Below are 57,038 nucleotides of genomic sequence, written 5' to 3' on the forward strand. Positions count from 1 at the left end.
GACTTGTCCCATGGCCATTCACGAGAACCTCCTCGGGGGACCGCCCCCGACCCACCTCCCCGACGACCCCGGGCCGCGCGAGCTGCTGGCGGGCGGCACCTCCCCCGCCGACGTCGCCGCGAAGTACCCGACGTCCTCGCTCGCCTGGGCCCGCCTGGCCGACGAGGCCTTCGAGCGGGGCAGCGTCGTGGAGTCGTACGCGTACGCCCGTACGGGTTACCACCGCGGCCTCGACGCCCTGCGCCGCAGCGGCTGGAAGGGCCACGGCCCGGTGCCCTGGGAGCACGAGCCGAACCGCGGCTTCCTGCGCGCCCTGCACGCCCTCGCCCGCGCCGCCCAGGCGATCGGCGAGAAGGAGGAGTACGAGCGCTGCAGCCAGTTCCTGAAGGACTCCTCGCCGAGCGCGGCCGAGGTGCTGGGCTGACCGGCCCCCGACACCCGCGGGCCCGTCCGCCGTGCGCGGGCGGGCCTTGCGGTTTCCTGCGAGGATTGCGGAGGATGCCGTTGGGGACCGGGGCCCCGTGCCGGTAACGGCAGGGCGGACCGCTACCCGTGCACATCAGGAGACAGCGATGTCCCACGACGCCCCGAACCTCGACTTCGAGGGCAGCACGCCGTACGAGGATTACGTCAAGGCGGACGTGCTCACCCACCTCCAGCACACCCTCTCCGACGATCCCGGAGAGATGGTCTTCCTGGTCACGACCCAGGTCATGGAGCTGTGGTTCACCGTCATCGTCCACGAGTGGGAGACCGCCGCCCGCGCCCTGCGCGAGGACCGGATCCCGGTGGCCACCGACGCGCTCAAGCGCTCGGTGCGGGAGCTGGAGGCGCTGAACGCCTCCTGGACCCCCCTGGGGCAGCTCACCCCGGCGCAGTTCAACTCCTACCGGTCCGCCCTCGGCGAGGGCTCCGGCTTCCAGTCGGCGATGTACCGCCGCATGGAGTTCCTGCTCGGCGACAAGTCCGCGTCCATGCTCGTCCCGCACCGCGGCGCCCCGCGCGTCCACGCGGAACTGGAGAAGGCGCTGCACGAGCCGAGCCTGTACGACGAGGTGGTCCGGCTGCTCGCCCGCCGCGGGTACGACATCCCCGACGCCGTGCTCCGGCGCGACCTCACCCGGAAGTACGAGGCCGCGCCCGAGGTGGAGGCCGCCTGGACGGCCGTCTACTCCGGCGACCAGAACGGCGAGCTGGCCCGCCTCGGCGAGGCCCTCACCGACGTCGCGGAGCTGGTCTGGCGCTGGCGCAACGACCACCTGGTCGCCACCCGGCGCGCGATGGGCTCCAAGACCGGCACGGGCGGCTCCGCCGGGGTGGCCTGGCTGGAGAAGCGGGCCCGCAACAACGTGTTCCCCGAGCTGTGGACGGCGCGGTCGTATGTCTGAACTCCAGCGGACCGCCGAGGATCTGGACGCCGCCGACCCGCTGGCCGCGGTGCGGGGCAGGTTCGTCCTGGACGACGTGACGTACCTCGACGGCAACTCCCTCGGCGCCCTCCCGGCGCACGTTCCCGGACGCGTCGAGGACGTCGTACGGCGCCAGTGGGGCGAGCTGCGCATCCGGTCCTGGGAGGAGAGCGGCTGGTGGACCGCGCCCGAGCGGATCGGCGACCGGATCGCCCCGCTGGTCGGGGCGGCCGCCGGACAGGTCGTGGTCGGCGACTCCACCAGCGTCAACGTCTTCAAGGCGCTGGTCGCCGCGGTGCGCATGGCCCAGGAGGACGGGCGCGGCGGTGGGGCCGGTCCGGTCCGGGACGAGATCCTCGTCGACGCCACCACCTTCCCCTCCGACGGCTACATCGCCGAGTCGGCGGCCCGGATGACGGGGTGCGCCCTGCGGCCCGTGGCCCCGGCCGAGGTCCCCGGCGCCCTGGGCGAGCGCACCGCCGCGGTGCTGCTCAACCACGTCGACTACCGCACCGGCCGGCTGCACGACCTGCCCGCGCTGACGGCCGCGGTGCACGCTGCGGGGGCGTACGCGGTCTGGGACCTGTGCCACAGCGCGGGCGCGCTGCCGGTCGGGCTCGACGAGCACGGCGTCGACCTGGCGGTCGGCTGCACCTACAAGTACCTCAACGGCGGCCCCGGCTCGCCCGCCTACCTGTACGTGCGCCGCGACCTCCAGCCCCGGTTCGACTCCCCGCTGCCGGGCTGGAACTCGCACGCCGAGCCGTTCGGCATGCGGTCCGAGTACGCCCCGGCCTCCGGCGCGGTGCGGGGGAGGGTCGGTACGCCGGACATCCTCTCCCTGCTCGCCCTGGAGGCGGCGCTGGACGTGTGGGACGAGGAGGGGGTCTCGGTGGCGGCGGTGCGGGCCAAGTCGCTGGCGCTGACCGACTTCTTCCTGCGCTGCGTCGAGGAGTACGTCCCCGACGGCCGCGTGGAGTCCGTGACCCCGGCGGCGCACGCCGAGCGGGGCAGCCAGGTCGCGCTGCGCTGCTCCCCCACTCTCGGCTCCGCTCGAGTGGGAGGGGCCCCCATCGCCGGCGAGGTCATGAAGCGGCTGATCGAGCGCGGGGTGGTCGGCGACTACCGCGCCCCCGACGTGCTGCGCTTCGGTTTCACCCCGCTGTACGTCGGCTTCGCGGACGTGGAGCGGGCGGCGCGGGTGCTGGGCCGGACCGTGGCCGGCTGAGGCGCGGTCGGGGCCGCGGCGGGCCGCAGCGCCAGGTGGGGGGCGACGGGACGCGGGGTGGGGGGAGGCCGGGGCGTCGGGTGAGGGGTGGCCTGGACGCCGAGTGGGGGGTAGTCGGGACGCCGGGTGGGGGGGTGGTCGGGCCGCCGGGTGGGGGCCGGACGCGTCGTCGCGGTCCTCACCCAGCGTCACATCCCCGTGTCCGCGCACGTCATCGGCCTGATAACGTCCCGCCAACGGCCGATTCTTTCCTTCCTCCGGTCCGCCAACACCGTTCCGTCGCTGAGAGGTTGACCATGCCGGACGCCGCCGCAGAACCGGGCACCGCTGCCGCGAGGAACGCTGCGGAGGAGAAATCGGCCTTCTCCCACCCGGCGGTCGACCCCGACTCCACCGCCGGCTACGGCGACCACCCCGACCAGCTGATCGACTTCTACGCGCCGCAGGGCGTCACGGGACCGGGCGAGGCCGCTCCCGTGGTGGTGGTCCTGCACGGAGGCTCGTGGCGCGCCCCGTACGACCGGCGTCACATCAGCCCGTTCGCCGCCTTCCTGGCCCGTCGGGGCTTCGCCGTGGCCAGTGTGGAGTACCGGCGCGGGGCGGAGGGGGCCGGCGCGCAGGGTGCGGGCGGCGACCCCGTCGCGGGGCGCTGGCCGGACACGTTCGACGACGTGGCCGCCGCGCTGGACGCGCTGCCGGAGCTGGTCCGGCGGCACCTGCCGCGGGCGGACGCGCGGCGCGTGGTGCTCACCGGCCACTCCGCCGGCGGCCACCTCGCCCTGTGGGCTGCCGCCCGGCACCTGCTGCCCGCGGACGCCGCATGGCGGACCGACCGTCCGGCGCCCCTGCGCGGCGTGGTCGCGCTCGCGCCGATCGCGGACTTCGAGGTCGCCGACAAGCTCGACGTGTGCGGGGGCGCGACGCGGCAACTGCTGGGCGACGGCTCGCTGTTCGCCGAGCGCCGCCCGTACGCGGATCCCGCCCTGCTGCTGCCCACCGGGATCGCGACGACCCTCGTGCAGGGTCGCGCCGACGTGGACGTTCCGCAGGCGGTCGCCGAGGCGTACGCGGACGCGGCGGCGAAGGCCGGGGAGGTGGTGGGGGTGACGCTGCTGGAGGACGTGGGCCACTACCCGCTGATCGACCCGGCGGCGGACGCGTGTGCGGTGGTGGCGGAGGAGATCGCGCAGTTGGCCTGGTGAGCGGGGGAGGGGGTGTGGCGTTGCGAGGGGTGTGGCGTCGCGGGGGGGGTGTGGCGTTGCGAGGGGTGTGGCGTTGCGGGGGGTGTGGCGTCGCGGGGGGTGTGGCCATGTGCGCCGAGAGTGCCGTCGGCCCGCTTGCGTGGAGCGGACGGCGGGTGTCGTCGTACCCGTAGTACCTGAGAGCTACCCCGCAGGTGAGTTCCCTGGCGGGACGCGGGTTACCCGGCCCGATTCGTAACTTCCCTTGCAGACGCGCCCGATGGGCGGGCGTGCTGGAGGGGGGCGGCCATGAGGCCGAGGGCGACGGTACGTTGGCGGCGGCGCGTTGGCAGATGGCGCCGCGCGGGGTGCGCCACGCTCATCGCCGGTGCCGTGGCGTTTCCCCTCTCAGGGGCCGCCCGGCCCGAGATCCCCGCCCCGGTGCCCGCCGCACTCGCGGCCCCGACGGCCACCACGCTGGAGGAGGCGTACACCGCCAACCGGGCCAACGCGGCGTGCGCCTCCCGGATGGCCGCCGACCACGGCGATGGGCACCGCGCGGCGGCGGACCGTGCGATGGCCGACCGATCCCGCCACCTCCTCGCCTTCGACGCCCGGGGCGCCGGCCTGGCCACCGAGGTCTTCGGCGACCTGGCGCACGCCGACCGCGTCGCCGTCCTGGTGCCGGGCTCCGACACCGGCCTCGACACCTACGGCCGGTTCCGCGCCGCCGCCCTCGCCCTGCACCGGCAGCTCCTCGCCGAGGCGCCCACGGGGACCCGCACCGCCGTCGTGGCCTGGCTGGGCTACGAGACGCCGGGCACCGTCAGCACCGCCGTCGCCACGACCGGCCGCGCCGACCGGGCCGCCCCCGGGCTGCGCGACCTGGTCGGGGACCTGCGCCGGATCACCGGCCCCGGCACCCGCCTCGCCCTCCTCTGCCACTCCTACGGCTCGGTGGTCTGCGCCCGTGCCGCCGCCGGACTGGACGTGTCCGACATCGCCCTGGTCGGCAGCCCCGGCACCGGCGCCGACACCGCCGCCGATCTGCACTCCGAGGCCCGGATATGGGCGGGGCGGGGAGCCCACGACTGGGTGGAGCACGTTCCGCACATCAGCGCCGGTCTCTTCGGCACCACCGTCGGCTTCGGCACGGACCCGGTCTCCCCTGCCTTCGGCGCCCGGGTCTTCGACGCCGGCGACGGCGGCCACAGCGACTACTTCGACACCGGCTCCCCCTCCCTGACGAACCTGGCCCGGATCGCCCTGGGCGCGACCCCGGAGGTGACCCATGACTGACCTGGCCCCGGCGTTCCCGCGCGGCGCCCTGCGGAAGGCCGCCGCACGCGTCGACGCGGCCACGCCCGCGGACCGGGACCGCGCCGTGGACGCCCTGCGCGCCTGCGCCGTCCTCGGGGTGGTCCTCGGGCACTGGCTGGTGACGGCCCTGGTCGCCGACGGCACCGCCCTGCACACGGCCAGCCCGCTGCGGGACATGCCCTGGCTCGCCCCGGTCTCCTGGGCCTTCCAGACGCTCGCCGTGTTCTTCCTGGTCGGCGGCCATGTCGCCACGCGCGGCTGGGCGTCGGCCCGGGCCCGCGGCGAGTCCTACGGCCGCTGGCTGGCCGCCCGGCTCTCCCGGCTCTTCCGGCCGGTCCTGGCCGTCCTCGGTCTGTGGGCGGTGACGGCGGCGCCGCTGCTCCTGACAGGCGCGGACCTCGCCACCGTCCACACGCTGGTGAAGCTGGCGTTGTCGCCGATGTGGTTCCTGCTGGTCTTCGCCGCGCTGACCGCGGTGACGCCGCTGCTGGCCCGGCTGCATCCGCTGTGGCCGCTGGTCGTCGTCCTCCACGTGGACCTGCTGCGCTTCGGTTTCGGCGCCCCGTCCTGGCTCGGCTGGGTCAACCTCGCGGCCGGCTGGCTGGTCCCCTACACCCTGGGCGCCGCCTGGACCCGCGGCGACCTGGACCGCCGCCGATCGGGCTGGATCCTGTTGGCCGGCGGTGCGGCGTCCACCGCCGCGCTCATCGCCTGGGCGGGCTACCCGGCGTCGATGGTCGGTGTCCCCGGCGCTCCGGTGTCGAACCTCGACCCGCCGACCCTGGCCGCCGTCACCTTCGGGCTGGCCCAGTGCGGGCTCGCCCTGCTGCTGCGCGAGCGGCTGCGCCGTGCGATGCGGCGCCCCGTGGCCTGGGCCGCGGTCGCGCTGGTCAACCTCTCCGCGATGACGATCTTCCTCTGGCACCAGACGGCGCTGATGGCGACCACGGCCACCGGACTCCTCGCGGGCCGTCTGCCCGGCCTGCACACGCCCCCCGACGGGTTGGAGTGGGTCGCGGCCCGGCTCCTGTGGCTCCCGGTGTTCGCGCTGGCCCTGACCGGGTGCTGGGCCACCTTCCGCTCCTTCGAGCAGCGCGGCCGGGGGCGGCGCGGCTCCCGGGTCGTGCGTGCGCACCGACCGCAGCGCCCGGCGACGACCACCGGGGGCGCCCGTCATGTCTAGGGTGGAGCGTGTGAGGGGATGGGGGAAGCGGCTGTGGGCCTGGTTCCGGGCCCGGGGCGAGCGGGGGCTGCGCGTGCTCCACGACGACCTGTGGACCTGGCGGGCCGATCCGCTGCCGCCGTCGGTGTGGCTGCGCTGGTTCCCGCACGGGATGGTGTGCCTGGCCGCGTTCGGTGTGCTGCTCGGAGACGCCGCCCAACTGGGGGACAACGGCGGGGTCGAGCCGGGCTTCGGATTCGTGATCGCCGTCGCCCAGGGCGGTGCGATGGCGTTCGCCCTCTGGCGGCCGGTCGCGGCCTGGTGGCTGTCGCTGGGCGCCATGCTGGTGGGGGCCTTCGCGGTGCGGGCCGAGATGGTCGCGGACGGTTCCCGGTTCACCTGGCCCTGGTCGGCCGCCGGGATCATCGGGCACATGGTCGTGCTGCTGCTGCTCGCCCTGCGGGTGCGTACGCGGGTGTCGTTGGAGGCGCTGGTCCTGACCGCTCTCGCCACCTATGTGGTGCAGGGCGTGGTGGGCGCGCTGAACTACCAGCCGACGGGTCAGCTCGCCGTCATCCTGTTCACGATCGTCGTCGTCCTCGGCATCGCCCTGCGCGGCCGCCGAGAAGCCCGCAGCCAACTGGCCGAGCAGACCTCGCTCACCGCCGAGGAGCGGGCCCGGCGCACCCTGCTGGAGGAGCGTGGCCGCATCGCGCGCGAGCTGCACGACGTGGTCGCCCACCACATGTCGGTGATCTCCATCCAGGCCCAGGTCGCGCCCCTCCTCGTCAAGGATCCGCCGGACGAGCTGAGGGAGAACCTGGCCGGCATCCGGCAGAACGCGCTGGAGGCGCTCACCGAGCTGCGCCGGGTGCTGGGCGTGCTGCGCTCCGAGCACCCGGACGCGCTGGAGGCGCCCGAGGGCGGCGCCGGTGCCGTCCCGCACGCCCCGCAGCCCACCCTCGACCGGCTCGACGCGCTGGTGGAGAACACCCGGGCCGCCGGACTGACCGTCACCACCGACACGAGCGGGACGCGCAGACCGCTGCCGCCCGGGGTGGAGTTGTCGGCGTACCGGATCGTGCAGGAGGCGCTCAGCAACGCGCTGCGGCACGCGCCGGGTGCGCATGCCCAGGTCTACCTCGTCCACCTCCCGATCGGGCTGCGTGTGGTGGTCTCCAACACCCGGCCGAAGCGTGCGCCGGCGCCGTCGCAGGGGGCCGGGCACGGGCTGCTCGGCATGCGGGAGCGGGTGGCGATGCTCGACGGCACGCTGACGGCGCAGCCGCTGCCGGACGGCGGCTACCAGGTGGCGGCGTTCCTGCCGGTCGACCACCCGGACCTGCCCACCGACCCCTGGCCCGACCCCTCGACCGACCTCTCTGCCGATCCCTCGCCTGACCTCTCCACCGATCCCTCGCCTGACCTCTCCACCGACGCCTCGCCCGACCCCTTCACCGACGCCTCGGTCGACCTCTCTGCCGACGCCTCGCCCGACCCCTTCACCGACGCCTCGGCCAACCTCTCCACCGGTCCTTCCACCGACGCCTCGGCCAACCTCTCCACCGGTCCTTCCACCGACGCCTCGGCCAACCTCTCCACCGGTCCCTCCACCGACGCCTCGGCCGGTCCTTCCACCGACCCCTGTCCCGGTCCTTCTCCCGGCCCCGTCTCCGCCCGTTCCCCAGCCCCCTTCTCCGCCCCTTCCACCGAGGACGACACCCCATGACGACCAGCAGCGACGGCCCTGTGATCCGCGTGCTGATCGCCGACGACCAGCAGATGGTCCGGCAGGGCTTCACCGTGCTGCTCAACACCCAGCCCGACATCGAGGTGATCGGGCAGGCGGTGGACGGCCTGGACGCGGTGGCCAAGGTCGCCGAGCTGGCCCCGGACGTCGTCCTGATGGACATCAGGATGCCCGAGCTGGGCGGTATCGAGGCCACCCGGCGCATCACCGGAGCCACTCCGGACATCAGGGTGCTGGTGCTGACCACCTTCGACCTCGACGAGTACGTGTACGAGGCACTGCGGGCGGGGGCCTCCGGGTTCCTGCTGAAGGACGCGTCGGCCGACCAGCTCGCCGAGGCGGTCCGGGTGGTGGCCGCCGGTGACGCCCTGCTCGCGCCGGGGATCACCCGACGGCTGATCAAGGAGTTCTCCCGGCTGGACGACCGCCCGCGCGCCCCGCTCAAGGTTCGCGTCGGCGAGCTGACCGAGCGGGAGACGGAGGTGCTCGCACTGATCGCGCAGGGCCTGTGGAACGCGGAGATCGCCCAGCGTCTGGTGGTCGCCGAGCAGACGGTGAAGACCCATGTGGGCAGGATCCTGGTGAAGCTGGGTCTCAGGGACCGTACGCAGGCGGCGGTGTTCGCGTACGAGTCGGGGCTGGTGCGCCCGGCGGGGTACTGAGCACCGGAGCAGGCGTCCGGCCCGTCGTCCCTGCCTCCGTAGTACCTGAGACGGAGGCCCCAGGACCCCCCTCACAGGTGACGACGTCGTACCTCCGCTGCGCCTACCGTTGCCAACGTGACCGAGACGACCCAGATGCGGACGCCGCCCCGCGAGGGAGGCGATTCGCGCAGCCCCGAGTACCGGCTGGCGATGAACGCCCTGAGCGGCCTGCGCGAGGACCTGTTCCACGACGCCTTCGCCTACCGACCGCTGTCCCGCACCGACGTCGACGGCCCGCTGGCCCGCCGCCTGCCGGCCAGGCTGAAGCCCCACGCGGCACGCATCCCGCACGCCGTGGTGGCAGCCCTGGCGCTCCTGTGCTTCTACGCCGGGACGGTCGACGGCAGGACCGACGGTCCGCTGACCCTGCTGAGCGGGCTGGTGTGCGCGGTTCCGGTGCTGGCCACACTGGTCCGGCCCGTCGGTGCCTTCTGGATGTCCATGGCGGCGACCCCGGTGGTCGCGCTGCTCAGCAGCAGCTGGGGGGACTGGCCGTGGCTGCCCGGCGCGTTCCTGTGCCACACGGTGGTCCTGGTGATCGTGGCGATACGCACCCGGCCCCGGACGGCCGCGTACATGTGGGCCCTGACCGCGGCGTACGGATTCCTCAACGAGTCCTTCTGGGGCGCCGGTCACTACGGCAGCAATTCCACCCCGCTGCTGGTCCTCACCGCCTTCGCCCTGCTCCTGATATCGGTCTGGCACATCCGGCGCGACGCCCGGCAGCAGGTGACCGCCGAGCAGACGGTCACCGCGCACGAGCGGTCCCGGCGGACGCTGCTGGAGGAGCGCACCACCATCGCCCGCGAGCTGCACGACGTGGTGGCGCACCACATGTCGGTGGTGGCCATCCAGGCGGAGGCCGCGCCCTACCGGGTGGAGAATCCGCCGGAGGAGCTGGAACGGGCCTTCGCCACCATCCGGGAGAACGCGGTGGCGGCCCTCACCGAGCTGCGCCGTGTCCTGGGCGTCGTCCGCGCCGAGGACTACGAGGCCCCGGACGCCCCGCAGCCGACCCTCGGCGACCTGGACGCCCTGCTCGCCAACGTCAGCGACGCGGGCCTGGCCGTGGACAAGGCGGTGACCGGCGCGGTGCGGGAGCTCCCGCCCGGGGTGGAGCTGTCGGCGTACCGGATCGTGCAGGAGGCGCTGAGCAACACCCTGCGGCACGCGCCCGGCGCGACGGCCCGCGTCGAGGTCTCCTACGTCCTGGGCGGCCTGGGCCTGCGCGTGGTCAACACCGCCGTCCCGTCGAACACTCTGGTCAAGGCGTCGCCCGGCGCCGGGCACGGCATCACCGGCATGCGCGAACGCGTCTCGATGCTGAACGGCGAGATGACGGCGGGCCCGACGGACGACGGGGGATACGAGGTGGCGGTGTTCCTGCCGGTCGCCGCCGACCGGACCGAAGGTGAAGCATGACCGACCGCACGATCCGCGTACTGATCGCGGACGACCAGATGATGGTGCGCGAGGGCTTCTCGGTCCTGTTGAACGCGATGCCGGACATCGAGGTCGTCGGCGAGGCGGTCAACGGCAGGGAGGCGGTGGCGAAGGTCCGCGAGCTGGCCCCGGACGTCGTCCTGATGGACATCCGCATGCCGGAGCTGAACGGCATCGAGGCGACGCGGGAGATCGTCGCGGCGGACGGCACCTCGAAGGTGCTGGTCCTCACCACCTTCGACCTCGACGAGTACGTGTACCAGGCGCTGCGCGCGGGCGCGTCCGGGTTCCTCCTCAAGGACGCCTCGGCCCGTCAGCTCGCGGACGGCGTCCGGGTGGTCGCGTCCGGCGAGGCGCTCCTCGCCCCCTCGGTCACCAAGCGGCTGATCACCGAGTTCTCCAAGCTCTCCGACACCCCGCGCCTGATGTCCTCGGCACGGGCGGCCTACGGCGACCTGACCGAACGCGAGACGGAGGTGCTGGTCCTGATCGCGCAGGGCCTGTCCAACTCGGAGATCGCCGAGCGCCTGGTGGTCGCCGAGTCGACGATCAAGACCCACGTCAGCCGCATCCTGGTGAAGCTGGGCCTGCGCGACCGTACCCAGGCGGCGGTCTTCGCCTACGAAGCGCGGTTGGTGACCCCGGGCTGAGAGGCACCGACCTCGCACCATACGTACGTGCCCCGGTTGCCGAACCGGGAGAGCGGCTGCCAGCCCCACAGGTGTTCCGCGAGGTCGACGAGGCGGATCAGTCCGTGCATGGTGAGGATCAGGCGCAGGGTGCGCCGACTGACGGTGACCGCGCGCGGTCGTTGGGGATGTACAGGGAGTACTCCCAGGACTCGTCTTCGGGCATGCGTCGACTCCGTTCGGGAGGGGGCGAGGTGAGAGAGGGGGCGGCCTCCGGGCGGTGTCCATGCCGCAACCGTCATGGCAGGACGGTGCGGTGCGCTTCCGGTGCCCCGGGGTTCCGCAGTGTCTGCGTCGCGTCACCGACGGTATTTCGAGGGCGACAACCCCACCCCGTATGAAGCCATCGTCCACGAGGTCTCGGCTGGATCAACTAAGGGCGCTGATCCGTAGGGTGGAGAGTGGGGCGCTGCAACCCGCCGCGTCCCGCGACCTCATCCACCGCGTGGCGAAGGAACTGTAATGAACTGGCGCAAGTCCACGTACTCCGATGGCGGCGAAGGCGACACCTGCGTCGAGATAGCGGAGTCGGTCACCCACATGGCCATCCGCGACTCGAAGGCCCCCACCCGCGCCTCCCTCTTGGTCCCCGTGGTTTCCTTCGCCGCCTTCATCGAGGGCATCAAGCGGCGCTCCCGGTGATGAGGGCTTCCGCCCGGGGCTCCTCGTTTCCTATGGTCCGTCCATGACGGCTGCATCCGATGAATCCGCCCTGGCGTTCGACCCGTGGGACCCCGCCTTCGTCGACGACCCGTACCCCGCCTTCGCCGAGCTGCGGGCCCGGGGACGGGTGCTCTACTACGAGCCGAGCGACCAGTGGCTGGTCCCGCACCACGCGGACGTCTCGGCGCTGCTGCGCGACCGCCGGCTCGGCCGGACCTACCAGCACCGTTTCACGCACGAGGACTTCGGCCGCACCCCGCCCCCGCCGGAGCAGGAGCCCTTCCACACGCTCAACGACCACGGCATGCTCGACCTGGAGCCGCCGGACCACACCCGTATCCGGCGGCTGGTGTCGAAGGCGTTCACCCCGCGCACGGTGGAGCGGCTGAAGCCGTACGTGCACGGGCTGGCGGACGACCTGGTGTCCCGGCTGGTCGCGGCGGGCGGCGGCGATCTGCTGACCGACGTGGCCGAGCCGCTGCCGGTCGCCGTGATCGCCGAGATGCTGGGCATCCCGGAGTCCGACCGGGCCCCGCTGCGCCCCTGGTCGGCGGACATCTGCGGGATGTACGAGCTGAACCCGTCCGAGGAGACGGCGGCGAGGGCGGTCCGCGCCTCGCTCGACTTCTCGGACTATCTGCGCGCACTGATCGCCGCCCGTCGCAAGGAGCCCGGAGACGACCTGATCTCGGGTCTGATCGCGGCGCACGACGAGGACGACGACCGCCTCACCGAACAGGAGATGATCTCGACCTGCGTGCTGCTCCTGAACGCCGGTCACGAGGCCACGGTGAACGCCACGGCCAACGGCTGGCTGGCGCTCTTCCGCCACCCCGACCAGCTGGCGGCTCTGCGCGCCGACCACCGCCTGGTCCCGTCCGCAGTGGAGGAGCTGATGCGCTACGACACCCCGCTCCAGCTCTTCGAACGCTGGGTCCTCGACGAGATCGAGATCGACGGGACGACCCTCCCGCGCGGCGCGGAGGTGGCGATGCTGTTCGGCTCGGCCAACCACGACCCGGCGGTCTTCACCGACCCGGAACGCCTCGACCTCGCCCGCCGGGACAACCCCCACATCTCCTTCAGCGCCGGCATCCACTACTGCATCGGCGCCCCGCTGGCCCGCATCGAACTGGCGGCGTCCATGACGTCCCTGCTGAAGTGGGCCCCGACGCTGCGCCTGGCGGCGGAACCGGAACGCAGGCCGAACTTCGTGATGCGCGGTCTGACGGGGCTACGCGTGGAACTGTGACGAGCCGGGCCGTCCGCGCCGCCCCAGCAGCCAGGCGCCGAGCCCCCAGAGCACGGCGGGCACGACGGCCCCGGCGAGGAAGACGAGCGGCAGCTCGGTGAGCACGGCGCCGAAGTCCTGCCCGTTGTTCTCGAACCCGTTGCCGAGGTGCCGCTGGGTCCGTGCGGTCTGCCCCCACACGACCACCGCGCCCACGGCCCCGGCCAACGAGACCGCACAGCCACCACCCGCCACCGCGTCACGACCCATACCTGCCCCGACGCTCCCACCCGCCCGGCCGGTTTCACCTCGGCCCGTCAGGTCCCGCCGCCGCAGTCCGTCGCCGAGCCGACTTCTCCCGCCACCCGGAACAACGACCTGACCGAGAAGGTGAAGGTCCACGGCCGCGCCGGCGTCCCCGTCCACCTGATCCGCGACATCCTCGACATGCAGGAGGAGCAGGCCACAGTCCTGTGGACGCCGTCCGCCAAGGGATTCTAGTCGCGCACCACCCTGCCGTTCGGTGAGAAGCTCCCGATCCCCGCCCCGTTCGACTGCCTGCTGGACACCGCCGGTTTCAGGGCGCCCCGACCGGACCTACCCCGCCGGCAGCGTCAGCCCCCACGCGCCCTCGCGCGCCACCCACGTCCGCGTGCCCACCGGCCCGCACAGCACCGCGTCGGCCCGGTAGCGGAAGTGCGCCCCCGACACGGTCACCGTCCGCCCGCTCGCCGTCAGCGGCGCGGCCTGCGCGCCCACCGACAGCGGCCGCACCTCCACCACGGCCACCCCTCCGGCGCCCGGCAGCACGGTCACCGCCTCCACGGGCTGGTCCAGGTCCACCAGCGTCGTCCCGTCGACCTCCACCCGCAGCCGCGCCGGACCGGCCGCGCCCGGCGGGACGGCCGTCCGGGCCGGACGCGTGGCCGCCAGCGTCCGGACCAGCGACTGACAGGTCCGCAGCCAGGGACGGACCGGCCCCGGCCCGCCCGAGCCCGTCCCGAATCCGGACCCCGCGCCCGGCTCCGCGTGCTCCCGCGTCGGCACCGGTACGGGCGCGGGCGGAATCCCCACCGCCCCCAGCACCACCCCGTCGCTGTCGTCGACGAGCAGGTCCAGCCGCCGTTCCGCGCCGTCGAGCACGGCCCGCGCCGCCGCCACCGCTCCCGTCGGCAGCCCGAGGGAGCGGGCGAGACCGAGCGCCGACCCCACCGGCACCACCGACAGCGCGCAGCCCGCCAGCTCCCGCCGCCGGTGCAGCAGGGCCACGGTCCGCAGCAGCGCGCTGTCGTCGCCGACCACCACCGGCCGCCGCGAACCGCGCCGACCGAGCACCCGGGCGAACTCCTCCGGGCCGTCCGGCAGGCACACCTTGGTGTGCGCCGCGCCCGCGCTGAGCACGTCTTTCGCGATCCTGACCGACTCCCCGTCCATCCGTCGGGCGACCGGATCGACGACCACCAGAAGCGAAACGGACCTCGCGGAAGAGTTCGCGGAAGAGCTCGCGGAAGTCGCCACCTCGGCCATGCCTCGCTTCCTCGGGTAGCATCTTTGTGCAAGAGCCCCTTGCGCTGTTGCGCCAGGGGCTTCGTCTATTCCGGGGCACCCGGTCCGACGGTTGGCGGCCAACGACGGTCGCGGTGTACGTGGCGGAAACCCGTCGCATACGCCCTCGACCATGGACATGCCCCGCCCGGAAGGGGTGTACGCGCGTGCCCGCACTTGTGCTGCTCGGTGCTCAGTGGGGTGACGAAGGCAAGGGAAAGGCGACGGACCTGCTCGGTGGTTCCGTCGACTATGTGGTGCGCTACCAGGGCGGCAACAACGCCGGCCACACGGTAGTCGTGGGCGACCAGAAGTACGCCCTGCACCTGCTCCCTTCCGGGATTCTCTCCCCCGGCTGCACGCCGGTCATCGGAAACGGCGTCGTCGTCGACCCGTCGGTCCTGTTCTCCGAGCTGAGCGGGCTGAACGAGCGCGGCGTCGACACGTCCAAGCTCCTGATCAGCGGCAACGCTCACATCATCACGCCGTACAACGTCACCGTCGACAAGGTGACGGAACGCTTCCTCGGCAAGCGCAAGATCGGCACTACCGGGCGCGGCATCGGCCCGACCTACGCCGACAAGATCAACCGCGTGGGCATCCGGGTCCAGGACCTCTACGACGAGTCGATCCTCACCCAGAAGGTCGAGGCGGCGCTCGACGTCAAGAACCAGATGCTCACCAAGCTCTACAACCGCCGCGCCATCGCCACCGGCCAGGTCGTCGAGGAGCTCCTGGGCTACGCCGACAAGCTCGCCCCGTACGTCGCCGACACCGTCCTGGTCCTCAACCAGGCCCTCGACGACGACAAGGTGGTCCTCTTCGAGGGCGGCCAGGGCACGCTCCTGGACATCGACCACGGCACGTACCCCTTCGTCACCTCGTCGAACCCGACCGCGGGCGGCGCCTGCACCGGCGCCGGCGTGGGCCCGACGAAGATCAGCCGGGTCATCGGCATCCTCAAGGCGTACACGACCCGCGTCGGCGCCGGACCCTTCCCGACCGAGCTGTTCGACGAGGACGGCGAGGCCCTGCGCCGCATCGGCGGCGAGCGCGGCGTCACCACCGGCCGCGACCGGCGCTGCGGCTGGTTCGACGCGGTGATCGCCCGCTACGCCACCCGCGTCAACGGCCTCACCGACTTCTTCCTCACCAAGCTTGACGTCCTCACCGGCTGGGAGCAGATCCCGGTCTGCGTGGCCTACGAGATCGACGGCAAGCGCGTCGAGGAGCTGCCGTACTCGCAGTCCGACTTCCACCACGCGAAGCCGGTCTACGAGACGCTGCCCGGCTGGAGCGAGGACATCACCAAGGCGAAGTCCTTCTCCGACCTGCCGAAGAACGCCCAGGCGTACGTCAAGGCGCTGGAGGAGATGTCCGGCGCCCCGATCTCCGCGATCGGCGTCGGTCCGGGCCGGGACGAGACGATCGAGATCAACTCCTTCCTGTAGGCACCACGCGCGCGCCACGGCCGGGACCCGCACGGGCCCCGGCCGTCGCCGTCGGGGCGGCGGATACGCTGGCCGGAGCCTCACAGCCATGCGGCGGACGGACAGCACGGACAGCACGGACAGCACGGACAGCACGGAGCGAGCGGAACATGCGGAAGCCCACCACCCGGACGTGGATCTGGCTGACCGCGGCGGTCGTCGCCGTGACCGGCGGCGCCTTCTACGTCGACGGCCACCGCGTCTCCGCCGCCCCGCACGCCGACGACCCCAAGTGCGACCGGGTGATCTCCCGCCTCCCGGACGACATACCCGGCGCCTCGCGCGACTGGGCCCTGGGGAACGCGGTCGCCTCCTGGGGCGGCCAGAAGGCGGTGCTGCGCTGCGGCGCCGAGGAGTTGCAGCCCAACGTCAACCTCTGCGTCACCGCCGACGGCGTCGACTGGGTCCTGGACGAGGCCCGGCTCAAGCGCGACGGCGTGAGCGTCCTGCGGACCTACGGCCGCTCACCGGCCGTGGAGTTCACGTACTCCGGTCCGCGCGAGGAGGTGGGCGGCATCCTCACCGCGCTGGACCCCGCCGTGCAGTGGATCCCGCAGCAGCGCCGGTGCATCGGCCTCGACGACGCCGCCACCGCCCTGTAGCCCTTCGCCCCTCGCGGCCCTTCGTTCGGCCCCCTCCGCCGGGCGCCGGTGTGCTCCGTGGTGTCGGATCGGGGCATGACCGACCGCTACCGCGCCGCTTCCTGCCAGGGCCCGTACGGCGGCGAGAACGGCCCCGACGACTGCGGCGACCCGGTCCGCTTCGAGGTCGCCCGGCACCTGCGGGAGCCGCTGCGGGTGTGCCCCGTCCATCTGGGACCGTCCCTGCTGCTGGCCGAGGGGGTGCTGTGGCCGCCCCGGATCACGCTGGTGCGCTGAGCGGCCCTCGCGGGGGGCCGGTCGCGCCGGATGGTTGACCGGGGGTCCCGCCCTCCAAGGCCGGTGGGCGCGGAAGGAACCGTACGGTGCCCGGACGACCCGATGACATGGCCCGGCGGTTCGAGCGGGACCGGACCCGGCTGCGGGCGGTCGCGTACCGGATCCTCGGTTCGCTCAGCGAGGCGGACGACGCCCTCCAGGAGACGTGGCTGCGGGCCGACCGGGCGGACACCTCCGAGGTGGCCGATCCCTCGGCCTGGCTCACCACGGTCGTGGCGCGGGTCTGCCTCAACCTGCTCCGGGCCCGGGTCACCCGCCGCGAGGAGCCGCTGGACGACGGGGACCGCGGGCGACCGGCCGTCACCGTCACCGTCACCGCCGCCGCCGCCATCGGCACCGCCACCGTCGCGGACCCGGCCGAGGAGGCGCAGCTCGCCGACGAGGTCGGGATCGCGCTGCTGATCGTCCTGGACACCCTCGGCCCCGCCGAGCGGCTCGCGTTCGTCCTGCACGACATGTTCGACGTGCCCTTCGACGACATCGCCGCGATGCTCGGCAAGACCTCCGCCGCCACCCGCCAGCTGGCCTCCCGTGCCCGCCGCCGGGTCAGGGGCGTTCCCGCGCCCGACGCGACCTGCCCCGCAGGCGCCGCGCGGTCGACGCCTACCTGGCGGCCACCCGCGGCGGTGACTTCGACGCGCTGGTGGCCCTGCTCCACCCGGACGTCGTGCTGCACGCCGACGCGGCGGTGGTCCCGACGCCCGAGCCCGTCGCCGTCAGCGGTGTGGAGCCGGTGGCCAGGGGCGCGATGGCCTCGATGGCGCGGGCCCGCTCCACCGGCGCGGTCCTGGTGGACGGCCGGGTCGGCCTGGCGATGGCCGAGAACGGCAGGCTGCGCGTCGTGCTCCGCTTCGACTTCGCCGCCGTCGGCCGCATCACCGGCATCGACGTGGTCGCGGAACCGGCTCGCCTGAACGAACTGGACATCACGGGCATAAGCTGAATGTGTACACGTCGCGTCGGCAGAAGAAGGTGAGTGCGATGCGCGTGCTGCTCAAGGCGACGCTGGACACGGACCGGGCGAACGAGGCGATCCGCAGCGGGAAGCTCCCCGAGCTGATCAGCCGGACCCTCGACCACATCAAGCCGGAGGCCGCGTACTTCGGCCCCCTCGGCGGCCGGCGGACGGCCCTGATGGTCTTCGACATGCAGGACAGCTCGGAACTGCCGCCCACGGGTGAGCCGTTCTTCACCGAGCTGAACGCCGAGGTCGAGGTCTCCCCGATCATGAACGCGGACGATCTGCGCAAGGGCCTGTCCCAGCTGTGATCAGCTGAAGACGATCATCGACCCCTGCGCCAGGCTCCGCGTCGCCGCCGCGTGCAGCCCCAGCCACACGTGCCGCTCCCGGGCGAACGGGCTGGCGTCGTACGGCGCGGGCACCGCCGGTTCCTCCAGCTCCGTCGGGGCGAGCGGCGGTTGCGGCGGGGCCGGGGGGTTGGCCGGGTCGATGCCGAGCGCCGGGGCGACGGCCTCCAGTTCCCGCAACAGGGTGTGCGAGGAGCCCAAGGGGCCGCCGCCCGCCAGGAGTTCGTCGCTGGAGAGCGGGTGCGGGAAGTCGACCGGGACGTAGGCGCCCGCGTGGTCGTAGTGCCAGACCAGGTGGGACTGCTGCGCCGTCGACTCGAACATCTCCAGCAACTGCTCGTAGTCGCCGCCGAGTTCGTCCACCGGCGTCACCGGAAGGCCGCAGACCTGGAGGAGGTGTGCCCGGCGCAGGAAGTGCAGCGCGTCGTAGTCGAAGCCGGCCACGGGCGCGACCTCGCCGGAGAGTCCCGGCATGTACTGGTACACCGGCACCGGCGGCAGCCCGGCCTCGGCCAGCACCTTGTCGTACTGCGCGAGTTCCTCGGCGAACGGGTTGTCCGGCGTGTGGCACAAGACGTCGACGAGCGGTACCAGCCACAGGTCACAGGCCAAAAGAGGGCTCCTCACACAGCACGGTGGTCAGGGAAGCGTAGTCGGTGCGGCCGGTACGCGCCCGCGTGCAGGTCCCATACCCATCTGGGGCCGGGCCACGACACGTCCGGCGTTGGTCATCCCGCGGCGAGCCGCTCGATGAGGGCGAGCGAGTGGGCGTTGTAGGCGTCGACGAGCGAACGCGCGCCCGGGATGTCGCGCCGGACCAGCGCGTCGACCAGTTCGGTGTGCCCGGACCACAGCGCGCCGCGCAGTTCGCTGAGCCGGCGCAGGTGCTGCACCGTGCACACCCAGCTCTGGACGCGCAGCCGGTGCAGGAAGTCGCAGAGGTAGGGGTTGCCGAAGAGGGTGGCCAGCTCGCGCCAGTAGCGCAGGTCGTAGCCGATCAGTACGGTCAGGTCCCCGGCCGCGGCGGCGCGCTGGGCCTCCTCGCCGCGCCGCCGGACCCCGGCGAGGGCGGCGGCGATGCGCGGGTCGGCCGGGTCGGGGTCGCCCGGCAGGTTCGCGGCGAGGGCGAGGAACATCCCGTCGGTCACCAGACCGCGTGCCTCGATCATGTCCCGGAAGTCGTCGACCGAGTACTCGTGGACGCGGAAGCCGCGGTGGTGGTCGGCGTCGAGGAGGCCCTGCGCGGACAGGTCGACCAGGGCCTCGCGCACCGGCGTCGCGGAGACGCCGTACTGCTCGGCGATCTCCTTGACCGTGAACTCCTGCCCCGGCTGGAGCCGCCCGCCCAGCACCTCGTCGCGGAGCGCGTCGGCGATCTGCTGCCGCAGGGTGCTGCGCGTGACGGCACCGGTACCGCTGGGGCCGGGCATGGGCGGGCGTCTCCTCGTCGCGTTCGGGGCGTCGCCGGGGCGCCGCCCGGGGGCGTCGTGCTCGTACACATGTCTACCGCGTACGAGCACGCAACCCTACGCGCTCGGGCCCCTCGCCCCGTCCCGCCTACTCCGTGTACTCGTCCGCCACGGACAGTGCCGTGTCCAGCGCCGCCAGGCCCTCCTTCAGCTCCGCCTCCGAGACGTTGCACGGCGGGACCACGTGGGTGCGGTTCATGTTCACGAAGGGCCACAGGCCGTGCGCCTTGGCCGAGGCGGCGAAGGCGGACATGGGCGCGGCCGCCTGACCGGTGGCGTTGTAGGGCACCAGCGGCTCCCGGGTCTCCCGGTTCCGCACCAGCTCCAGTGCCCAGAACATGCCGGTGCCGCGTACCTCGCCCACGCTCGGGTGGCGCTCGGCCAGCTCCCGCAGCGCCGGTTCGAGGACCTCGCCGCCGAGCCGCGCCGCGTGCTCCACGACGCCTTCCTCCGCCATCACGTTGATCGTGGCGACGGCGGCGGCGCAGGCCAGCGGGTGGCCGGAGTACGTCAGTCCGCCCGGGTAGGGCCGTTCCGCGAAGGTCGCGGCGATCGCGGCGGAGATCGCGACGCCGCCCAGGGGCACATAGCCCGAGTTCACGCCCTTGGCGAAGGTCATCAGGTCGGGGACGACGCCGTACAGGTCGGCGGCGAACCAGGTGCCGGTGCGTCCGAATCCGGCCATGACCTCGTCGAGCACGAACACGATGCCGTACTTGTCGCAGATCTCGCGCACCCCGGCCAGGTAACCGGCCGGCGGCATCATGATCCCCGCGGTGCCCGGGACCGTCTCCAGGATGATCGCGGCGATCGTCCCCGGGCCCTCGAAGGCGATCGTGGTCTCCAGGTGCTCCAGCGCCCGCGCGCACTCCTGCTCCTCGGTCTCGGCGTAGAAGCGCGAGCGGTACAGGAACGGCGCCCAGAAGTGCACGACCCCGGCCGTGCCGCTGTCGGAGGCCCAGCGGCGCGGGTCACCGGTGACGTTGACCGCCTGCTGGGTGCCGCCGTGGTACGAGCGGTAGGCGGCGAGCACCTTGGGGCGGCCGGTGTGCAGCCGGGCCATGCGCAGGGCGTGCTCGACGGCGTCGGCGCCGCCGTTGGTGAAGAAGATCTTGTCCAGGTCGCCGGGCGTGCGCTCGGCGATCAGCCGGGCGGCCTGCGAGCGCGCCTCGACGGCGAACGCGGGCGCGAACGTCGTCAGCCGCGCCGCCTGCTCCTGGATCGCGGCGACGACCTTGGGGTGCTGGTAGCCGATGTTGGTGTAGACGAGTCCGCTGGAGAAGTCGAGGTAGCGCCTGCCTTCGTAGTCCCAGAAGTACGACCCCTCGGCGCCGGCGACGGCGAGCGGGTCGATCAGCTCTTGCGCTGACCAGGAGTGGAAGACGTGCGCGCGGTCCGCGGCCTTCACGGCGGCGCCTGCCTGGGGGGAGGGCTGAGGGGTCATGCGGCCGAGGGTAGATGTCCGCGATGCGGAATCGGAATCGGCGTCCTGTCTGCGGTCGGGGCCTTTCCGCGACAGGTTGTCGACGCGGTGGAGCCGCTCCGTCACGGAACCGCCGCCACGGGGGGTCAGCGGGGCTCCGGCGGGCGCTGGCGGGGCATGTTCGGGCGGGTGCCGTTCTGCGGGGGGATCGGGAAGCGGCCGGTGGCGCCGGTGCCCCCGCTGTCCGGGCGGGGCCCGTCGGCCGCCGCGGCGGCGTGCGGACCCAGTGGCGCGGGCCCCGGGCGGAAGGACACCATCCAGTCCGCCGTCTCCGCCCGGACCAGCTCCGTCACGTCCTCCGAGAACCGCCGCAGCACCAGCAGGCACCGCTCCGCCGCCTCGCTCGCCGTCCCGTCCGCCGGTCCCAGCACCTCCCGCACGCTCTCCGAGGCCCAGTCGAACTGGAGCGCCTGGAGCCGCCGCTGCACCGCCTGTGCCGTGGCCACGTCCCGCATCCACCCGGCCGTCACCCCGAAGTACCGGTCACCCGCCACACACGCCACCGCCCACAGCAGCGCCAGGTACCCCCAGGGCGCGACCCCGCCCGCCGCCCCGGACAGGTCCAGCAGCGGCAGCGCCGCCCCGGCGGCCGCACCCACCGCGGCCCCGCCCCGCAGCAGCACGGCGCCGCGCCGCTTCCACACCCGGTCCGCGAGATACCAGGCCGCGGTGTCCAGCGCACCCCGCTCCACCCACCGGTACAGCTCGTCCAGCCGCTCGGCGGGCAGTGCCCAGTCCCCGAGGGGAAACGCCCGCCCGCTCAGGTCGCCCGGCCGCGCCCCGGCCGCCCCCTCACCGCCACCGTCCGCTCCGCTCTGCGGCGGCCCCTCGGGCTGCATCTCCGGCTGACCCACCCGGCACTCCCTACTGCTCGCCACTGCTCGCCGTACCGCTCGCCGTCCGCGAGGACTCATACGCCGGAACCCTGCGCCGGAACCCTTCCTACCGCCCAATGGGTGGCGAAGAGCCGGGTTCCGCCGCTTTTCCGCCCGGAAGAGGGCGTTGATCAGGTATAGGGCTCCCGCGGCATCACTCGAAAGAGTGCTGGAGCGAGGGCCGCCCGGACCACGTAGGCTCGTGCCGAACGGCAAAACCGTCGTGACCGGACGTGATGGGAGCTGAACGTGATCCCCGGTGGTGGCCAGCCCAACATGCAGCAGCTGCTCCAGCAGGCCCAGAAGATGCAGCAGGACCTGGCGAAGGCCCAGGAGGAACTGGGGCGGACCGAGGTCGAGGGCCAGGCGGGCGGTGGCCTGGTGAAGGCCACGGTCACCGGTTCCGGCGAGCTGCGCGGCCTCGTCATCGACCCGAAGGCGGTGGACCCGGAGGACACCGAGACCCTCGCCGACCTGGTCGTCGCCGCCGTCCAGGCGGCCAACGAGAACGCGCAGAACCTCCAGCAGCAGAAGCTCGGCCCGCTGGCCCAGGGCCTGGGCGGCGGCAGCGGCATCCCCGGCCTGCCGTTCTGAACCGTCTCCCCGGATCGCCTTTCTCAGACCGGCCGAAGCCATCTACCGTACGTAGTGCACGAACCTCAGGAAGGACGGCAGTCCGTTGTACGAAGGCGTGGTCCAGGACCTCATCGACGAACTCGGGCGGCTGCCCGGCGTCGGTCCCAAGAGCGCGCAGCGGATCGCCTTCCACATCCTCCAGGCCGAGCCGACCGACGTACGGCGGCTCGCCCAGGCCCTCATGGAAGTGAAGGCCAAGGTTCGCTTCTGCGCGACCTGCGGGAACGTCGCGCAGGAGGAGCAGTGCACCATCTGCCGCGACGCCCGGCGCGACCCTTCCGTCATCTGCGTGGTGGAGGAGCCGAAGGACGTCGTCGCCATCGAGCGCACCCGTGAGTTCCGCGGGCGGTACCACGTGCTCGGCGGCGCGATCAGCCCGATCGACGGGGTCGGTCCCGACGACCTCCGCATCCGTGAGCTGCTGGCCCGCCTGGCGGACGGCACGGTCACGGAGCTGATCCTGGCCACGGACCCGAATCTGGAGGGCGAGGCCACGGCCACGTACCTCGCCCGCATGATCAAGCCCATGGGCCTCAAGGTCACCCGCCTGGCCAGCGGCCTCCCGGTGGGCGGCGACCTGGAATACGCGGACGAGGTGACCCTCGGCCGCGCCTTCGAGGGGAGACGACTCCTAGATGTCTGACGCCACGCTGCACGCGACCGACCAGAACCCGGACGACTTCGCGGTCCAGATCGCCGACCAGATCGAGAGCTTCCTGGTGGCCGTCACCGAGGTGGCGAAGGGCGACGAGCCCGACTCGGCCGTCCCCTTCCTCCTCCTGGAGGTCTCCCAGCTGATGCTGGCCGGCGGCCGTCTGGGCGCCCACGAGGACATCGTCCCGGACGAGCGCTACGAGCCCGACCCGGGCCCGGAACTCGACGTGGACGAGATCCGCGAGAACCTGGCCCGCATCCTCGACCCGGTCGACGTCTACTCCGAGGTCTTCGACCCCTACGAGCCGCGCAAGGCACCGGTCCCGGCCCGGATCTCCGACGACCTCACCGACGTCATCACCGACCTCCGCCACGGCATGGCCCACTACAAGGCCGGCCGCACCACGGAGGCCCTGTGGTGGTGGCAGTTCTCCTACTTCTCCAACTGGGGCTCCACCGCCTCCGCGACCCTGCGCGCCCTCCAGTCGGTCGTCGCCCACGTCCGCCTGAACCAGCCCCTGGAGGAGCTGGACGGCCTCGACACCGACCAGGACCTCGGCGACGACGCCCTGGAGTCGGAGGCGGGCCGCGTCATGGTCCAGGAGATCGCGGGGCCGCTGGGGCTGCGTCCGGTGAAGTAGGTCACGCAACGTCGTGTTGCAGGCGCTTCCCTTCGCCAGCGAGCTCTCGGCCGAACCGGCCCCCGCCTGGTCGGCGCATCGCCGCAGTTCAGCCCGGAGCTTGAGCCTCGGGATTCGAGCTCTTCCCTTGGTTTTCCGGTCTGGTTGAAATAACCAACCAACCAAGTCTGAACGTGAGTTGAGTCGTCGTACCTCGTAAGAGTGACGTTCCGTGATCAGCTTGCTTCGCTGTGTCAAGTCGCTCTAGGTTCACGGCATATGACCGACAAATGAGTCGGTCCCGGCGGTGCTGCCAACACCAATCCGGGACCTGACCGACGCATCGAAGAGAGAATTCGATGGTGGCTTACGCCAACCTTAGTCCCGCACTGCCCTCCCCGGCCCACCCGATGGCCAATCCGGGCTACGGAAAACGCCGTGCCGGTGACGAAGACCCGCACGCGGACCCGGACTTCGCACACCTGAGCCCCCGTGAGGCCGAGATCGCCGTCTTCGTCGACCACCTCGACGACGGCCAGGCGATGGGCCACAAGGTGCTCGCAGCGCAGCACCCCCGCTACGGCCAGCAGGCGACCCGTACGTCCCTCAACCGCATCAGCGAGGCCGGCCACCTGCGCTGGATCAGGGAGCACCTCACCGTCGAGGACAACACCATGCGGTGGGTCACGCGGACGTACTGGTCGCGTACGCGCAGGTCGGCGGCGTGGTGGGAGGAGTTCGCGCGGCAGCGCAACGGCCGCATCGTGCCCGGCGACCTCCGCCCCGGTCTCGCCCGCACCGACGAGCCCGAGGTGCCGGAGCCGGAGCCGGAGCCCGAGCCGCGTCCCGAGGCCGAGGCGGACGCGGAGTCCAGGACCTCGTACCTCGCCCTCGCCGCGATCCGCGATACGGAACCCCGCATGCGCCTGTCGGAGGCCGACTGCCGGTCTCTCGCCTCCCTGGCCGAGGAGTGGCTGGCGCGTGGCGCGACACCCCAGGACATCGCCCGCGCGGTGACCGACGGCCTTCCCGCGACCGTGAACAACCCGGGCGGTCTCGCCCGCAACCGACTGGAGAGCAGGATGCCCCCGAAGAAGGCGAGGATCCGACAGAAGGCCGCCCCGCGCCGGGCCCGCGTGACCCGTGCGGTCATGGTCTGCATGGACTGCGACGCGGACGAGCGGACGACGGAGATCAAGGGCGGCATGTGCGCCGACTGCCGAGCCGAGTTCGAGGCGGCCGTGGCGGCGGAGGAGGCCGGTGTGCCGGTCGCCGGGTATGTGCCGGACACGTTCCTCGCCGCCCCCGACGCCCATGCCGTGTACGAGTGGGTGGACGTCCCCCGCCGCGCGGCCGAGGTACGCGCGGCCGCCGGCCTGCCGCCCAGGACGGAGCGGGCACTGTGAGCGTGCGGGAGGCGCCGGTCGGGTCACCATGGTGTCGAGGAGGCGACGCCATGACCCCCAGGACCGAGCACCGGCCCGATATGTCCGTCGAGGAGCCCGTGCACCTCCATGCCCCGTCGACATCACCCTCGACACCGAGCCCCTCAAGGAGCTGGCGGACTGAGTCCGGCCGGGGGCTTCCCGGGTTGCACGTTCAACCAGCCCCGGCTTTTCACGCGGCCGGAAGCCACTTGTGAACGTGTGACACACCGCACTTTCCCGAGTGACCCGCGCCGCCCTGGGCATGAGCCAGCCTGAGCGAGTACCCGGGTCTCACCATGCGATACCGCAGGGGGGAAATCCGGACGCTCGGTAAAATGAGCCGACCGCAGTACATATACGTACGTGCGGAAAGAGACGGACTGAGCGAGGAGCGCACGTGGGCCTTGTCGTGCAGAAGTACGGAGGCTCCTCCGTAGCCGATGCCGAGGGCATCAAGCGCGTCGCCAAGCGGATCGTGGAAGCGAAGAAGAACGGCAACCAGGTGGTCGCCGTCGTTTCCGCGATGGGCGACACGACGGACGAGCTGATCGATCTCGCCGAGCAGGTATCCCCGATCCCTGCCGGGCGTGAACTCGACATGCTGCTGACCGCCGGAGAGCGCATCTCCATGGCGCTGCTGGCCATGGCGATCAAAAACCTGGGTCACGAGGCCCAGTCGTTCACCGGCAGCCAGGCCGGAGTCATCACCGACTCGGTCCACAACAAGGCCCGGATCATCGACGTCACGCCGGGGCGCATCCGCACCTCGGTCGACGAGGGCAACGTCGCCATCGTGGCCGGCTTCCAGGGCGTCAGCCAGGACAGCAAGGACATCACCACGCTGGGCCGCGGCGGGTCCGACACCACCGCCGTCGCCCTCGCCGCCGCGCTCGACGCGGACGTCTGCGAGATCTACACCGACGTCGACGGCGTGTTCACCGCCGACCCGCGCGTGGTGCCCAAGGCGAAGAAGATCGACTGGATCTCCTTCGAGGACATGCTGGAGCTCGCTGCCTCCGGCTCGAAGGTGCTGCTCCACCGTTGCGTGGAGTACGCCCGCCGGTACAACATCCCGATTCACGTGCGGTCCAGCTTCAGCGGACTGCAGGGCACGTGGGTCAGCAGCGAGCCGATCAAGCAAGGGGAAAAGCACGTGGAGCAGGCCCTCATCTCCGGAGTCGCGCACGACACCTCCGAAGCCAAGGTCACGGTGGTCGGCGTGCCCGACAAGCCGGGCGAGGCGGCCGCGATCTTCCGCGCCATCGCCGACGCCCAGGTCAACATCGACATGGTCGTGCAGAACGTCTCCGCCGCCTCCACCGGCCTGACGGACATCTCGTTCACGCTCCCCAAGAGCGAGGGCCGCAAGGCCATCGACGCGCTGGAGAAGAACCGCCCGCGCATCGGCTTCGACTCGCTGCGCTACGACGACCAGATCGGCAAGATCTCCCTGGTCGGCGCGGGGATGAAGAGCAACCCGGGCGTCACCGCCGACTTCTTCACCGCGCTCTCCGACGCCGGGGTGAACATCGAGCTGATCTCGACATCCGAGATCCGCATCTCGGTCGTCACCCGCAAGGACGACGTGAACGAGGCCGTGCGCGCCGTGCACACCGCCTTCGGGCTCGACTCCGACCGCGACGAGGCCGTCGTCTACGGGGGCACCGGACGCTGATGTCCGCCGCGCACGACACCGGCCCGGACGGCGGCCGTACCGGCAGGCCCGCGCTCGCCGTCGTGGGCGCGACCGGCGCCGTCGGCTCGGTCATGCTCCAGATCCTTTCCCAGCACGCGGACGTATGGGGCGACATCCGCCTGATCGCATCCCCCCGCTCGGTCGGCCGCAAGCTGGCCGTGCGCGGGGAGGAGGTCGAGGTCCTCGCGCTGAGCGAGGAGGCCTTCGACGGGGTCGACGTCGCCATGTTCGACGTGCCCGACGAGGTCTCCGCGCAGTGGGCGCCGATCGCCGCCGCCAAGGGCGTGGTGGTGGTCGACAACTCCGGCGCGTTCCGGATGGACCCGGACGTGCCGCTCGTCGTGCCCGAGGTCAATCCGCACGCGGTGCGGATGCGGCCCCGCGGCATCGTCGCCAACCCGAACTGCACGACGCTGTCCATGATCGTGGCGCTGGGCGCGCTGCACGCCGAGTTCGGGCTGCGCGAGCTGGTCGTCTCCTCGTACCAGGCGGTCAGCGGGGCCGGGCGGGACGGCGTGGACACGCTGCGCCGGCAGCTGTCGCTGGTGGCCGGGACGGAGCTGGGGACGCACCCCGGTGACCTGCGGCGGGCCGTCGGCGACGACACCGGGCCGTTCCCGGAGCCGGTCGCGCTGAACGTCGTACCGTGGGCCGGGTCGCTGCGGGAGGACGGCTGGTCGTCGGAGGAGATGAAGGTGCGGGAGGAGTCCCGCAAGATCCTCGGACTGCCCCGGCTGCCCGTCGCCGTGACCTGCGTACGGGTCCCCGTGGTGACCACGCATTCCCTGACCGTGCACGCCCGCTTCGAGAGCGGGGTCACCGTCGAGGGAGCCCGGGAGATCCTGGCCACCGCGCCGGGCGTCGTCCTCTTCGACAATCCGGCCGCGGGGGAGTTCCCGACGCCCGCCGACGCGGTCGGCACCGACCCGACCTGGGTCGGCCGGGTGCGCCGGGCCCTGGACGATCCCACCGCGCTCGAACTCTTCGTGTGCGGGGACAACCTGCGCAAGGGCGCGGCTCTGAACACCGCGCAGATCGCCGAACTGGTGGCGGCCGAGTTCGGCTGAGCCGGGAGACGAGCGGCGAAAATCCCCCGGACACTGTGGGTTGCGTTTGTAGAATCCATGGACGAGATGTGATCCGGAAGTTGGTCCGGACTACTTGTACCGGGCACCCGTGCCGTCAGAGGATTTCCTCCCCGCCCTCCGCAACCGCGCGAGCGGCGGGGAGCGTCTTTGCGGTCACCCATTCAGGGCGCGGGGCGTGGTTCGGCGCGGGGGCGCCGAGGCGGGCGTGGGGACGCCCGTTCACACGGGATACAGGGGAAGAGCGGACGATGAGGGCCTATGACGCACCGTCAGCCGGGTGGCCGCCCAGAGGGCTGTCCGACGGACACGGGAACGTGACGTCCGGCACGTACAACCCTCACGGGGTCGGACGTGTCCAACTGGCGTGGCAGAGGTTCTCGAATTCACCGCAGGCACGCGGGGCGCGGCTCTGCGTCCCCCCGTCCGGTCCGTCCGTCCCCGTGTGGCCGGTCCGGCCGGTGGCATGCCGGTGATCGCGCCGATGCCCGCAGCGCGGCCGGCCCGCATATCGAACCAGCGCGACGGCGCCGAGGACGTGGCGGCGGGTACCACCGTCGACCACCTCACCGAGACCTACCGGGCGCACTACCGCTCGCTGCTCGGCCTCGCCGCCCTGCTCCTCGACGACACGGCCTCCTGCGAGGACGTGGTCCAGGAGGCGTTCATCCGGGTGCACTCGGCGCGCAAACGGGTCCGTGACCCGGAGAAGACCCTGGCGTACCTGCGTCAGACGGTCGTCAATCTCTCGCGCTCGGCGCTGCGCCGCCGCATCCTCGGCCTCAAGCTCCTCTCCAAGCCCATGCCCGACATGGCGAGCGCGGAGGAGGGCGCCTACGACCAGTTGGAGCGCGACTCCCTGATCAAGGCGATGAAGGGGCTCCAGCGCCGGCAGCGCGAGGTGCTGGTCCTGCGCTACTTCGCCGACATGACGGAGGCCCAGGTCGCCGAGACGCTCGGCATATCCCTCGGCTCGGTCAAGGCGTACGGGTCGCGCGGGATCGCGGCGCTCCGGGTGGCCATGGAGGCCCCGGCATGAGCGACGGCAACGACGCGCGACCGGACGCCCGGGAGGAGCTCGATCCGCGACCGGACGCCCCTCGCGAGCAGGACGCGCGACCGGACGCCCGAGCGGGCCACGACGCGCGACCGGACGTCCGCGAGCGGCACGGTCCGCGACCGGACGCCGGCGAAGGGCAGGACGCGCCCGCCGGACCGGCCGGGCGAGAGCAGCAGAAGCACACGCACATGCATACGCACATGCACACGCACCCTGGGAACGGAACTGTGAACCACGGCCCCGCCGCGCAGGGTCCCGACGGGCCCGCCCCCGACGGGCCCGCCCCCGACGAGGTGGCCCTGCGCGCGATGCTGCACCAGGCGGTCGGCGAGCTGGAGCCGAGCGACGGCACCCTGGAACACCTGCGGCGCGCGGTGCCCGCCCGCCGGGCCCGCAAGCGCCAGGCGGTCGTCGGCGTCGCGGCCGCAGCCCTCTTCCTCGGCACGGCGGTCCCCGCCCTCGTGCACGTCTCCAACTCCACCGGCGCGAGCGCCGACCCGTCCGTCGCGGGCAACGCCTCACAGGCCCAGGGCGGCGCCTCCCAGGGCAAGGACCCGGCCGGCGGCCAGAGCGGCATCGCCGGCACCGGGGACACCGCCGAGGGCAAGGACAAGGCCGACCCGAAGGAGACGCCCGGCGACAAGGAGTCCGGCGCCGCGACGGGTTCGGCCCCCTCGGGCGCCCCCAGCGCCAGCAGCCCCGCCGACATCCCCGCCTGCGGGCCGGGGTCGCTCGGCCCGGCCGTCGCGAGCAGCGCGGCCCCCGACTCCACGGGCGTGGTCTACGGCTCCTTCCGGGTCACCAACGTCTCCCCGGGCGGCTGCACCGTCACGGGACCCGGCAACGTGGCCACCGCCCCGCTGGGCGCGGCGGACGCCACCCGGATCGGCACCGCGCGGCACGCCGCCGGGGACGCCGCGGCCGGACTGCCCGACCCGTCGCTGGAGGCCGCCTCGCTGACCCTGGCGCCGGGCGCCGCGTACGAGGTGAAGTTCGCCTGGGTGCCCTCCGAGACCTGTCCCACCACCGGCGGCACCACGGGGGGCGGCACCGGCGGGCCCTCGGCCGAGCCCTCGCCCACCGGGGACACGACCGCCGTGGTGGGCGGCACCTCCGAGGGCGGCGGCGAGGCCGGGCCCACGGCCCAGCTGATCACCGAGGACGGTCCGGCCGAGGGAAGCGTGTCGGTGACCTACACACCCGAGGGCGGTTCCGGCTCGGCGACGACGACGGTGTCCAACGCGTGCGTGGGGACCGTCTACTGGACGGGCCTGCTGGCGGACTCGGGCTCGGGGGCGTAACCCCCGGCGGGCGGCCCCGCGGTCAGGAGACGAGCCCCGCCTTGGCCCCGTCGGCCCCGGCCCCGTCGGTCTTCTCCCCGTCGGCCTCGTCCCCGTCGGCCTTGTCCCCGGACTCGCCGGTCTCCCCGCTCGCTCCGTCCTCGCCGTTCTCGCCGTTCTCGCCGTCCTGTGCGACGAGGCCCAGCTCGGCGTCGCGGGCGAGTTCGACCTCGCGGCGCAGCAGGCGGAACCACATGAAGATCACGAAGCCGACGAAGGCGAACCACTCGGCGGTGTAGCCGAGGTTCTGGAAGGCCTTCAGGTCGAGCCCCGTGTTCTGCGGCGCGCTCACCGGCACGGCCCGCATCCCGGAGTCGCCCTCGTTCAGCGTGACCCACGCGTCGTAGACGTCGTACGGCACCAGGTTCAGCAGCGTCGCCGCGCTGATCGCGCCGGTCTGCCCGGCGGGCCAGCCGGAGCGGCTGCTGACGCCGTTGCCGCCGGGGGACTCGGCGGCCTGGAGCGCACCGGTGACGGTGACCTCGCCGGTGGGCGGGGCCGGGGCCTTCGCCGGGTCGGGTTCGCCGGGCAGCCAGCCGCGCACGACCGGCAGGGCCTTGCCGCCGTCGGTGCGCAGCAGGGAGAGGACGTAGAAGCCCTCCCGGTCGTCCAGCTTCCGCTCCGGGACCAGCAGCTGATCGTCGTACCGGCCGGTCACGGTGGTCTGCCTGCCGACCGTCGCCTTGTCCACGGGCAGCAGCTCGGTCAGCGGACGCGCCGCCTCCCGGCGGGCCGACTCGTGCTGGGTGGAGGCGGTCTCGTGGTCCTGCACCCGGTCCTCGAACCGGCCGAGCTGCCAGGAACCCATGAAGATGCAGAAGGGGATGGCCAGGACGACGAAGACGTTGATCCCCCACCATCGGGGCGTCAGCAGAAACCGGTACACGCTCTCCACGGTACGGTGCGCGCCCGAGGACCCCGCAGCGGGGCTGTGGAAAACGTGGTCGCGCGGGAACGGGTCGGGGGAGGTTGTCCACAGGCTGGGGATCTCGTCTGCGCCATGACGCCCGGTCGGGGCAGTATGGGGCCATGACTGAGAGCAACGGGTTGCGGCAGACGCAGGGCGAGCAGGTGCCCGACTGGGAGAAGCGGTTCCGGGCGCCGAGGGTGTCGCTGCCCGACTGGGCCGAGGACGCCCCGGACCGCTCCCTGTTCGTGTCGAACGCGACGGGGACCTACGAGCTGTACGCCTGGGACCGGTCGAGCGGCGAGCAGCGCCAGGTCACGGACCGGCCGAACGGCACGACGGACGGTGTGCTCGCCCCCGGCGGCGACTGGATCTGGTGGTTCGACGACAAGGACGGCGACGAGTTCGGCGTCTGGCGCCGCCAGCCCTTCACCGGCGGCCCGGACGAGGTCGCCGTGCCGGGCCTCGACCCCTCCTACCCGGCGGGCCTCGCCCTCGGCCGGGACGGGCGCACGGCGGTGATCGGCCGCTCCACCGACGAGGACGGCACGACGATCCACCTCGCGCGCGGAGACGGCGGTGCCCCGGCGGAGATCTACCGCCACCGCGAGTCCGCGGGCGTCGGCGACCTCTCCCACGACGGCTCCCTGATCGCGATCGAGCACACCGAGCACGGGGATGCCATGCACTCGGCGCTGCGCGTCCTGCGCCCCGACGGCAGCACGGTCGCCGAGCTGGACGACACCGAGGGCGGCGAGAAGGAGCTGGGCCTGGAGGTCCTGGGCTTCGCGCCGGTCGACGGCGACACCCGCCTGCTCATCGGCCACCAGCGCCGGGGCCGCTGGGAGCCCCTGGTGTGGGACGTGGCGACGGGGGAGCAGAGCGACCTCGCGCTGGAGCTGCCGGGCGACGTGAGCGCGGAGTGGTACCCGGACGGTTCCGCCCTGCTGATCGTGCACGGCTTCGAGGCCCGCAGCGAGCTGTTCCGCTACGACTTCGCCGAGCGCGGTCTGACGGAGATCGACACCCCCGCCGGCACCGTCTCCGGGGCCACGGCCCGCCCGGACGGCAGCGTGGAGTACCTGTGGACCTCGGCCGCCGAGCCGTCGGCCGTCCGCTCCACCACCGGCCGCGTCGTCCTGGACCCGCCCGGGCCGAAGTCGCCGGGCTCGGTCCCGGTGGAGGACGTGTGGGTGGAGGGGCCGGGAGGCCGCATCCACGCCCTGGTGCAGAAGCCGGCCGGGGCGGCCGGTCCGCTGCCGACGGTCTTCGACATCCACGGCGGCCCGACCTGGCACGACAGCGACTCCTTCGCCGCGGGCCCGGCCGCCTGGGTCGACCACGGGTATGCGGTGGTCCGGGTCAACTACCGGGGCTCCACCGGGTACGGCCGTGCCTGGACCGACGCCCTCAAGCACCGGGTGGGCCTCATCGAGCTGGAGGACATCGCGGCGGTGCGGGAGTGGGCGGTCACCTCGGGCCTCGCGGATCCCGAGCGCCTGATCCTCACCGGCGGCTCCTGGGGCGGCTACCTCACGCTCCTCGGCATCGGCACCCAGCCCGAGGCCTGGACGCTGGGCATCGCGGCCGTGCCGGTCGCCGACTACGTCACCGCGTACCACGACGAGATGGAGGGCCTGAAGGCCCTGGACCGCACCCTGCTGGGCGGCACCCCCGAGGAGGTCCCCGAGCGCTTCGAGGCGTCCTCCCCGCTGACCTACGTCGACCAGGTCAAGGCGCCGGTCTACATCTCGGCGGGCGTCAACGACCCGCGCTGCCCGATCCGCCAGGTCGAGAACTACGTCAAGCGCCTGGAGGCCAGGGGCGCCGTCCACGAGGTCTACCGCTACGACGCGGGCCACGGCTCCCTGGTCGTCGACGAACGCATCAAGCAGGTCGCCCTGGAACTGGACTTCGCGAGGAGGCACTTGCCGCGGAGCGCATGACGGCGGGCAGTCGTGCCTCCCCCAGCGCCTGAGCGGTCCGGGAGGCACCCCCGGGCGGCACGGGTGGGCGCAGGCGGCACCCCGCCGACGCGGGCGAGTGCTCCCCACCCACCGCCGGGGGCGGCAACGGTCACCTGCTACCCGGGGGACTGTTGCCGCGCCCGCCGCCCGAGCAACTCCGCCAGCCCCCGCCGGGTCGCCGCCAGCACCACCCGGTCCGAGCCCCGCAGCACATACGTCTCGGGCAGCTCCCACACCAGCCGCGACTCCCGCGCCCCCTCCGGGGCACCGCCCCCGGCCCGCTCACCGTCACAGACCTCCAGCGCCAGCACCCGCCACGCCCCCGCCCGGAACGCCTCACCGACCGTCTTCCCCTCCAGCTGCGGATGCCCGGCCACCTCCACCGCCGCGAACAGCAGCACCCGTCGCTCCACGGGGATCGCCCCCAGGATCTGGCGGCCCATCATCGCCCCGGCGAAGGACGGCGCCGCCAGGTGCGTCACGCTCCGGCTCCGGGTGAGCGCGCGGGGGTGCGCGGCGCGCAGGGTGCGGTACACGGCGGTCGCGAAGTCGTCGTCGTACAGGCGCAGCACCACCCGCAGCCGCGACCGCACGGACCGGGCGTACAACACCGCCTCCAGGTTGGTCGTGTCCACACTGGTCAGGGCGAGCAGCGAGTGCGCCCGGTGGATCTTGGCGGCCTCCAGGACGCCCTCCTGCGTGACGTCCCCGAGCACCACCGGCACCCGCAGCCGCCGCGCGGTCGCCATGCCGCGGGCCTCGGGATCGGCCTCCACGCACACCACGGGGATGTCCAGCTCCCGCAGCCGGGTCAGGACACGCGTGCCGATCTTGCCGAGACCCAGCAGGACGACGTGCCCGCCGAGCCCGCGCGGCGGCTTGCGCAGGGCCGTCGCGCTGCGGAAGGTCCCCAGGGCCTCCAGGACGGCCGCCAGCAGGACCGGCAGCAGCAGCAGTCCGACGAAGCCGGACAGCAGTTGCAGGATCTGCCGTCCGACGTCGTCGTTGTGCGCGGGCTCGTTGATGGAGAACAGGTCGAGCAGGGTCACGTACGTGGCGTGCAGCGGATGGTCGCCGGTGACCACCATCAGCGCCACGGCGAGGGCGACCACGCACGCCGCCAGACCGGCCAGCGACCACCGCAGCCGCCGCGAGAACAGCTCCCCGAAGGCGGGCACCCCGGCCCGCCCGGCGGGCAGCGGCGGTCCGGAGTAAGACACCTGCTCCAGGACCACCGTCCCTCGTCCGGTGGCCGCCCGCACCGCCGCCGCGTCGGGCAGCAGCCGCGGCCCCTGCTCGCCGCTGCCCTCCGAACCGTCCGCCCCGGCCGGGTCGTTGCTCGTCGCCGACAGCAGCGCGAGGGTGCACAGCCCCGGGTCGGCCACCTCGCCGGGCCGGGGCGGATTGCGTTCGACGGCCCGCAGGATCAGACCGTCGGTCTCGACGACCTTGCTGGTGCCGACGAGCGCGGTGGCCGCCAGCGCGGGCGCGGCGGTGTCGGCGTCGGACAGCACGGTCGTGGACCCGGATCCGGAGCCGGGGCCGCCGCCGGTCGCCAACGCCGCGCTCTGGTCGAGCAGTTCCTCGATGTGCTGGCCCAGACGCCGGTTGTACAGGCGCAGGACCAGCCGCAGCCGGGGGTTGATCCGGCGCGCGGTCAGGGCGGCGCGGATGTTCGTCTCGTCGTCGTCGTACACGAGCGCCAGCGCGGTGGCCCGCTCGACACCGGCCTCCGCGAGCACGTCCTCGGTCGGCTCGGTGGCCTCCAGCTCGCGGCCGGCGCCGCCGGTGCCGCCCGGGTCGGCGCCGCCCGTCCGGTTGACCGCCGCGTTGACCATGTCCAGCAGGGCCGCCGAGGCCGCGCGGGCCCGTCCGACCACGGGCTGGCGCACCCGGCGCCCGGAGGGCGGGACGACGAGAGTGACCTGTTCGCGGTAGACGCCGCGCAGTTCGGCGGCCAGCCGGTGGGCCAGCCCGTCGTCGCCGCACACCACCATGGGCGCGTACCCGTCGCCCTGCGGAACCTGGTGCGGAACGCTCCCCGTATGAGTCCCCATTTGGAGAAGGACAGTACATGCACCGCCCGCGGTTGCGGCGGCGGCCGAACGGACCGAGGGCGGCATCAAAGACGCGTAAAGATTGCCGGAACACGGCAATGACCCGCCCTCGTGCCGCGTGTGACGATTCCTTTCACCGAAGCTCAGCGACGGGCGAGAGGGGGACGGCAAGCATGGCCTGGTTTCTCGGGCTGGGTATCACGGGGGTCGTGCTGCTCGCCCTGTCGCTGGTCTTCGACGGAGTGCTGGAAGGCGCGTTCGGGGGAGCGCCGGACGGCCTCCTGGAGGGGTGGCTGTCGCTGCCGGTCGTCGCCGGGTTCACGGCGATGACCGGCTTCGCCGGCGCCATCGCCCTCGGCACCGGCTGGACCGGTCCCGCGGGCGCCGCCGGGGCCGGCACGCTCGCCGGGGTGGGGGCCGGCTGGCTGACGTACCGCTTCAGCCGCGCCCTGATGCGCGACCAGACGGCCCTCACGCCCCGTACCGACGACCTCGTCGGCACGTCCGGCAAGGTCGTGACCGCCATCCCGGCGGACGGCTACGGCGAGGTCCTGCTCCGGCTCGCCGGCCAGCCGCTGAAGTGCGCGGCGCGCAGCGCGGTGCCGGTGGCGAGGGGCGCCGAGGTGTGGGTCGAGGCGGCGCCGACGGGGACGTCGGTCGTGGTCCGCCCGGTCGACCGCTGAACGGCGCCGCGGCCCCCTCCCTCCTGTACTTGTCCGTCCGTACCTCTTAGTGAATCGGGGGCCTTGCCATGAGTCCTGTTGTCATCGCGGTGCTGGGAGTCGTCGTACTCGTGGTGCTGCTCGCGCTGGTGGTGGTCAGCCGCTACAAGGTGGCCGGCCCGAGCGAGGCGTTCATCGTCACCGGGCGGCGCGGCAAGAAGTCCACCGATCCCGAGACGGGCCGTGTCTTCACCGACAACAGCGGCCAGAAGGTCGTGGTCGGCGGCGGCGTGTTCGTCGTCCCCTTCGTGCAGCAGCGGTTCACGCTCGACCTCTCCTCGCGGCACATCCCGGTCGCCGTGCGCGGCGCGGTGACGCTGCGCGGGGTGAAGGCGCACCTGGAGGGTGTCGCGATCGTCAAGGTCGGGGGCACGGAGGACGCGATCCGCGCCGCCGCCCAGCGGTTCCTGATGCAGCAGGACGGCATCGTCGGCTTCACCCAGGAGGTGCTGTCCGGCGCGCTGCGCGCGATCGTCGGCCGGATGTCCGTGGAGGACGTCATCCGGGACCGGGCCGCGTTCGCCGGCCAGGTGGCCGAGGAGGCGGAGGCGAGCCTGTCCGGGCAGGGCCTGGTGCTCGACGCCTTCCAGATCCAGGACATCACCACCGAGGGTTCCTACCTGGAGGACCTCGGCCGTCCCGAGGCGGCCCGCGCCAAGCAGGAGGCGGACATCGCGGAGGCGGTGGCCCGGCGGGCGGCCGAGCAGGCGCGGCTGAAGGCGGAGGAGGAGATCGCGGTCGCGCAGCGGACCCTCTACCTGAAGCAGGCCGAGATCAAGGCCGAGACCGACCAGGCCGCGGCCCGCGCCAACGCCTCGGGCCCTCTCGCGGAGGCGGCCCGGCAGCAGGAGATCCTCGCCGAGCAGGAGAAGGTCGCCGAGCGGCAGGCCGCGCTGAAGGACCGCCAGCTGGACACCGAGGTCCGCAAGCCCGCCGACGCCAAGCGGTACGAGGCCGAGCAGGAGGCGGAGGCCCGCCGGGTGGCGCGGGTGAAGCAGGCCGAGGCCGAGCGCGCCGCCGGTATCGCCGCCGCCCAGGCCGAGGCCGAGCGGGCCCGGCTCACCGGTGAGGGCGAGAAGCAGCGGCGCAGCGCGCTGGCCGAGGCGGAGGCCATCGAGGGTCTCAGGCAGGGCGAGGCCGAGCGGTCCCGGCGTGCCGCGATCGCCGAGGCCGTACGCCTGGAGGGCGACGCCGAGGCCGCCGCGATCGCCGCCAAGGGTGCGGCCGAGGCCGAGGCGATGGAGAAGAAGGCCGACGCCTTCGACCGGTACGGCGACGCCGCCGTGCTGCAGATGCTGGTCGAGGTGCTGCCGCAGGTGGTGGCGAAGGCGTCCGAGCCGCTGGCGGCCGTGGACAAGATGACGGTCATCTCGACGGACGGCGCGAGCCGGCTCTCCCGCACGGTCGCCGACAACGTGGCGCAGGGCATGGAACTGCTCGGCTCGACCACGGGCGTCGACCTGGCGGCCCTGCTGAAGAACATCACGGCGAAGGGCGCCCCGGAGCCGGAGGGCGGCCCCGACCGGCACAACGGCAAGGTGGAGATCACCGGCTGACCCGCGGCCGGGGGGCGAACCCGGGGCCCGGGCAGAGCACCTGACGTCGCGTCAGATCGCCTGTTCGGGCCACCCCAGCAGCCGGGCTCCGATGACCGCGGTCTGCAACGTGTAGCGGTGCACCGGGTCGGAGGCGTTAGCCCCGGTCAGCTGGTGGATGCGGTCCAGCCGGTAGGTGAGAGCCCGCACGCTGAGCGTCAGGCGCCGGGCGGCCTCGGCCGCGGTGCAGCCCGCGTCGAAGTACACCTCCAGGGTCCGCAGCAGCGGCCCGGCACCGCCCCGGGCCCCGCGCAGCGGGCCCAGCACACTCAGCACCAGGTCGGCCATCGCCTGCCGGTCCCGGGCGAGGACCGGGTAGACCAGCATGTCCGCGGCGCGCACCACGGGCTCCTCCAGGCCCAGCCGGGCGGCGAGTCCGAGGGTGCTGAGCGCCTCCTCGTAGCTGTGCACCACCCCGCCCGCGCCGCTCCGAGGGCGCCCGATGGCGACCCTGCTGCCGTCCGTGGCGGCGTGGGCGTGCTTGGCGAAGAAGGTCAGGACGTCGTCCTGGTCGCCGGGCGCGATGCAGACCAACTGCCCGTTCTTGGTGGTGATCAGGACCCGCCGGTCCCCGAAGCGGGAGATGAGCGCGCTCTCCACGACCCGGGTGACCGGGGCGGTGTCGTCGTACGCCTCCGGCCCCTCGGCCACCGCGACGGCGTGGGCGCGGGAGAGGACGAGCCCGAAGCGCTCGGCCCGTTCGGCGAGGCGGCCCAGATCGCTGCGCCCGTAGAGCAGGTCGTCGATGAACTCCCGCCGCGCGGCCTCCTCCTGGCGTACGGCGAGCCGCTGCGCGCGTTCGTAGCCCTCCGCGAAGGCGTCCACGGCCTGGGCGACGGCGGCGAGCACGGTGCCGGTGACGTCCGGGCCGGAACCCGTCGATCCGCCGCCCGGCCACGAGGTGCGCGTGGCGTCCAGGTGCAGCCGGACGAGACTGCGCAGACTGTGCCCCGCCTCGGCGGCCCGCTCGCCGAAGAGCCGCCGCTCCTCCAACTCGTCGCGGGTCGGCCGACGCCCCGTGGAGGCGACGTTCGACAGCATCTCGGCGTACCCGGTCAGGTACGTCTCCCGCTGCTCCGCCCCAAGGTCCGTCACCCCGCGCCTCCCCTGCCGTCCACGCCCGGTGCGCGGCGTCCGGCCAGGTGAGGGTAGTCAACCCTGCCGGAACCCGGCAACGCGGAGGGGAGAGCGCGGCGGCACCCTACGGCCGCCGGTACGGCTGCTGCCGGTCCGCCGGCCCGTACGCCTGACCGTCGGTCTCCTGCGCCTGGAGCTGCTCGGCCTGTTCCCTGGACACCTGCTGCTCGGCGCCGCAGAAGGTGCACTGGGTCGCGTACTTGGTGGAGACGGGGAACAGCGGCACGAAGAACAGCGTGAACTTCGTGACGCGCTTCCTCAGCGTGTGCGCGGCGGGGTTGCCGCACCGGCCGCACACCAGCGTCAGTATCGCGAGCTGGTAGAGGTATCCCTTGGTGCCGAAGATGATCACGAGCTGGGTCCTTCCCGGTCGGCCCCCCGCAGGTGCGCAGGACACCCAGATCCTCCCCCGGACGCCTCGCCCCGCGTATCCCTACAGGTCGTACGCCGCCGCATTTGGGTGCTGCCCCGGATGGCCCCCGCCCGCCCGCGCGGGCGACTGTGGAGCCCACTCCCCGACACCGGCCGCCGACCGCCCGGCCCCGGTGTGCTCGGGACGCCCCACCCCGCAAGGAGAGCACATGGCCCGCCCCGCTGACCGCGTCGCCCGCCCAGGGCCCCGCGTCGGGAGGAGGACCCCATGCCCGTGCCCGAGGACCGCAGGCTCACCGAGATCGCGTCCCGGCTGCACCGCGAGGACCCCCGGTTCGCCCGGGCCCTCGCCGACGGCCGCCCCCACCGCCCGCGCGAGTACCGGTTCCACCGGGCCTGGCTGCTGCTCGCCGTCGCCCTGGGCGCGCTGGCCGCCGGGATGCTCCTGGCCCACGGGCTGCTCATCGCCGCCGGGCTGGTCCTCGCCGGTGTCGCCGGTGAACTCTTCGACCCGCACCGGCGGGAGCGCGGCACCCGCTACCCGCCCTCCGGGTCCTGACCCCGGCGGGCCCGGCCCGGAGGCCGCGCGTGGACCCTGTCCGAGCTCGATGATCTCCTCGTCGGTCGGCCAGACCGCGCCGGTCGTCACCCACTTCGGACCCGGAGGCCGCGCGTTGACCTGTGCGAGTTCGGTGATCTCCTCGGCGGTCGGCCAGACCGCGCCGGTCGTCACCCACTTCGGGCCCGGAGGCCGCGCGTTGACCTGTGCGAGTTCGGTGATCTCTTCGTCGGTCGGCCAGACCGCGCCGGTTGTCACCCACCTCGGCCCGTTCCCGGAACCGCCGGCCGCTGTCGACCGCGCGGCGACGCATTACGACGGTCCGGTGGAACACGCGGCGCCCGGCGGGACCTTCGCGGTGAGGAGAGCGATCCCGGCCCGGCCGGATACGCTGCCGACGACGCGCTCCGGCGATGCCGGGCCCCCGCGGCCCGGCCCCTTGCGGCGATGCCGGGCAAGGCGGCCCGGCCCCTTCCGGCGAAGCTCACCAGCTGACCCCGGCCGCCACCGGCAGATGGTCGCTGCCGGTGGCGGGCAGCACCCAGGAGCCGGTCGGCTCCACTCCGCGCACCAGGATCTGGTCGATCCGTGCCACCGGGAACGTCGCCGGCCAGCTGAAGCCGAAGCCGTCCCCGGCCGCCTCCTGGGCCGAGCGCAGCCGTGAGGTGATGCCTGCCAGCGCGCGGTCGTCCACGGTGCCGTTCAGGTCGCCGAGCAGCATCACCCGCTCACTCCGGTCGGCGGCGAGTACCTCGCCGAGCGCCTGCGCGTTCCGGTCGCGGGAGTCCGTCCAGAAGCCCGCCCGGGGAGTGAGCCGTACGGAGCCCAGATGGGCCACGTACACCACCAGCGGTCCCCGGTCCGTGGCGACGGTGGCCCGCAGCGCCCGGTTGCCGGCCAGCCGGACGTCGGCCGGTTTGGTGTCGCTGTCCCATCGGATCCGCCTGCTGGGCCGCAGGGACGAGTTCCGCGAACTCGCCGACGCCTTCGACACGATGCTCGCCCGCCTCGAAGCGCACGTGGCCGAACAGCAGCGCTTCGCGGCCAACGCCTCTCACGAACTACGCACCCCGCTGGCCGTCTCCAAGGCTCTCCTCGACGTGGCCCGCACCGACCCGGACCAGGACACCGACGAGATCATCGACCGCCTCCACACCGTGAACACCCGGGCGATCGACCTCACCGAGGCCCTGCTCCTGCTCAGCCGCGCCGGCCAGCGCTCCTTCACCCGGGAGCGGGTCGACCTGTCCCTCCTCGCGGAGGAGGCCACCGAAACCCTCCTCCCCCTCGCGGAGAGACACGGCATCACCCTCGAAACCGGCGGCGAGGTGACCCCCGCCCTCGGATCGCCGACCCTCCTCCTGCAACTGACCACGAACCTCGTCCACAACGCGATCGTCCACAACCTCCCCGACGGGGGCAGGGTCTGGGTCCACACCGCCCCCGGCCCCCACTCCTCACTGCTCACCGTCGAGAACACCGGCGCACGGATCAGCCCCCAGCAGGCCTCGACCCTCACGGAACCCTTCCAACGCGGCACGGAACGCGTCCACACCGACCACCCGGGCGTCGGCCTGGGCCTGGCCATCGCCAACACCATCACCCAGGCCCACAACGGCACCCTCACCCTCACCCCCCGCCCCGCCGGCGGCCTCCGCATCACCGTGCACCTACCACCGCCCCACCTGCCCGCCGGAAGGTGAGCGACGGGGGCTTACGGAGGCTTACGAGGGCTTCCGGGGTCAGGGAGCCCAGGACGGGCGCAGGCCGGCCGGGTGCGCGGGGACGGTCCGGCCGCGCATCCTGAGCCCTCCCGCGCCGCGAGGTCCGAGCTCGAGATGGCGGTCGGGGTCGGGGTCGGGGTCGGGGTCGAGAAGGTTGCCGATATCGGAGGCGTCGTCCGCCCGTCCGTTCAGCAGGGAGGCCAGTTGTTGCCGTACTTGCAGAGCACTTGGCCCTTCTCGTTCAGCGCGAGCGAGATCGAGTTGACGCCCCTGGACGAGGTGGGATCCATGGTGCCCGCCGGGTCCTCGACGGCGTAGGCCACTGCCTGAAACGACTCGAGGTCCAGGTCTTCCGCACCGCACAGGCCGAGGTCGCTCCACCAGGAGTCACCAGGATTGATGTAGATCTTCCGACCCGGTGACGGCATCCCGGGGCAGTCCGCCCGTGCCCCGGAGCGGAACTGCTTGACCATGGTGCTCACCGTCACCGGTGCGACTCCGGTGTTCCACACCTGCATGCCGAACGTGGCGGTTCTCCGGTCCGGGTTCACCTGGCTACAGGCCCGCATTTTGATGGCCGAGGACTTCAGGACATCGCGGAATCCACCGCAGTGGGTGTTGGCCTGTTCCGTGAAGTCGACGCTCGGCGACGTCCGTGTCTGCGTCGGCGCCGACGTCGGGGCCGGCTCCGCCCGTTCCTTGGCCGGCTTCTCCACCGTCGGCTCCGCGCTCGGGCTCGCGCTGCTCGGCGTGGACGACGGCGTCGACGTGGCCGTCGCGGACGGACTCGACGGCGCGGACGGACTCTTCGACTCCACGGCCGCGGTCACACCCCGCGCGTCCGCCGTCTCCTCGACCCGGTCGAAGGGACCGGACCCGGTCCAGGCCAGGGTGCCCACCACCAGCGCGACGGCCGCGACACCCGCGCCGGTGGACGTCAGCACGATCGACCGCCGCGGTCGCCGCCGCTTCGGGTCGGCTGCCGCCACGGCGGGCGCCGGGTCCGCCGGTGTGGCCTGATGGACGTTGATCGTGCCGCTGTGCGCGATGAACTGGACCGCCCGGCCGGCGGCGTTGTTCTGCTGCCCGCCGCCCTGCTGTCCGGCCTCCTGCCGCCGCTCGGCGCGCGGCTGCTCCTCCTCGCTCACCTGCGCGGAACCCCGTTGACATTGATGTCGCCGCTCTGGGTGATGTACTGCACGGCGTTGTCGTAGGCATTGTTGACCTGCCCGGCCGGAGCCGCCGGCCGCGCCTCGATCTGCCGCCTCACCTCGTCGACCAGGGCCCGCAGCTCGTCTGCGGCATCCGGGTGACGGGTGAGGAACCGCGTCAGCTCCCTCGTCATATCCTGCGCCAGCCCCTCCTCGGCCGCCTGCTGCCGCTCGGCGTCGCCCTCGGCCTCGGCGATCTCGGCGGGCGCGCTGTTGAGGATGCGGCTGATCTGCCGCTGCTCCTCGCGGTCACCCCGGCGCACCAACCGGGTGAAGCCGCCCCTGACCGACTCCCAGATGTCGGACGTCACCGCGCTCACCAGCGCCGCGCCTCCGAGCACGGCAAGTTCGTCCAGCATTTCGCCCCCAGTGATGTGTGGGAGAGACATAGACCGCTACACCTCTCCGGAAGGCACAACTTAGCGTGAGACAGGGCGCGTTGTGGCCGCATGGATCGAACGCCCGTCGCAGGTGGTAACGACCGAAAAAGCCCACCGGTCACGACGGCCCCCACCCCGCCCGTACCCCCGAACGGCCGCCCCCCGCCCCACCCGCGACAAGCCCCCACAGCACCGACAGAGCCGACCCGCAACGCCCGGCACGACACGGCAGCGGCACGACGACCCGAGGAGCCGGACAGCGACACAGGCCCTCAGCCGGAGATCGCTTGTTGTGCCCCCGAGCACGACAGAGGCCAGGTCCTGAATCCAGTACCTGGCCTCTGACCAGCGTCGGGGTGGCGGGATGTGAACCCACGACCTCTTCGTCCCGAACGAGGTTCCGGAGGTGATCTTGCCGGTGCGGATGGCGTTTTGCCTGCCCAGAGCGCCGGGCTGCCATGGTCTCGGGTGCCCTCGAAGGGGCTCGGGGAGCGGGTCGGCTCCCAGATGGCTCCCAGATGGCTCCCAGATGGCTCCCAAGGGGACCGTAGCCGACGGTCGCTGGGGCGACCTGTCCCGCCACATCGGCACGCGCTGAACAAGTGTGCGCGACGCGCGTGCGACGGCTCAGATCACGGTTGAGGGAGCGTGCTTGCTCAGGTAGCTCTTGAAGGTCTTCCTGATTTCGGCCTGGAGATAGCCTGCCTGTGGTGAGTTGGGTACTACGTCCGGCTCGAAGCCTCTCTTTCGGGCATCGAGGTACCGCACGATGCTCGACGATCTGGTGTTGGCGACGAAGAGTTCGTTCTGGGTGCGGATGTCGGCGCGCAGCCCCTCGAAGTTCCGTGCGAGGCCGATGCCGAGGTTGGAGACGTAGTACTTGCACTCGACGATGAGGACACTCTGGCTGCCTCGTGGTGCGATGCCCTGCGCACGGCTCAGGGCGGCTTCCTCGGCTGGCAGCACCAACACGTCGCACTCGTGCAGGACGCCCGACGAGCCGGTCACATAGACGCCGAGGTGGACTTCAAGGGCGGGGGCGCCGTCGAACTCGATCACGGCGTGGGTGAACGGCTGGCTGTTGCCGTACAGGTGACCGGGTCCTGTCCGGAAAACAAGATTGCTCGCCTTCGCCCCGTAGACGTCTTCGTAGGTGACAGTGGCACCATGCCGACTCGCGGTGGCGACGATCAGGGAGAAGATGAAGCCCTCGTAGATGTCGGACGGCTTCGAAGCGGAGTCGTACGACACCGCCCCCGCCGCCAGTAGGCTCTTGATCTCGTTGACTAGGTCATCGACTGTGCTCAACTGACGACCTCTCTCGTCGCTTCGGCCAGCAGCTGGCTGACGCGTGTACGTCGCTCAGCCGACACCCGATCTCCCCGGAACTCAATTCGGCTACGGCGCGTTCGAGCGCCTTCGTCCGGCTCGAACACGACCCCCTCAGCCATGCTCCGACTGCCAGCGTCGCCTTCGGGCTCAGACCGGAGCGTCTTCAGCACCTCCAGTTCCATTTCAGGCAGGTCGACGAGCACACGCTTTACCGCATCAAGGAGGAGCTGCACACGTTCTTCCTCTGTCATGGCTCGCGTGGCGATGACCAGGGTCCCTCCCTTGCGTGAAGACTCGTACTCTCCGAGGCCAAGCATGCTGCGGTCCACGACCTCGTATCGAGCCGCTGCTGCAGCCGGGCTCGTGGCGGGGAGGTTATCGCCGCGGCGCTGCTGGCGTCGGCGGAGGATCTTCTCCTCCGGCACTCCCGCGGCGATTGCCGCATCGACATCGTCGAGCGCCCAACTCAGGGCGGTGTCTTGCAGCGCTTCGCGGAGCTTCCCTTCCACACGGCGTAGTTCGAACTGGTCCATATCCCCCTCGTATCAGTAGCTTTCGTCTGACGTAGCCAGTCGGTTCACGGTTCTTCCCCGGATGTGTTCGAAGGAACCGCAGTTAGCCGGCGATCAGATATCGGAGTGTCTCCAGCGACAGGCGGGCTTCCGGAGCGGTAGCTCCACCGGATAGTCGGACACCCTCGCCTTCCAGGACGGGTTCCCGCAGCTTTGATCGCCTTGAATCTGCCTTCCGATCAGGTCATCGCGAGCACCTCCGGCGCGGCCGTTCTCTACTCGGCCTGGCGCCAGGGTGGAGGCACGCCGCCGTCACAGGGCTCCGGGGGGCGCCATGGCGCTGGCTCTGCTCCCGCCTCCGACTCCGGGGCGGTGTCCGAGTCGGAAACCCGCCCAGGCCGGGGGCCTTCGGAACAGGTCGGCTCCCGGGGCCCGGCATAGTGCCGATGTCTCTACGCCTGGCGTGACAGGTCGGCCACCAAGAGGTCGAGAGTGGCCTCCTCATGGAGCGCGACGCCGAGGGCGGTCATGGCAGGGGCGAGATCCGAGTCCCAGTCCGCGTCGACCGGCTGACCGTCGAGTGCCAGTTGAGGGATGTCCTCGGCCTGACTGCGAGCGGCCAGATGCTCATAGTCCGCGGTGCCCATGCGCCACGGCCGGGCCTGGTAGCGGCGGATGACCCGGTTGGCCAGGGCGATCCCCGGCCAGTCGAAGTCGCCGTGGTACGCGAAGCGGCAACCCGTGGCGGCGAGGGCGTCAAGAAGCGTGAAGACCACGGTGGCGGCGCTGCCGGACGTGCACACGAGGGGCTGGACGCAGGCCGCGTCCGCCGCGGCTTCCACCACGCGCGGATTCTCACAGATGCGGATCAGCGTTCCGGCGGGTAGTTGCAGCCGAAGGTCATGCAAGTCGCGTGGTGTGAGGTGAACTTCGGCGTGATGGTCGGCCCGCTCCCGTAGGGCGCGCTCCCGCCAGCCCTCACCGTTGGGCCGCAGCCCGTACGTCAGGACTGTGCTGGAAACCTCGTCCGGAGTGACGGACACCAGCCGCCACAGAGCTCGTCGACCGGCCGCGTCGTCGGGGAACTCAGTGCCGTGGGCGAGGGCGACGCCGCGTTGGACGAGACGTGCGAGCCAGGTGCCGTCGTCCAGCCCGTGCGCGGAGCCGGTCGCCATGGCGGCGAGTTCTCCTCGGCCGAGTGCGCCGTCCCGCTCGGGTCCAAGGAGCGCGGTGAGGACCTGGACCGCCTGCTGGAGTGTCCATGTCGCCGCCTCGGGCGTCACTCCTCTCGGAACGCCGGCGCGGCGCAACAGGTCGTACCACTGCCGGGGCCATTCCTGGTCGGCGAGTGGAGAGGCGTCCAGTGACGAAGTGAGGGACGACCACACCTGCTCCCGTCGTGCCGTCGCATCCGCGCGGGCGGCACGGCGGTCGGTGAGGGGCGGGCCGAGTTCCTCCAGGGTTTGCCTGAGCCCGAGTCCGGCGGCCGAGGCACGCAGGCGTGCGTCGAGCACGTCGAGCCGTATGGTCACGGCGGTACCTGTGAGGGGTTTGCCCAGCAGGAGAGACAGGTCGTTGCGTTCCTGGGTGTTCATGGCGGTCAGCCGGAGCGAACCCGTCGCCTGCACGCCGTTGCTCTCCAGGCGTCTGCGCACCCCCTCCCAGAAGCGGGTGAGCCCAGGTCCCGTCAGCCAGACGCGTGTTGCGGAGGGCAGCCCGCTCATACGGACACCAGACGCCGATGACGACCGTTCCAGGTGTAGTGCAGGGTGGCCACGCCACGCACATGGGGATCACGCAGGCACTCGTAGATGTGCAGGGACGGAACCTCGGGCCAGTTGCCCATGAGCCGTTCGCTGGTGAGGACGAAGTCGAGATCGAGGTCGACGAGAATACGGCCCAATCGGCCATGGGTGGGTTCGTCGACCTTCGCGAAGGCGTCGTCCAGGAGGATCAGCCGTGGCGCGTTCGGTGCCGACTCGGCGAGGCTGGTGAAGTGGGCGGCCGCCGCGGCGAAGAGCACGAGGTAGGAGAGCACCCGCTGCTCGCCCTGGCTGAGACCGGTCCGGCCGGTCAGCCGTCGCCGGCGGCCCGGGGCCGCGTCCTCGACGACAAAGGTGTGGAAACGGAACCAGTCGCGGTAGTCAAGGGCGCTCCGCAGATGAGCCGCATAACCGGCTGACGGGTCGGCACGTCGGGCGTCCTCGATCCGGCGCTGCAGTACCTCGCGCAGCTGCCCGGTCTGCTCGCGCGTCCGCAGGCTCGACGGACTGCGCAGCAGCTGAACGGCCGCGCGCACGTCCGCGTCCACGTCCTCGTCCAGCTTCCACCGCAGCTCGACGCCGAGACCGTGCGATGTGCGTACGGTCCGCAGGGTGTCGTTGAGAGCCGCCACCAGGTTCGCCGCGGTGATGACCTGTGCCGAGAGGTGGTCGCCGAGTTCACCGGTCAGGAACCGCTGGAACACCTCACGCTCGCGCTCGGTGAGCCGCCCCCGGGCCTCCGCGGCCTGAACCGCGATCCGCTCGCCCACGACCGCGACGTCATGGGACCCGTGGTCGTCGACCAAGCGGCACACCTTGATCCCTTCGCGCTCCTCCAGCTGCGCGTCGAACCCGCCGGCCAGTTGGTCGCGCAGCTCGGTGTGCCGGTTGAGCAGGGTACTGTCCGACACCTCGCCCTTCGGGCGGCCGAGGGCCTGTGCCACGGCGTCGGCGAGTGCCCGCAGTGCTCGCAGACGGCTGCGGACGTCCGTGCCGGGATCGTCCGACACGTACTCGGGCAGCGAGGAACGGTCAAGGCCGGCGCCCAGCACCACCTCGGGTCGGCCGAGAGCAGCGCGGAGAGCGCTGCCGGTGTCGATGACCGCCGTCTCCTGGTCCGTCAGGTTCCCGCGCAGGCGCTTCTCGTCTTCTTCCGCGCGCACGCGCAGGTCGTGCAGTTGGTCGTGGGCTCGCCCCGCCGCGGGGAGGGCCTGGACGGCGTTCGCGATGCGTTGCTTGGCCTCCTGCTCGCGGGTGAGGATCTCCTCCTCGGACGACCCGATGGCCTCCTCGCGGGTGTGCAGGTCCTGCTCAGCGGTGCGCAGTGCGGCCAGGTGGAGTCGGTAAGCCCCGTCCGCGGTCAGGCGATCCTTTCGGGCGCGTTTGTATCGTTCGGCATCGGTATGGTTCGCGCCGAGCCGCTCGCCCGTGCCGCCGACGGCCCTGCGGAGGTGCCCTACACCGCTGAGCAGGGCAGCGAGTGCGGTGCGTACGCGGTCCAGGGCGGCGGGGTCGCCCGGCAGGTCGTGGGCGGTTGCTGTGGCATCCGCCTCGGCACGCGCCGATACCGCGAGAGCGCGGGCTTCCTCGGCCAGCCGTGCCGCCCGGGTCGCCTTGGCGGTCAGGTCACGCAGTGCCCTCTCCGTTGATTCGGTTCTGCTCCATGCGTCCGCGAGACTCCGTGCCCGGGGGAAGCCCCGTTCCGCGAGCGTGAGAGCCCGACGCATGGCATCCGCAACGGCGAGCTCGTGGCGGACGCCGGCCAGCCGTTCTTCCGTCTGCGTGATCCGCTCCGCCAGCTCGGCGAGGATCCGTCGCCGGGTCTCGGCGCGTACAGCAGCCCCCACGTACTCGGTGTCGCTCTTGTCATGACGGCCGCTGAGCACGCCTAGACGCCAACTGCCGTCGTGGAAAACTGCGGTGTGAGCGGAGGTCTCCTGTGCCGGTGCGAGTGCGATGGCGGTCAGTAGACGCCCCACCTGCTCGGACGTGACGCCGCAACCCGGTTCAGGGGCCGGGCGCAGAGCCGAGGCGAGAGCTGGTCCGTCCGTCAGTACGGGAGCGGGCCGGAGAAGAGTGTCCCGGGTGCGAGGATCGAAAAGCACGCCGTCCGCGCTCACCCACGCGTCCAGAATTCCACTGGCCTCCAAGGCTCCTTCCAGACCGGCTCGGTCGCCCGGAGCGAGATCGTCCGCGAAGTCCACGAGCCGGTAGAAAGGTGCTCCACTGCCCGGCGTCCGCGCGGCGAAGCGATGGTGCGGGGCCGCCGGCTCAGGATCGGTACGTTGCTCCCAGTCCTGCTTCTTCTCCGTCAGGTGGTCGAGTTCCTCGCCGAGCCGGCTGACGTCGAGTGCCTGGGCGTCCCGGCGGCCAGTGAGTTCCTCGCCGTACGGCTCCAATGCGGCCTGAGCGGTCTGCCGCGCCTGGGTGTCGATGTCGGGTGGCAGCGTGCGGTCGGCGAACGGCGCGTCGGCGGAGGTCTCACAGCCGACGCAGGCACGGACGGCGTCCAGAGGCGGGCAGTCGGGACCCAGCGCAGTCCGCGTGTCCGCAACCCACTCGGCGACACGGTCCGCATAGGCGCGGCTCTCCTCGACGACCTTCTGGCGGCTGACGTCGAGACGGCCGGCGGCCTCTTCCGCCTCGCCCTCCAGCCGTTCCCGCTCGGCATCGGCCTGAGCCGCTCCCACTCGGGCCTCGTCCGCCCGTGAGATGAGACGGGTCACCTCCTGAACCATCCGGGCCCGGTTTCTCACGACCGCCTCGGCGTTCTCCAGTTGGCTCTGCCAGGACCGTAGCCCTTCCTGCGCCGTGGCCGTGTCCACCCGGGCCACCGACTGATGACGTACGGTGCGCGTCTCACCGTCCGGAGTCGTCAGCTCTGTCTCGGTGGCCTGGGAAAGAGCCGTGCGCGGCAGAGCCACCGCCTCGCCGAGATGGCCGGTGGGAAGCCCGGCCTTCTCCGCCAGCGTCAGCAGTTCCCTGTGCTCGGTCCCCAGCTCGGCCAGGCGGCTTCCGAGGTGTTCGACACCATCGGCAAGACGCTCAGCCGTGCTCTCCTCAGCGTCGTGTGCGTTGTGCAGGGTGGTGAAAGCGGCCACGGCGGCGGTGTGCAGCGCCTCCACCGTGCTGCGGCGTTCCGACAGTTCGCGCAGGCTGCGGTAGGCGTGACTGGCGTGCAGGGCGGCCAGGTCGGTCCGGGCGGCCTGTTCCTCCTCGCGGAGGCTCTCCAGCCGGCCCTCCGACTCCTCCTCCTGCGTCCTCAGGTCGCTCGTCCGCTGCGCGGCGTCTCCGGCCGCCCGGCGCCGCTGTGCGAGGACGCCCAGCTCGTGGCCCACTCTCTGCGCGGAGGTGCGCAGGACTCCGGCCAGGTAGCCCCGGTAGCTGGTGAGGAACGTGTGCAAGGCAGCGTCGGTGCGTTCCAGGCGGCCGAGCTCGTCCCGTACGGCGTCGAGGTCGTGGAGGTTGCGCGCCACCTTCTCGACCACGTCCTCGTCGAGCCCCGGCAGAGTCTCGCTGAGCAGAGAGGCCAGGCCCCCGTGTTCGATGCGATCCCCGACCGTCGGGCGCCGTAGCCGGTGGAGGAGCTGGGTGAGGTTGCGGTAGCGCGTCGCGTCGGTGATGCCGAACAGTTCCCGGGCTACCCGGGAGCGGTGCAGGACAGCACGGTCGGTCGCGTTGTCGGAGCCGACGATCTCCTTGAGCCGATCGACCGGCAGCGGTTTGCCTGCCTCGACGAGGTGCAGGTCCTCACCGATCCGCAGCGGGGTGACGAAGAATGTCGGCAGCGCCCTCTGGGTCGACTTTGAGGCACGGATTGCGGCACCCAGCGTCAGGTGGCGGTGACCGCCGTCGTCGGCTGTGCCCCGGAACTCCACCCACAGGTAGCCGAGACGGTTGGTCTGCTCGAACCCGTCCAGCATCAGCCAGGCGAGCGTGGTGCGGCCGGTGCCTGTCGCGTCCAAGGCCCGGGAGTCGCCGTCCAAAAGATAGGGGAGCAGCATCTCAAGGGCCTTGGACTTGCCCGCGCCATTCTTGCCGCGCAGCAGCAGCCGCCCGTCGCCGAAGGAGAACTCCTGCTCGTCGTACTGCCAGACGTTCTGGATGCCCGCCCGGTGCAGCCGGAAGCGGGCGCCCGTGCTCGTCGCGGGGCCGGAGCGCGGCAGCGGAACGAGGCCACGCGCGTCGGTGGTCATAGCGGCGACTCCTCTTGAACGTCGGTGGCTCTGCTGGCTGCACCCGGTGGTCGCATGGTGACGTGGGTGGCGTAACGGGCCGCCACGGCCAGCAGCACCCAGCCGTCTCCTCCGGGCCGTGCGCCATGGACATCGGTCACTGTGCGTCCTTCCGGCGCCTCTTCGACGTATCCCTCCGGCAGCCCTTCTCCCTCGGCGCGCAGCCGCCCGGCCCGGACCATCAGCCGCATGCGGACCAGAAGGTCCAGCACGGCCTCCCGCAGGGAGGGCAGGTCCTCCAGATAGCCGCGCTGCCAGTTGCTGCGCTGCCCGTACTCGGCGACCAGCCCGGCCAGCGCCTCGTCCACCAAGCCGTCCGGGACAGCCACCCCGACGACGAGCGTCCCACCGGTAGCAGGATGCCCAGGTTCCTGCGGCCGCAGCCGTTCCACGAGCCGTTCCGCCAGCAGCAACCCGGCCTGTGCGACGGTCCCGGTGCCCGGCAGATGCAGATCCGTCAGCTCCTCCTCGGGGTCCACCAGCGCGGCCCCCTCGGCACGGATCTCCATCTCCAGACCCAGGAGTTCGGAGAAGGCCTGGGCTTCCCGGCGCTGGCGGGTACGCAGCCAGTCGCGCTCTGCGTCGGTCAGCTCGTCGAGATGGACGACGGGCGTCTCGACCAGCATCCGACGCACATAGGTGCGCGGCCCGCCGAACCCCGGGTCCGCTGCCCGCCGGACCAGGTCGGCGCCGTCCCGGGCCTGCGCGAGGGGGCCGGCGACGACCACGCGGGCCAGCTCCCGATCCACCGTGATCAGGGCTTCTCCCCCCGTCTCCTGCGCGATCGCGGCCACATGGCCCTCGGTCTCGATGAGCACGCCCCAGTCGACCAACTGGCGCAGAGCCGCGACCAGGGTCCGCTTCCCAGCCGCCCGGCCCGTCTCCTCCAGCTCGATCCCCGCGTCGGCCGCGGCGGCCCTGATGTCGGCGACCAGATGCGACAGCAGCATCTGCTCGGGCGCGGTCACCAGCACGGACAGGGCCAGAGCGAGGCAGGCGTACGTGTGTGGGGTGAACGGGGTGCCGGTGGAGCGCTCCAGCCGGTGTCCCGAGCCCGCCCCCAGACCTGCCTTGAACAGCCGGGCGTAGGAGCTGTCGACCAGCAGGCGGTAGCCCAGCACCTGCTGGAACCGTTTGCCCAGCCAGTCGGCGTGCCTTCGGATCAGCGGGAAGAGGTCGGCGTGGGGGCCGTCCGACGCGATCAGGGGGTGGGCGAGCAGAAGCCGGGCGGCTGTGCGGCGCTCGGCGGCCAGGGCAACGTCGTGAGTCGAGGGAAGGGTCATGACACACTCGTCTCCGCTTCGCCGTCGGCCGCGGCGGAGATGCGACCGATGTCCAGCTCCAGGTCGTCCAGCAGCAGGTCGCCGTCGGCCGAGTACAGCACCGTCCGCGTGCCCGCCGTCCTGCGCACGGTGAGCCGGATACGCAGTTCGGCGTCTTCGCTGCTGGCCGAGTCGAGGTCGAACCCCGCCGTTCTCTCCCCGCCTGTGCTGACATGCCTACTGAGCTGTGCGTTTCCGAGTGCCGTGGCCAGCAACTCCAGAAGCAGCCCGAGCGCCGCCGACGTGAGGCGTACGTCGGCGAAACGGCCGGACGCGCTATGCAGTTCGTCCGCGGCCGCTGCCCTGACCGCTGCCCGCTGACGGGCGGCCTCACGCAGCAGCTGCTTCTGCGCGGAGTGGTCCTCTACCGCGGAGGCCCGGCCCCGCTGGGCGCGGCTGCCCCTCTCACGCAGGGCCACCGGCACTTCGACCACCGGACCGGTCCACCAGCTCGTGGAGGCGGGCACCACCTCGTCGGTGGCGGGAGGTGTGCCCAGATGGCGGGCGCCGTACAGCCCGAAGGCGGCGACGGCGATGTCGTGTGCGTCCTGCGGCGCCGCTTCGTCGAACCAGCGGGCCAGCCGCAGCAGATCCTTGCGCCTGGACATCTCCCCGGTGGCCGAGCGCAGCATCCGCTTGGCGTTGGCGAGCAGCGACTGCAACGCCCGCAGGGTGGCGTCCCGCAGCTGGTCGACCTGGCTGCCCTGGCCGTCGGTGTCGCTGAACCAGCCGCGCAGGCCCTCCCAGTCCGCGAGCTCGCGGCCCCGGCTGCGCTGGACCCGGACTTCCAGGCGGGTTTCGCCCTGCGCCGCGAGCCCGGTGAGCCCTTGGGCGTGGGCGTCCAGCCGCTCCAGCAGAGCCGGGATGTGTGGCCCCAGGGTGTCCAACGCCGCCGAGATCCGGGGCGCGCGGAACGCCACGTCCTCGGTGATCGCCTCGACGTAGTCCAGGAGCAGTTCCTTGAAGCCCTGATATTCGGCGCTGTCCAGGTCGTAGCGAGACAGCACCTGGCCGAGGTAGGCGTAGAAGTCGCGTATGGAGTCCGCGAACTCGGTGAACTGCACGAACAGCGTGCTGATCCGCTCCAGACCGTCCTGTGGCTCTATGCCCCCGGGCGTGGTCACCAGGTCGGCCAGCTCCCGCAGCCCCCGTTCGACCAGTGCCAGCAGCTCGTTACTCACCTCACGGGCGGCGTCGGCCTCGGACAGGACCCCGTCGGCGTCCCGCTGGATGCGTTCGCCCAGTTTCGACAGCTGGTAGCGCGAGCGAGAACGCTGGTACTCACTGATGCTGGACGCGTTCACCGCGTGGCTGCTGCGCAGCAGGTTTCCCCACTGCACCAGCTGTTCCAGTCGGACCGTGAGGGTGTCGGCGTCGAGTCCTGCGGCGGAAGCACCAGCCTGGCGCAGTTTGGCCATGATGTCAGGGACGGCGAGATCCGCCAGCAGTGTTCCGCAGAAGACCCGCATGATCGCGACGTGCTCCAGACGCTCGGGCGCGCTGAGGTACGTGTACGCGTTGAGTCGTCGGCGCGCCTCCTCGTCGGCGTCCTGACCTGCACCGGATGCTGATGCCCCCATGCCCGTGAGGTTACGCGGCGCATACGAGCGTCGCCGGGGGGTGGCCGAAAATGCCACGGACGTGTACCGGCCCGTGGCGATTCCCGTGGCAGCGGCCTGTGCGGCATGGGGGCGTCCGGCGTCCCCGGCTCACTCTGAATGGGCCCTTCGGTTTCTGTACTGGGCGGCCTCCAGAGAAGGCTTGTTCGGGGACGGACGGACTGTGTGCCCGCCTTGCGGGTGACCCGCCCCCTGCGGGGACTGAGGGGCAAGCGGTCCTCGACGCTGGGCCAACGGACCCGCAGAGCGATCGTGTGACCCACCGTCGGCAGCTCACCCAGGTGGTGAAGACGGAGTCAGGAGGTCGACGCCGCACAGGGCTGCGAGTTCCTCGGCGACGGATGCGAGTGGTCCTCGTAGCTCAGCCAGGTCCGCACGCATTTCGGGGGCCCGATTCCAGTTCCTTTCATGCTCGACAGGGCTGACGTCCGGCGGTCGAGTCGCTTCGTGTTCCTGGAGCGCTGGGTGCCAAGTGGTCAGGAAGGGACGTAGCTGGGTGTTGGTGAGCCGCGCGGCGACAGCGGGGAGGGTCAGAGGGGTTGCGGTTTCGGTCGCGACTCGGTGGAGCAGCTCGCGTGTCGTGGCGAACAGTGAGTGGAGAGAGGCAAGCGCTTCTCGAAGGGAGCCATGGTCTCGGGGAAGGGGTTGGACTCCGACTCGGGTGACCAGTTCGACCTGGAGGTCGAAGGCCGCCGCTCGTTCCAGCGGGCTGGGACGGGTGCCCACTGAAGCAGTGGGCACGAGCTCGACTTTGAGGGGACTCGTCGTCGCAGGCTGGTCCGGAACCGCAGTCCGGGGCGAGGCGCCCGGAACGAGCGTGTGCAGGAGCACACGACGGAGGTCTTCCTGGCGGGCCACGTTCGCGTCATGGCGCTGTACGGCTCGCGCGAGCAGCGGATGGATGGTCCAGGACCGGTCGTGCAGCGGTTCGTGGCACAGAGCGCCGGACCCGCGAAGAGCCTCCACGGCCTCTGAGACGAGGGCTCCCACGTCCCACGGGTCGTAGGGGCCGACGGAGGACAGGACGTCTTCCAGGGCTGTTTGGGACAGCTGTGCCGGGCAAGCGAGAGCAAGCAGCCGCAAGACGTCATCAGCCGGGCCAGCGCCGGACAGCGGTCGTGGCAGCAACGCCGTCGCGAGTGGACGGCGAGCCGGTGCGCCGGTAGCGGACACCGATCGCGGGCTGGCCAGGACGTCCGGGCCGTGGGCGTGCAGTCGATTGCGTACGACGACGAAGGTACTGGTGGCCGTGAGGTCGGCGAGGAGATCCAGCGCCTCGGGATGCCCACCGACATCGCGGACGAGCGCGAGAGCGGCAGCGTGTTCCAGCTCGTCGTCAGGCACGCGGCGGGAGGTGAGCAGGCGGTAGCCGTCGGCGTCCGACAACGGGGTCACATCGACGCACTCGGCGAAAACCGTGTACCGGAGGGACCGTGTCGTGATCAGGGTGGCCGTGAGCAGGTGCGGGCCGCGCAGGAGATTGAGCTGGTCCGCTGCGAGTCCGTCTGGGACGCCGTCCACCACCCACAGACAGGGCAAGTTGCGCTCTCCCAACGCGACCGCGAGGTGGCTGAGCAGGCCGGGCAGCGAGGGCGTCGAGGCAGTCACTCGTAGGGCCGCGAGCACAGTGGAGACCTGTTCCGCGTAGGACTCCATTGCCTTCGAGGGCTGCTCTTGGTACGGGTGCAAGTCGAACCAGAAGACGCCGCCGGGAAAGGCCGAACTGAAGTGAAGCGCGTACTCCTGGGCAAGCAGCGACTTGCCCAACCCGGGCATGCCACGCAGTTGCGCGCCGCGTCCTCCGCCGGCCTGGTCGACCAGCGGAGCACGGTGACGGTGGAGCGCCGTGTGGATGCGCCACTGCTCGGGCAGGCGCCCGGTGAAGCGGAACGAGCCCGTGCGGGCCGGCGCGGGAAGCCACGGGACGATGGACGCGTCCGCCGCGTCTCCCATGAACGTCGTGACGGTGTCCACATGGTCGGCTACGCGTGCGGCGAGGCGATCGAGTCCCTCCGGGGTGGTGGGCCAGGGCCAGTGTCTGGCGTCTCGTAGTTCAACCGGGTGGACGTGGTCGGAAGCGGGTTCGGGGTTGAGTACGAGTGTCCGTCGGTGGGGATCACCCTCGCGCTGTCCGGTCAGGTACGCGTAGGTGAGCTCCCACTGACACGCTCGCCGTTGCGGGTAGTCCGCCGAGTACAGGGCGAGCAGTATCCGGGAGTGGGCCAACGCTTCCGTGATGGTGGCGGTGATGGACGTGAAGTCGTCCACGGCGGTGTCGTCGACGAAGACGCGCAGGTTGTGTGCCTGGAGCGCGGACACGAGCGCGCTGACCTTGCCGGCGTCGGACCGGCTGTAACTGATGAAGACGTCCCACTCCCGTGCGGAGGCGTCGGGCGTGCTCATTTCCGCCTCCTCGTAGGGACCTCAGCCGACGGGTTGTTGCCTCCTACTCGACGGCCGAAAAATCGATGGGGGGGGGGCGTGGAATGCTTGGTCGTCCGGGACCGACGCACGACGTGCCTGCACGGTGAAGATCGTCACCTTGCCATCATGCGACACGGCATCCGCATCGCGACGTCACCGCATGGGGCGTCATTCCTGCGGGCCGGTTCTCACCCCATCCTGGTGCGGCACCGTGGAGTGGGTCTGTGTAGAGCGGCCCGAAGGGCGCAGATGCCGCTCTGGATCGCGGATGCCGGCGATCTCCCCGAGCCCGATCACGTACGGCCGCAGCCGCTCCTGCAGTTGGCGGAGCTCCGCGCGGAACGCGGCGTTCTGCGGCCACTCGGACTCGTCCTGGTCCGGGTGACGGGCTTCGAAGTCCCTCAGGCTGGGGTGCCACTTGGCGAGGAACGGGGCGAGTTCGAAGTTGAGGATGTCCAGGGCCAATTCGTACACCGAGTCACCCTTGGCAGGGGGAGGAGGGGTCGTGTGGCCTTCCAGTGGCTCGCGGTAGAGGTCGAAGAGCGTCTTGAGAGAGGTCAGGGCCTCGCGCAGGTTTCCGCTGCCGTCCTCCAGCGGGCGGGTGGCGACCCGGGTGGCAGCTTGGAAGAACATCCGCTGAGCGGCCTGACGCATGTCCGTCTTGGTGGTGAACGACATTTCGTTACCGAGAAGGACGAGGCGGACCTCGGTCAGCTGAGCGGACCTGCGGTACAGCTCCAGACCGAGGGCCACGGCGACTCCGATGAGGCAGCCCACGATGATCGACAGCCGTT

General features: G+C 72.1%; 47 protein-coding genes and 5 pseudogenes (1 of these 52 running past the window's edge). 30 read left to right on the forward strand and 22 right to left on the reverse strand.

Going from position 1 to position 57,038, the window contains the following annotated elements; genetic code table 11:
- The first annotated feature begins 10 nt into the window (after positions 1–10).
- From IE94_RS0114970 to IE94_RS0115020, 10 genes and pseudogenes are all read left to right on the forward strand, one after another.
- Positions 11–424: a DUF3151 domain-containing protein gene (locus tag IE94_RS0114970; RefSeq protein ID WP_030183762.1), complete on the forward strand. Its 414-nt coding sequence runs from the start codon at positions 11–13 to the stop codon at positions 422–424.
- A 148-nt stretch (positions 425–572) separates the two neighbouring features.
- Positions 573–1,388, forward strand: a complete 816-nt coding sequence (locus IE94_RS0114980; protein WP_030184253.1) for a tryptophan 2,3-dioxygenase — start codon at positions 573–575, stop codon at positions 1,386–1,388.
- Positions 1,381–2,637, forward strand: coding sequence for a kynureninase (kynU, locus tag IE94_RS0114985; RefSeq protein WP_030183765.1), 1,257 nt, complete (start codon positions 1,381–1,383; stop codon positions 2,635–2,637). The genes IE94_RS0114980 and kynU overlap by 8 nt, the downstream gene beginning before the upstream one ends.
- A 296-nt stretch (positions 2,638–2,933) precedes the next feature.
- A complete protein-coding gene (locus IE94_RS0114990; RefSeq protein ID WP_030183766.1) occupies positions 2,934–3,839 on the forward strand; it encodes an alpha/beta hydrolase in 906 nt (301 codons plus the stop codon).
- Between the two features lie 288 nt (positions 3,840–4,127).
- Positions 4,128–5,117, forward strand: a complete 990-nt coding sequence (locus tag IE94_RS0114995) for an alpha/beta hydrolase (protein WP_030183768.1) — start codon at positions 4,128–4,130, stop codon at positions 5,115–5,117.
- Entirely contained in the window at positions 5,110–6,321 is a 1,212-nt protein-coding gene (locus IE94_RS0115000) for an acyltransferase family protein (RefSeq protein ID WP_030183770.1), read from the forward strand. Before IE94_RS0114995 ends, IE94_RS0115000 begins: the two co-directional genes overlap by 8 nt.
- Positions 6,314–7,678: pseudogene (locus IE94_RS0115005) on the forward strand (sensor histidine kinase); the annotation flags it as partial. The gene IE94_RS0115000 and the pseudogene IE94_RS0115005, both read left to right, overlap by 8 nt.
- Before the next feature lie 347 nt (positions 7,679–8,025).
- On the forward strand, positions 8,026–8,712 hold the full coding sequence (locus IE94_RS0115010; protein ID WP_030183774.1) for a response regulator: 687 nt from the start codon (positions 8,026–8,028) through the stop codon (positions 8,710–8,712).
- 117 nt (positions 8,713–8,829) lie between these two features.
- Positions 8,830–10,176 (forward strand): sensor histidine kinase, encoded by a 1,347-nt coding sequence (locus IE94_RS0115015; protein WP_030183775.1) that lies wholly within the window; start codon positions 8,830–8,832, stop codon positions 10,174–10,176.
- Entirely contained in the window at positions 10,173–10,847 is a 675-nt protein-coding gene (locus IE94_RS0115020) for a response regulator (protein ID WP_030183777.1), read from the forward strand. Before IE94_RS0115015 ends, IE94_RS0115020 begins: the two co-directional genes overlap by 4 nt.
- Here the strand turns inward: IE94_RS0115020 and IE94_RS41050 are convergent.
- Positions 10,817–11,052 (reverse strand): annotated as a pseudogene (locus tag IE94_RS41050) (hypothetical protein). The gene IE94_RS0115020 and the pseudogene IE94_RS41050 sit on opposite strands and share 31 nt — an antisense overlap.
- Before the next feature lie 296 nt (positions 11,053–11,348).
- Here IE94_RS41050 and IE94_RS0115030 point away from each other — a divergent pair.
- Positions 11,349–11,528 carry a DUF397 domain-containing protein gene (locus IE94_RS0115030; RefSeq protein WP_030183780.1) on the forward strand — a complete coding sequence of 60 codons (180 nt, stop codon included), beginning with the start codon at positions 11,349–11,351 and terminating at the stop codon, positions 11,526–11,528.
- Positions 11,529–11,571: 43 nt separating this feature from the next.
- Positions 11,572–12,801: a cytochrome P450 gene (locus tag IE94_RS0115035; RefSeq protein WP_030183783.1), complete on the forward strand. Its 1,230-nt coding sequence runs from the start codon at positions 11,572–11,574 to the stop codon at positions 12,799–12,801.
- On the opposite strand, the gene IE94_RS0115040 is transcribed toward IE94_RS0115035, so the two are convergent.
- Positions 12,784–13,050 carry a hypothetical protein gene (locus IE94_RS0115040; protein ID WP_051777508.1) on the reverse strand — a complete coding sequence of 89 codons (267 nt, stop codon included), beginning with the start codon at positions 13,048–13,050 and terminating at the stop codon, positions 12,784–12,786. The genes IE94_RS0115035 and IE94_RS0115040 overlap by 18 nt on opposite strands.
- A 327-nt stretch (positions 13,051–13,377) precedes the next feature.
- Complete coding sequence (locus IE94_RS0115050) at positions 13,378–14,307, reverse strand: diacylglycerol kinase family protein (RefSeq protein WP_030183788.1); 930 nt, start codon at positions 14,305–14,307, stop codon at positions 13,378–13,380.
- A gap of 185 nt (positions 14,308–14,492) precedes the next feature.
- Here IE94_RS0115050 and IE94_RS0115055 point away from each other — a divergent pair, with 185 nt between their 5' ends.
- The 5 genes and pseudogenes from IE94_RS0115055 (at position 14,493) to IE94_RS0115075 (ending at position 18,022) form a co-directional block, all read left to right on the forward strand.
- On the forward strand, positions 14,493–15,776 hold the full coding sequence (locus tag IE94_RS0115055; RefSeq protein WP_003975310.1) for an adenylosuccinate synthase: 1,284 nt from the start codon (positions 14,493–14,495) through the stop codon (positions 15,774–15,776).
- 149 nt (positions 15,777–15,925) lie between these two features.
- On the forward strand, positions 15,926–16,417 hold the full coding sequence (locus tag IE94_RS0115060; RefSeq protein ID WP_030183790.1) for a DUF3515 family protein: 492 nt from the start codon (positions 15,926–15,928) through the stop codon (positions 16,415–16,417).
- A gap of 75 nt (positions 16,418–16,492) precedes the next feature.
- Positions 16,493–16,693 (forward strand): hypothetical protein, encoded by a 201-nt coding sequence (locus tag IE94_RS0115065; protein ID WP_030183792.1) that lies wholly within the window; start codon positions 16,493–16,495, stop codon positions 16,691–16,693.
- A gap of 107 nt (positions 16,694–16,800) precedes the next feature.
- Positions 16,801–17,696 (forward strand): annotated as a pseudogene (locus tag IE94_RS35625) (sigma-70 family RNA polymerase sigma factor).
- Positions 17,697–17,734: 38 nt separating this feature from the next.
- Complete coding sequence (locus IE94_RS0115075; RefSeq protein ID WP_030183794.1) at positions 17,735–18,022, forward strand: hypothetical protein; 288 nt, start codon at positions 17,735–17,737, stop codon at positions 18,020–18,022.
- On the opposite strand, the gene IE94_RS0115080 is transcribed toward IE94_RS0115075, so the two are convergent.
- From IE94_RS0115080 to IE94_RS0115095, 4 genes are all read right to left on the reverse strand, one after another.
- Entirely contained in the window at positions 18,023–18,673 is a 651-nt protein-coding gene (locus IE94_RS0115080) for a hypothetical protein (protein ID WP_030183797.1), read from the reverse strand.
- A gap of 116 nt (positions 18,674–18,789) precedes the next feature.
- Positions 18,790–19,491 (reverse strand): GntR family transcriptional regulator, encoded by a 702-nt coding sequence (locus tag IE94_RS0115085; protein WP_030183800.1) that lies wholly within the window; start codon positions 19,489–19,491, stop codon positions 18,790–18,792.
- 127 nt (positions 19,492–19,618) lie between these two features.
- On the reverse strand, positions 19,619–20,974 hold the full coding sequence (locus IE94_RS0115090) for an aspartate aminotransferase family protein (RefSeq protein ID WP_030183803.1): 1,356 nt from the start codon (positions 20,972–20,974) through the stop codon (positions 19,619–19,621).
- Positions 20,975–21,099: 125 nt separating this feature from the next.
- On the reverse strand, positions 21,100–21,867 hold the full coding sequence (locus IE94_RS0115095; protein ID WP_030183805.1) for an SLATT domain-containing protein: 768 nt from the start codon (positions 21,865–21,867) through the stop codon (positions 21,100–21,102).
- A gap of 270 nt (positions 21,868–22,137) precedes the next feature.
- On the opposite strand from IE94_RS0115095, the gene IE94_RS0115100 reads away from it, so the two are divergent.
- The 8 genes from IE94_RS0115100 to IE94_RS0115135 all read left to right on the forward strand — a co-directional run bounded on the left by IE94_RS0115100 (position 22,138) and on the right by IE94_RS0115135 (position 30,367).
- Positions 22,138–22,482, forward strand: coding sequence for a YbaB/EbfC family nucleoid-associated protein (locus IE94_RS0115100; RefSeq protein WP_063829711.1), 345 nt, complete (start codon positions 22,138–22,140; stop codon positions 22,480–22,482).
- 85 nt (positions 22,483–22,567) lie between these two features.
- The gene (gene recR, locus IE94_RS0115105; RefSeq protein ID WP_030183812.1) at positions 22,568–23,167 is read left to right on the forward strand and encodes a recombination mediator RecR; all 600 of its coding nucleotides are present in this window, start codon (positions 22,568–22,570) and stop codon (positions 23,165–23,167) included.
- Entirely contained in the window at positions 23,160–23,819 is a 660-nt protein-coding gene (locus IE94_RS0115110) for a DUF5063 domain-containing protein (RefSeq protein WP_030183815.1), read from the forward strand. The genes recR and IE94_RS0115110 overlap by 8 nt, the downstream gene beginning before the upstream one ends.
- 338 nt (positions 23,820–24,157) lie before the next feature.
- A complete protein-coding gene (locus IE94_RS0115115; protein WP_030183818.1) occupies positions 24,158–25,204 on the forward strand; it encodes a hypothetical protein in 1,047 nt (348 codons plus the stop codon).
- Between the two features lie 418 nt (positions 25,205–25,622).
- Positions 25,623–26,900, forward strand: a complete 1,278-nt coding sequence (locus IE94_RS0115120; protein ID WP_030183821.1) for an aspartate kinase — start codon at positions 25,623–25,625, stop codon at positions 26,898–26,900.
- Entirely contained in the window at positions 26,900–27,988 is a 1,089-nt protein-coding gene (locus tag IE94_RS0115125; protein ID WP_030183822.1) for an aspartate-semialdehyde dehydrogenase, read from the forward strand. Before IE94_RS0115120 ends, IE94_RS0115125 begins: the two co-directional genes overlap by 1 nt.
- A 484-nt stretch (positions 27,989–28,472) precedes the next feature.
- Entirely contained in the window at positions 28,473–29,045 is a 573-nt protein-coding gene (locus IE94_RS0115130) for a SigE family RNA polymerase sigma factor (RefSeq protein ID WP_030183825.1), read from the forward strand.
- Entirely contained in the window at positions 29,042–30,367 is a 1,326-nt protein-coding gene (locus IE94_RS0115135; protein ID WP_030183828.1) for a hypothetical protein, read from the forward strand. Before IE94_RS0115130 ends, IE94_RS0115135 begins: the two co-directional genes overlap by 4 nt.
- 22 nt (positions 30,368–30,389) lie before the next feature.
- Here the strand turns inward: IE94_RS0115135 and IE94_RS0115140 are convergent, their stop codons facing one another.
- Entirely contained in the window at positions 30,390–31,292 is a 903-nt protein-coding gene (locus IE94_RS0115140; RefSeq protein ID WP_209441065.1) for an SURF1 family protein, read from the reverse strand.
- Between the two features lie 143 nt (positions 31,293–31,435).
- Between IE94_RS0115140 and IE94_RS0115145 the strand changes: the two genes are divergently transcribed.
- Entirely contained in the window at positions 31,436–33,259 is a 1,824-nt protein-coding gene (locus tag IE94_RS0115145; protein WP_030183833.1) for a S9 family peptidase, read from the forward strand.
- Positions 33,260–33,396: 137 nt separating this feature from the next.
- Here the strand turns inward: IE94_RS0115145 and IE94_RS0115150 are convergent, their stop codons facing one another.
- Complete coding sequence (locus IE94_RS0115150; protein WP_030183837.1) at positions 33,397–35,277, reverse strand: NAD-binding protein; 1,881 nt, start codon at positions 35,275–35,277, stop codon at positions 33,397–33,399.
- A 233-nt stretch (positions 35,278–35,510) separates the two neighbouring features.
- On the opposite strand from IE94_RS0115150, the gene IE94_RS0115155 reads away from it, so the two are divergent.
- Positions 35,511–36,020 (forward strand): hypothetical protein, encoded by a 510-nt coding sequence (locus tag IE94_RS0115155; RefSeq protein ID WP_030183839.1) that lies wholly within the window; start codon positions 35,511–35,513, stop codon positions 36,018–36,020.
- Between the two features lie 68 nt (positions 36,021–36,088).
- Positions 36,089–37,615, forward strand: coding sequence for an SPFH domain-containing protein (locus IE94_RS0115160; protein WP_030183840.1), 1,527 nt, complete (start codon positions 36,089–36,091; stop codon positions 37,613–37,615).
- 51 nt (positions 37,616–37,666) lie between these two features.
- Here the strand turns inward: IE94_RS0115160 and IE94_RS0115165 are convergent, their stop codons facing one another.
- Complete coding sequence (locus tag IE94_RS0115165; RefSeq protein WP_030183842.1) at positions 37,667–38,749, reverse strand: PucR family transcriptional regulator; 1,083 nt, start codon at positions 38,747–38,749, stop codon at positions 37,667–37,669.
- 106 nt (positions 38,750–38,855) lie between these two features.
- Positions 38,856–39,143, reverse strand: a complete 288-nt coding sequence (locus IE94_RS0115170) for a zinc-ribbon domain-containing protein (RefSeq protein WP_030183844.1) — start codon at positions 39,141–39,143, stop codon at positions 38,856–38,858.
- Between the two features lie 288 nt (positions 39,144–39,431).
- On the opposite strand from IE94_RS0115170, the gene IE94_RS0115175 reads away from it, so the two are divergent.
- The gene (locus tag IE94_RS0115175) at positions 39,432–39,722 is read left to right on the forward strand and encodes a DUF3040 domain-containing protein (protein ID WP_030183846.1); all 291 of its coding nucleotides are present in this window, start codon (positions 39,432–39,434) and stop codon (positions 39,720–39,722) included.
- 484 nt (positions 39,723–40,206) lie between these two features.
- Here IE94_RS0115175 and IE94_RS39185 read toward each other — a convergent pair.
- Positions 40,207–40,650, reverse strand: a pseudogene (locus tag IE94_RS39185) (endonuclease/exonuclease/phosphatase family protein); the annotation flags it as partial.
- On the opposite strand from IE94_RS39185, the pseudogene IE94_RS0115185 reads away from it, so the two are divergent.
- Positions 40,640–41,425 (forward strand): annotated as a pseudogene (locus tag IE94_RS0115185) (sensor histidine kinase); the annotation flags it as partial. The pseudogenes IE94_RS39185 and IE94_RS0115185 overlap by 11 nt on opposite strands.
- Before the next feature lie 209 nt (positions 41,426–41,634).
- Here the strand turns inward: IE94_RS0115185 and IE94_RS39910 are convergent.
- The 10 genes from IE94_RS39910 to IE94_RS0115240 all read right to left on the reverse strand — a co-directional run.
- Positions 41,635–42,594, reverse strand: coding sequence for a hypothetical protein (locus tag IE94_RS39910; RefSeq protein WP_030183851.1), 960 nt, complete (start codon positions 42,592–42,594; stop codon positions 41,635–41,637).
- The gene (locus IE94_RS0115195; RefSeq protein ID WP_157849358.1) at positions 42,591–43,016 is read right to left on the reverse strand and encodes a hypothetical protein; all 426 of its coding nucleotides are present in this window, start codon (positions 43,014–43,016) and stop codon (positions 42,591–42,593) included. Before IE94_RS0115195 ends, IE94_RS39910 begins: the two co-directional genes overlap by 4 nt.
- A gap of 648 nt (positions 43,017–43,664) precedes the next feature.
- On the reverse strand, positions 43,665–44,345 hold the full coding sequence (locus IE94_RS0115200; RefSeq protein WP_030183853.1) for a hypothetical protein: 681 nt from the start codon (positions 44,343–44,345) through the stop codon (positions 43,665–43,667).
- Positions 44,342–44,902, reverse strand: coding sequence for a hypothetical protein (locus IE94_RS37190; RefSeq protein ID WP_051777512.1), 561 nt, complete (start codon positions 44,900–44,902; stop codon positions 44,342–44,344). Before IE94_RS37190 ends, IE94_RS0115200 begins: the two co-directional genes overlap by 4 nt.
- Positions 44,903–45,333: 431 nt before the next feature.
- Positions 45,334–46,605, reverse strand: a complete 1,272-nt coding sequence (locus IE94_RS0115215; protein ID WP_030183857.1) for a TIGR02679 family protein — start codon at positions 46,603–46,605, stop codon at positions 45,334–45,336.
- Positions 46,602–50,840, reverse strand: coding sequence for a TIGR02680 family protein (locus IE94_RS0115220; RefSeq protein ID WP_030183860.1), 4,239 nt, complete (start codon positions 50,838–50,840; stop codon positions 46,602–46,604). The genes IE94_RS0115215 and IE94_RS0115220 overlap by 4 nt, the downstream gene beginning before the upstream one ends.
- Positions 50,837–52,162, reverse strand: coding sequence for a TIGR02678 family protein (locus IE94_RS0115225; RefSeq protein ID WP_030183864.1), 1,326 nt, complete (start codon positions 52,160–52,162; stop codon positions 50,837–50,839). The genes IE94_RS0115220 and IE94_RS0115225 overlap by 4 nt, the downstream gene beginning before the upstream one ends.
- The gene (locus IE94_RS0115230) at positions 52,159–53,781 is read right to left on the reverse strand and encodes a TIGR02677 family protein (RefSeq protein WP_030183868.1); all 1,623 of its coding nucleotides are present in this window, start codon (positions 53,779–53,781) and stop codon (positions 52,159–52,161) included. Before IE94_RS0115230 ends, IE94_RS0115225 begins: the two co-directional genes overlap by 4 nt.
- Positions 53,782–54,093: 312 nt before the next feature.
- Complete coding sequence (locus tag IE94_RS0115235; protein WP_030183869.1) at positions 54,094–56,223, reverse strand: tetratricopeptide repeat protein; 2,130 nt, start codon at positions 56,221–56,223, stop codon at positions 54,094–54,096.
- A gap of 189 nt (positions 56,224–56,412) precedes the next feature.
- On the reverse strand, positions 56,413–57,038 hold the 3' portion of the coding sequence (locus IE94_RS0115240; RefSeq protein ID WP_051777513.1) for a hypothetical protein. 82 nt of this gene lie beyond the right edge of the window; 626 of the gene's 708 nt are visible here — the last part of the coding sequence; its start codon lies beyond the right edge, outside the window; its stop codon occupies positions 56,413–56,415.

It is taken from the genome of Streptomyces violaceorubidus (assembly GCF_000717995.1).
Lineage (GTDB): Bacteria > Actinomycetota > Actinomycetes > Streptomycetales > Streptomycetaceae > Streptomyces > Streptomyces violaceorubidus.

Bases quoted from the DNA above. Each gene is read 5' to 3' on its own strand.
- IE94_RS0115090 (WP_030183803.1), bottom strand. From the start codon at position 20,974: ATGACCCCTCAGCCCTCCCCCCAGGCAGGCGCCGCCGTGAAGGCCGCG.
- IE94_RS0115160 (WP_030183840.1), top strand. From the start codon at position 36,089: ATGAGTCCTGTTGTCATCGCGGTGCTGGGAGTCGTCGTACTCGTGGTG.
- IE94_RS0115125 (WP_030183822.1), top strand. From the start codon at position 26,900: ATGTCCGCCGCGCACGACACCGGCCCGGACGGCGGCCGTACCGGCAGG.
- IE94_RS0115235 (WP_030183869.1), bottom strand. From the start codon at position 56,223: ATGAGCACGCCCGACGCCTCCGCACGGGAGTGGGACGTCTTCATCAGT.
- IE94_RS0115155 (WP_030183839.1), top strand. From the start codon at position 35,511: ATGGCCTGGTTTCTCGGGCTGGGTATCACGGGGGTCGTGCTGCTCGCC.
- IE94_RS0115060 (WP_030183790.1), top strand. From the start codon at position 15,926: ATGCGGAAGCCCACCACCCGGACGTGGATCTGGCTGACCGCGGCGGTC.
- IE94_RS0115230 (WP_030183868.1), bottom strand. From the start codon at position 53,781: ATGGGGGCATCAGCATCCGGTGCAGGTCAGGACGCCGACGAGGAGGCG.
- IE94_RS0115035 (WP_030183783.1), top strand. From the start codon at position 11,572: ATGACGGCTGCATCCGATGAATCCGCCCTGGCGTTCGACCCGTGGGAC.
- IE94_RS0115065 (WP_030183792.1), top strand. From the start codon at position 16,493: ATGACCGACCGCTACCGCGCCGCTTCCTGCCAGGGCCCGTACGGCGGC.
- IE94_RS37190 (WP_051777512.1), bottom strand. From the start codon at position 44,902: ATGGACCAGTTCGAACTACGCCGTGTGGAAGGGAAGCTCCGCGAAGCG.
- IE94_RS0115030 (WP_030183780.1), top strand. From the start codon at position 11,349: ATGAACTGGCGCAAGTCCACGTACTCCGATGGCGGCGAAGGCGACACC.
- IE94_RS0115115 (WP_030183818.1), top strand. From the start codon at position 24,158: ATGGTGGCTTACGCCAACCTTAGTCCCGCACTGCCCTCCCCGGCCCAC.
- IE94_RS0114980 (WP_030184253.1), top strand. From the start codon at position 573: ATGTCCCACGACGCCCCGAACCTCGACTTCGAGGGCAGCACGCCGTAC.
- IE94_RS0115040 (WP_051777508.1), bottom strand. From the start codon at position 13,050: ATGGGTCGTGACGCGGTGGCGGGTGGTGGCTGTGCGGTCTCGTTGGCC.
- IE94_RS0115110 (WP_030183815.1), top strand. From the start codon at position 23,160: ATGTCTGACGCCACGCTGCACGCGACCGACCAGAACCCGGACGACTTC.
- IE94_RS0115150 (WP_030183837.1), bottom strand. From the start codon at position 35,277: ATGGTGGTGTGCGGCGACGACGGGCTGGCCCACCGGCTGGCCGCCGAA.
- IE94_RS0115020 (WP_030183777.1), top strand. From the start codon at position 10,173: ATGACCGACCGCACGATCCGCGTACTGATCGCGGACGACCAGATGATG.
- IE94_RS0115075 (WP_030183794.1), top strand. From the start codon at position 17,735: ATGCGCGTGCTGCTCAAGGCGACGCTGGACACGGACCGGGCGAACGAG.
- IE94_RS0115135 (WP_030183828.1), top strand. From the start codon at position 29,042: ATGAGCGACGGCAACGACGCGCGACCGGACGCCCGGGAGGAGCTCGAT.
- IE94_RS0114990 (WP_030183766.1), top strand. From the start codon at position 2,934: ATGCCGGACGCCGCCGCAGAACCGGGCACCGCTGCCGCGAGGAACGCT.
- IE94_RS0115050 (WP_030183788.1), bottom strand. From the start codon at position 14,307: ATGGCCGAGGTGGCGACTTCCGCGAGCTCTTCCGCGAACTCTTCCGCG.
- IE94_RS0115145 (WP_030183833.1), top strand. From the start codon at position 31,436: ATGACTGAGAGCAACGGGTTGCGGCAGACGCAGGGCGAGCAGGTGCCC.
- IE94_RS0115195 (WP_157849358.1), bottom strand. From the start codon at position 43,016: ATGCTGGACGAACTTGCCGTGCTCGGAGGCGCGGCGCTGGTGAGCGCG.
- IE94_RS0115225 (WP_030183864.1), bottom strand. From the start codon at position 52,162: ATGACCCTTCCCTCGACTCACGACGTTGCCCTGGCCGCCGAGCGCCGC.
- IE94_RS0115130 (WP_030183825.1), top strand. From the start codon at position 28,473: ATGCCGGTGATCGCGCCGATGCCCGCAGCGCGGCCGGCCCGCATATCG.
- IE94_RS0114995 (WP_030183768.1), top strand. From the start codon at position 4,128: ATGAGGCCGAGGGCGACGGTACGTTGGCGGCGGCGCGTTGGCAGATGG.
- IE94_RS0115215 (WP_030183857.1), bottom strand. From the start codon at position 46,605: ATGAGCGGGCTGCCCTCCGCAACACGCGTCTGGCTGACGGGACCTGGG.
- IE94_RS0115175 (WP_030183846.1), top strand. From the start codon at position 39,432: ATGCCCGTGCCCGAGGACCGCAGGCTCACCGAGATCGCGTCCCGGCTG.
- kynU (WP_030183765.1), top strand. From the start codon at position 1,381: ATGTCTGAACTCCAGCGGACCGCCGAGGATCTGGACGCCGCCGACCCG.
- IE94_RS0115010 (WP_030183774.1), top strand. From the start codon at position 8,026: ATGACGACCAGCAGCGACGGCCCTGTGATCCGCGTGCTGATCGCCGAC.
- IE94_RS0115085 (WP_030183800.1), bottom strand. From the start codon at position 19,491: ATGCCCGGCCCCAGCGGTACCGGTGCCGTCACGCGCAGCACCCTGCGG.
- IE94_RS0114970 (WP_030183762.1), top strand. From the start codon at position 11: ATGGCCATTCACGAGAACCTCCTCGGGGGACCGCCCCCGACCCACCTC.
- IE94_RS0115000 (WP_030183770.1), top strand. From the start codon at position 5,110: ATGACTGACCTGGCCCCGGCGTTCCCGCGCGGCGCCCTGCGGAAGGCC.
- IE94_RS0115220 (WP_030183860.1), bottom strand. From the start codon at position 50,840: ATGACCACCGACGCGCGTGGCCTCGTTCCGCTGCCGCGCTCCGGCCCC.